The sequence below is a fragment of the Devosia sp. BK genome, from assembly GCF_032907385.1.
Taxonomy (GTDB): domain Bacteria; phylum Pseudomonadota; class Alphaproteobacteria; order Rhizobiales; family Devosiaceae; genus Devosia.
The window spans coordinates 114,714-172,384 of record NZ_JAIMBX010000003.1; the positions used below are offsets into that span (position 1 = coordinate 114,714).

Sequence of the window (57,671 nt, forward strand, 5' to 3'; positions counted from 1 at the left end):
GCCATTCTGGCTTGCCGACAAGAACGCCGCCTTCTCGGCCGTGCTCGGCGTCATCGTCTGGAAATATTTCGGTTTTCACATGATGCTGTTTATCGCCGGGCTCCAGGCGATCGACAAAAGCGTGCTCGAGGCTGCCGATATCGATGGGGCGACCGGATGGCAGAAGTTCCGCCGGGTCACCCTGCCATTGTTGGGCTCGACGGTACGTCTCTCGGTCTTCTTTGCCGTGATCGGCTCGCTACAGCTCTTTGACATGATCATGCCGCTCACCGGCGGTGGTCCCTCGAACTCCACGCAGACGCTCGTGACCTTCCTCTACAGTTTCGGGGTCATGCGCATGCAGGTCGGCTTCGGCTCGGCCGTGGGCGTCGTGCTCTTCGTCATCTGCGTCACCCTCGCTTTCTCCTACAAGCGGATCTTCATGAAAAATGACTGACACCGCCACCAATCCCATCGACGCCGCCAAGGCCCAGACACCGGGGCGCAGCCTCCGCTTCGGCACCAAGGCGTACCTTTATACCTGCCTCATCATTTTTGCCGCGGTTGTGGTTATTCCCCTGGTCACAACCGCACTCGGAGGCTTCAAGACGCTGGGCGACCTCCGCGGCAATGCCTTCGGCCTGCCATCGACCTGGATGGTCTCGAACTATGCCGACATCCTGTTTTCCCAGCGCTATTGGCTGCAGATGGGCAATTCGCTGCTCATCGCGGGGCTCACGGTCTTCCTGACGCTGGCCTTTGCCGCCATGGCGGCGTTCACCTTCGCCCATGTCAAATTCTTCGGCTCGCAGTTCCTGCTCAATTACTTCCTGATCGGGCTGATGTTCCCGGCGGCGACGGCCATCCTGCCGCTTTTTATCCGCATCCGGGATCTGGGCCTTCTCGATACCTATTGGGGCGTGGTGCTGCCGCAGGTGGCCTTCGGGCTCGGCATGAGCATCTTGCTCTTCCGCAATTATTTCCGGAGCCTGCCGACTGAACTCTTCGACGCTGCCTTCGTCGATGGCGCGGGTTATCTGCGGTTCTTCTGGCATATCTCACTGCCGCTCAGCCGCCCGATCATCGCGACGGTCGGGATCATCTCCTTCGTCGGGAGTTGGAACAGCTATATCCTGCCGCTCATCATGCTCAATTCCGAAAGCAAATATCCATGGCCGCTGGGGATCATGGTCTATCGCGGCGAATTCAGCACCGATTGGCAACTGATCCTTGCCTTCATCACCCTCACCATCCTGCCCACGGTCATCGTTTTCTTCGCGGCGCAGAAGCACATCATTGCCGGGCTGACTGCCGGCGCAGTCAAGTAGGAGACTTTCATGGCTGGCTTGGAACTGCGCAACATTGCCAAAAGCTATGGCACGGTCTCGGTGATCGAGGGCATCAACCTCTCTATTGAAGACGGCGAATTCGTCGCTCTCGTCGGCCCATCTGGCTGTGGCAAGTCGACGATCCTGCGCATGATCGCCGGGCTCGAGGACATTTCGGGCGGTGAGGTCGCTATCGGCAATGAGGTGGTCAATGACCTGACGCCGCGCGAGCGCAACATCGCCATGGTGTTTCAGTCCTATGCGCTCTACCCACATATGAACGTCTACCGGAATATGGCCTTCAACCTCGAGCTGGCAGGGAAACCCAAAGCCGAGATCGATAGCCGCGTCCGGCAGGCAGCCCAAATGCTGGAACTCGAACCGCTGCTCGATCGCAAGCCTAGCCAGCTCTCGGGCGGCCAGCGCCAGCGTGTCGCCATGGGTCGTGCCGTCGTGCGTGATCCTTCGGTTTTCCTTTTTGACGAACCGCTTTCCAATCTCGATGCCAAGCTGCGCGTGCAGATGCGGTCCGAGATCAAGGCGCTGCATAAAAAGGTGGGCGTCACTTCGGTCTATGTGACGCATGACCAGGTCGAAGCCATGACCCTTGCCGATCGAGTCGTGGTGCTCAATCGCGGGGTCATCCAGCAGGAAGGCTCCCCGATGGAGCTCTATCGCCAGCCGGCCAATCTCTTCGTTGCCGGCTTTATCGGCTCACCGGCCATGAACTTCTTTGAAGCAACCGTAACCGGCAACACCGCCCGCACCGCCGGCGGCGAGGTCTTCACGTTCGAGCCCGGCCCCAAGGTCGCGGATGGCCAAAAGGTCAGCGTCGGCATCCGCCCCGAACATCTCCAGCTCGGTGCGTACGGCATTGCCGGCCAAGTGAGCTTCGTCGAACCGACCGGCGGCCAGACGTTCGTGACGGTCGATGTTTCCGGCCTGCCGGTCGTCGTTACCGTCAATGGCGAAGAAGTGGTCACGCCCGGCGACAGCGTGAACATCATGGCCAATCCCCGCCAGACCTATATTTTCGATGGCCGCACTGGCGAAAGGGTCAGCCTCAATTAGCTGAGCACACGACATGTCGTGTGCAAGGCCGCCAGCCAATGATGGCTCTCACCGCTCCATTTGTAGGCGACGTCGGAAAACTGGGCAGTATCTACATTGCCAAGCGCATTTTGCGCCGAGGTCGCCGAGCTTTCGGGAGACGTGGCGGGCCTCTCTTCGTTTCCTGCCTCACAAAAGTGGCTATTGTGCCCCATATGAGTTGTGGCGCTTCATATGCCTTTGGCTCCCGGTCCCAGCCGCTTTCCTCAGATTGTGAACGTTGCGCCCACGCGGCGCTCGATCTCGCGTTCTCGAAAGGACTAGCGATGACTAATTTCAATGCGCCGGCTGAACTTTATCCTGGACGACATCATACCTCGCCTCGGGTGGCGCGATATCAGCGGTTTCCCTCGTTGGTCGAGGCAATTCAGTTCACGATTGAGGAATTGCCCGTCGGCCTTCAATCAAGCTCCATTATCGAAGCAAACGAAATTCGCTACGGCGCCGAGGCTATTCGCGGCCTTTACTTCTCGGACGAATATCCGCTTCGCCGTTCGGTCGTTCAAAACGATAAGCACAAAGGCGAACCCATATCAGGATGAGGTCAACGCGACGGCCTTGAGCTTTAGCAGGAGCTTTTGGCGCGTTCGCCTTGCCAATGCCGCTATTGGGTGCGAAACACCATGATACGCGTTTTCAGCCCAAGTCGGCTGCCTCCTGCCGGTCCTTATCCGGTTAATGGCTCAGTGATCCACTTTGCGAACGTCTATGCCCCCTCTTGCATGTTGCAGAGGGCAACGCTCGCTTTGCTTCGGCTCCGAGCTCAAGGAATATTAAAATGGCAACCATGAACGGTACTGTAAAATTCTTCAACGCAACCAAGGGTTTTGGTTTCATCACCCCTGACAATGGCGGCAAGGACCACTTCGTCCATGTGTCGGCTGTCCAGAATTCTGGCGTTGACGGACTTTATGAGAACGACAAGCTTTCTTACGAAGTAGAGACCGGTCGCGATGGCCGCGAATCCGCGATCAATCTGATCCTTCAGAAGTAAGTTCAGCTTCGACGTCCAAGCCTTGAGGCCGCCGCTGGCGGCCTTTTTTGTACCCCGTGACAGGCGTCGCGCCTTAAAAGAGATTCTGCGGCGCCAGCCGCTGGACATTTACGGGCACTGCTCTATCAGAATTCGAGCTTGCCCCTACCCGATGTCTCGAGACCACCATGCGCCGCCCCTCCGGCAATACGCTTGGGATCATCCTCATGATCCTTGCGACCGCCTGCTTCACGATCAATGACAGCCTACTTAAACTGGCCATGCACGAAGTGCCGCCTTTTCAAGCCCTGTTCCTGCGGGGCGTGGGCTCCACGCTTCTTGGCATACCGCTTTTGGCAGCCCTGGGCCTTTTTCGCTACGCGCCGCGCATGTTGGACGGCCGTGTGCAGTTGAGGAATTTGCTCGAACTCACCGCCGCCATGGGTTTTGTCGCCGGGCTTGCCTATGTGCCCATCGCCGATCTGACCGCCCTGGGGCAAACGTCACCGCTGCTGCTGCTGATCGGCGCGATGGTGTTTTTCAAGGAGCGGCTATCGGGCATGCAGGTCGCCCTGATCGTTCTGGCCTTCGCCGGCGCACTTCTCGTCGCGCAACCAGGCGCGAGCGGCTTCTCACCCTATACGCTGTTTGGTCTTTGGAGCGCTGCGGCAGTCGCGGTGCGCGATCTCATCGGCAGGAAGATCAAGCTTGATATACCCGGCATCGTCGTCGCAGTCGCCGCCGGAGCCATCGAGATCGTCGGTGCGGGGCTGGCGGGCCTGCTGCTTGAGCAATGGACATGGCCTTCTGCGCTGACCCTCGCCTTCGCCGTGGGGTCGAGCATATTTTTGATCGCCGCGCATTGGCTGCTGCTCACCGCATATCGCGCCGCGTCGGTCTCGGCGGTCGTTCCCTTTCTTTATATGTCCACGGTCTGGGCGCTGCTGTCCGGCATGCTGATTTTCGGCACGTTTCCCAATGCGCTCGCTCTCATGGGCATTGCGGTTATCATGGTCAGCGGCGTGGCTGTCGTTGGTCTGGAGCGCTGGCCGAAAAAGGTCGTTGTCTCGCCGTGAAGCGGATAACCGACCGCTCTACGCGATGGTTTTGTCCGGAACGTTGAAGACCTTGACCAGCCAGTCAATGAGGACACGAACGCGGGGCGAAAGCTGGCGGTCGCGTGGATAGAGCACGGAAACGGGCGTGCTCGGCGGCCTGATTGTTGGCAGGATTTCGACGATCTCGCCCGAGGTCAGTGCCGGGGCAGCGTGGTAGCGCGGAATCTGGATGAGCCCCAGACCGCGCAGGCAGGCGGCATAATAGGTTTCGGCACCCGTGACCGTCAGCGTCATGGGCAGCATCGCCTCACGGACCTTGCCATTGATCTCGAACAGCAAAGGCAAAACGCCACCCGTGGCAGTGGAGCGGAAGCCGACCATGCGATGGTGGGCGAGGTCGTCGAGCGTCTCAGGTGTCCCGAACTTTTCGAGATAAGCCGGCGAAGCAAGCGTAGCCTCAGGCAGCGTGGCGATCCGGCGCGCGATCATGTCGCTATCTTGTGGAACCCCAACCCGCAGCACGCAGTCGATCCCCTCGCGCACAAGATCCACAAGCCGATCGCCCTCGCTGATGAACAGCTCGATCTCGGGATAGGTTTCAAGGAATTCCGGCAACCGCGGCATGACGAAATGCCGGGCGAGGGTGCCGTGAACGTCCACGCGCAACAGCCCCTTGGGCTTGGCGCCAAGAAAAGTGGATTCAGCCGCTTCCACCTCCGCTAGGATCGCCAGGCAACTGCGGTGATAGGCTTCTCCGTCGAGCGTCGGCGTCACCGAACGCGTCGTGCGCTGGAGGAGGCTCACCCCGAGGCGCGCTTCGAGCTGTTTGACCGCGTCGGTCACTGTTGAGCGCGGCAAGGCGAGGTCCTCAGCCGCGGCCGTAAAGCTCCGCCGCTCCAACACACGCGAAAAGACGCGCATACAATCCAGACGGTCCATTGTTCGAAAATTCCGCATTATGTTGTCGGATTTCACCTGATTATCCGCTGCAGGGCATCGCGTAAAGAGAGGACACCAAACAGAACAGGAGATCGAGATGACTGACGCATCTAAGAAAACTGCTCTTATTACTGGTGCCTCGCGCGGGATCGGTGCGGCGATCGCCAAGCGCTTGGCGGCCGATGGCTTCAACGTTGTCGTCAATTACGCCGGCAATGACAGCGAGGCCGCCAAAGTTGTCGAGGCGATCAGCACTTCAGGCGGCACCGCGCTGGCGCACAAAGCCGACATTTCTGATCCGGCTGCCGTGGCGCTGATGTTCGAGCGCGCGGAGCAGGCCTTCGGCGGCGTCGACATCCTCGTAAACAATGCGGGGATCATGACGCTGGCGCCTCTGGCCGAGAGCAGCGACGCTTTGTTTGACCGGCAGATCGCCGTCAATCTCAAGGGCACGTTCAACACGCTGCGCGAGGCGGCCCGGCGCCTCAAGACTGGCGGACGGATCGTCAATTTCTCGACCTCCGTCGTCGGGCTCAAGCTCGAAACCTACGGCGTCTACGCCGCGACAAAGGCAGCGGTCGAGACAATGACCGCCATTCTGGCCAAGGAACTGCGCGGGCGCGACATCACCGTCAACGCCGTGGCGCCGGGACCGACAGCGACCGACCTTTTCCTCGACGGAAAGTCCGACGAGCTGGTCGCCAAGATGGCCAAGATGAACCCGCTCGAACGATTGGGAACGCCTGAGGACATTGCCGCGGCGGTCGCATTTCTCGCCGGTCCAGACGGCGGCTGGATCAATGGCCAAACCATCCGCGCCAATGGCGGCATGGTCTGAGCCGAACGAGCCAATGGAGAGAAAAACATGCGCAACATTTTCTCGTCAACGGCGCATCGAGTGGGCTCGATGACCTCTTGAGCCCAGGAAAGGCATGATGATGACCAGTGAAATGGACGTGGCCCAGCTCCAACGGCGCTGGATCCTTGAAGGCTGGGAAAAGGCGCCGGGCGAAACATTCGTGTTCGAGAAAAAAGCCGGAATATTCTACGATTGGGAAAGCGCTGACACCGCGCTCTATGACAGCTTCGACCCTCAATTGCGGCTGGCGCGAAGCCCGCGCGAATGGGCCGAGGCGTTCCAGGCCTCGTTCAACCGGATGCACAGCGCGGTTCACGCTGTTATCGCCGAACCGGACGTGCTGGTCAGCGGCGATCTGGCGGCAAGTACATTCGAATTCTGCGCAAGGTTCGAGCAGGCAGATGGAACGGCGAGCGGCGTGATCTGCCGAACCTCCCATGTCTTCAGGCGAAGCGGCGGCACCTGGAAAATCGTGCGCGAACAGACATCTGGCCGCAGGGTGCCGGTTGAGGAGGTCGAAAATCTTTTGAAACGGTTCGAGCCGGCTAAGCGTGTTGATCTGCCGGGTGGCCAAACATGAGGATCGCAAGATTGCTCCTCATCACGCTCGCTTTCGCCGGTTCAGCGCCGATAGCCCAGGCGGCTCAATTTGACCCTTCAAACTCCAAGGAGAACGGAACGATGGAAAAGCACCCCTATATCGGCATGTGGGTGACGGGCGACGAACATGTGCGCCAGGAACTTTTGCCCAATGGCCGCTATGATGAAGCGCGTGGCACCCGGCAGAGCGCCTATCAAGGCCGCTACGAGGTCACGGGCAAGATGATCTACTACTGGGACGATACCGGCTTTGAAGCTGATGGCGAGTTCGTCACCGATACCGAACTGCACCACGGTGGCATGATCTTTTTCCGCGCCGAGTGATGCATAGCGGCGGTCCCCTAGGCGGGTGGATCGCCGCTCTTTTCCATCAGCGCGACAGTCCTAAGCGTCGTCCCCCAGTGACATGACCTTGAGTGTTTCCTCCCGGATGTCGGCGAGGACGCCGCGCTTTAGCTGCGAGAATTCGGGGCTCGTCACGATGTCGAATTGCCGGGGCCGAGGGAGATCGACCGTGAGTTCGCGCTTGATCCGACCAGGCCGCGAGGCGAGGACGATCACTCTGTCGGCGAGAAAAATGGCCTCTTCAACGTCATGAGTGACGAATAGAACAGTGACCTTATGGTCTTCCCAAACCTTGAGCAGCAATTCCTGCATCATGCCGCGGGTCTGGGCGTCAAGGGCGCCAAACGGCTCGTCCATCAAGAGCAGCGAGGGCTTGTAGACGAGCGCCCGCGCAATTGCGACGCGCTGGCGCATGCCGCCCGAGAGCTGTCGCGGGTAGGACTTCTCGAAGCCTCTCAGCCCTACCTCATGAATGAACTGGCGCACCAGTTCAGTCTTTTCCGGCTTGCTCAGCCGGCTCTTTTCGAGCGCAAAGAGAATGTTGCCTTCAACGGTCATCCACTCAAAAAGGCTATAGCCCTGAAAGACGAAGCCGCGGTCGCGCCCCGGTCCCGTGACAGGCTTTCCATCAATGAGGATGTCGCCAAAGGTCGGCTCAGTGAGGCCCCCGACCATATTGAGGAAGGTGGACTTGCCGCAGCCGGATGTGCCGACGATCGAGACGAATTCGTTGGGCGCAACGGTCAGGTCGATCCGGTCGATGGCGAGGAACTCGTTCGCGCCTTCGCCGAAAATCTTGCCCACGGCTTCGGCGTGGATTTTGGGTACCATGGTCATCGGTCGGCCGTCCAGCGAAAGAGCGATCGGCCGGTGCGCTTGAAGGCATAGTCGGTCAAAAGCCCCAGAAGGCCAATGAACAGTGTGCCGAAGATAATGGTGTCGGTCGCAAGGTAGCGCTGCGCATCCATGATGCGGCGGCCGAGGCCACTTTGGGCGGCAACCAGTTCAGCGACAACGAGATAGGTCCAGGTCCAGCCGATGGTGATGCGGCAGGTGTCCCAGATAGAGGGCAGGGCCGCTGGCAGGATAATGCGCCACAGGATCTCGGTATTGGAAAAGCCGAGCGTTTGCCCAGCCCGGATAAGATTGACGTCGATGTTTTTGACGTTGTCCATCACCATCAGCGTCATCTGGAAGAAGGTGCCGAGAAAAAGGATCAGGATTTTCTGCTCGTCGCCAATGCCGGCCCAGAGAATGGTGAGCGGTATCAAGGCCACGATGGGCATATAGCGCACTGTCGAGATCAGGGGCTCGAGCGCGCCCTCGAAGAGGCGGAAATTGCCCATCAGAATGCCGACGGGAATAGCCAGAATAGCGGCGCTGAGCCAGCCGACTATAATGCGATAACTGCTGACGGCAGCGTCTTCGAACAGGACGCCGGTCGTGATCTGTCGCCATGCCTCTTCAAGAATGGCGAGTGGGCTCGGGAGAAACAGCGGCTTGACGAGGCCGAGCGCGGTGACCGCGAACCAGAGCAGCACGAGGACCACGGGCACGACGAGGCCCGCACTTGTGAAGATGCGATCCGGAATAGGCTGGCGCAGCCGCAACAGACCTTTCTTGCGGCGGGATTGTCGACGGTCGATGCGACCAGCAGCGGCAGTTGCCGCGATGCTCGAGGTCTTGGGCATGCGCTACTCGAAGTTTTGAACAGGTGCCGGCGTCTTGGGGACGCCGGCCAACAATTATTGTGCGGCGGCCGAGAGGGCGGTCAGGTCGAAGAAGGTTTCGCCCGTCGGCAGGGTCTTGACCTCATCGGGATTTGCTTGCTGCATGATGGAGCCGATTTCTTCGACGGTTGCCTGGAATTCGCCCTTGAGGGCAGCGTCGTTCTCGGCGCGATCGTAGAGATGGACACCGGCAAAAGCGGTGTTGAATTCTTCGATCGGGCTACCGACGGCATCGGCGATGATCTTGCCGCCTTCTTCGGGATTGTCGCGCAGGAAGGTTACCGCTTCGTCCCAGGCCTTGATGATACCGACGAGATCTTGCTGGTTGCCTGCGATGAAGCTCGTTTCGGCGGCCAGAACGTCGCTGATCAGGCCAGGCTTTTCGCCGGCGGTGTAGAGAACCTTGAATTCCGGGCCCTGGGCGAGGGCTGCGGAAATATAGGGCTCGTAGGTCACGGCCACATCAACGCGTCCGGCGATCAAAGCAAGGCCTGCATCGGCCGCAGCAATCGGCACGGCCTCGACATCGGCGAGGGTGAGGCCGTTGGAGTTGAGCGCGTAGTTGATCAGAAGGTCGCTGGTCGAACCTTTTTCATAGGCGACGCTCTTGCCCTTGAGGTCGGTGATCGTGGCAACATCCTTGCCGGCAAGAACCGCGTCTGCCGTCGTCGAGCCATCCATGATCATGAAGGCCTTGAGATCGACGCCATTGTTCATGTTGAGGATGACGGTGTTGGTCGCAGCAGAGATCACCTGGATATTGCCGCTGGCGAGGGCTGCGGCCACGTCCTGGTCCCAGGTGAAGTTGATCAACTGCACATCGACGCCGTTCTCCTTGAAGAACCCCTTTTGGTCGGCGATCCAGAGAGGACCATAGCCAAGCCAGGGTTGGACGCCGATCTTGACCGTTTCCGCAGAAGCCGGGACGGCAAGGGCAGCAAGAGAGAGACTAGCGAGGGCAAGAGACGCAAGCTTCATGGGGCATGTTCCTTTAAGGGCGCGGGCGCATTGGCAGCATACATGTACGGATTAGCTCAGCTTGAAAAGTGCCTGAGCAGATTCAGTGTCATCCTGCCAACATCGTTTTGTTCATCCGGTCCCGGCAGGGCGCCGAGGAAAGCCACCGAACTCGCCGAAAAAACCGAGCCGCCCGAAGCGTGGGTCAGGAAGGTCATTTCCGCAAGACGCTTGGCGTCGCGTTCAGGCGCGCCGCCCTCATACCAGCGGCCGGGATCATCGACATAGTCGTCGGGAAAGCCCCGAGCAGTCGCGAGAACGACGATGTTTTCAGGCGTGCCGAGCGCTGAGTTGGTACAATCGACCTCATAGCCCGCAGCACCGCCGAGAACCATGCCGGTATCGCCAAAGGTGTCGCCTGCAACTCCGTCGAAGAGCCAGGCAAAGCCTGGCTCATGACTGGATGCCGTGCGGGTAAAGGGCAGGGACTTGCTAAAGCCCATCAAGGCTATGCCAACGCCGGTCAGGGCGAACTCGCCCCGGCCGCGATCGCGCAAATAGCCACCCGGCTCGTTGGTCAGCGCCAGGGGCATTTCGGCAAGGGGGCCATCCCAGGTGCGACCGGCCTGGGTCGGCCCGCGCCGCAATTCCATCAGGTCATCCTTGAAGGCAACCGCCGCGGCAAAGCCATTGCCGCCGAGATAGGAAAGATGCCCGCCCGTGGCGACATAGCGGCGATAGGCGTCTTCCATGGCGACCGAAAGGTATTCCGGATGGCTGCCGGTAAGGACGCTGCGATAGGGGCTGAGGAGGGCGAGGCCTTTCTGGTGCAGGTCATGATCCGTCGCGAGATCTATGGCGATGCCGTTGCGAGCAGCGAAGGCAAGGAAATGCAGATCGACCGGCAGCAGGTGCGGCGCCCCGCACAGCGGATAGCGATAGTCGTCGCGGAGCGTCGCCTTGGGCCGGCGCGTCGAGGCGAGGGATACGCCACTCGCATCGGAATGGTAATCGTAGAGCGAGCGCAGATTGTTGGCGCGCGCGAATTCGTGGCCGCGATCGGTGCCGATCCATTCATAGAGATGGGGCGGCAGATATTCATCGGCGTAGGCAAGATAGGTTGCCGTCGGGGCAATGAACAAAAGCCGCGAGGCGGGTTCGGCGGCCGAGACGAAAAACGGGATGCGCTCGGCGGTTTCACCGGTGTCGATTTCAATGGCATAGACCCCTGATCGCGCATCGGCAGCGATGTCGATGGCGAAATTGGCCGGCCAATCAAAGCCCGCCATGTCGGTGTCGTGACAATGGATGGCGTCGTAATGCGCCGGCGTCAGGCGCGGATCGAGGCTCGATCCGTCCCAGCGCGAGGAGCGCATGCAGAAGGTCGGATTGTTATGGAGCCGCAGCGCCATGCCGTTGGACAGGAGTGGTGCGTCGGTAAAGATTGTCGGAAAAACCCAGCTGGCGCTTTGACCGTTCGCGATGAGGCTGATGTTGGCCAGCCGGCAATTGAGCGTCGGCAGCGCTTCTCCTTTATCCGAGCAGAGGATGACCTGGTCGAGCGTTCCGCCCGGGAGCACTTTTGACAGAGCGAAGGGCTTGTCCTGGTCGAGCGTTTCGACAGTGAGCGCGCCATGGCCGATTGCGACTTTGAGCCATTGGCGCGTGGGTAGGCGACCGATAGGCGTATCGCCCATGTGGTCGCCCAAGACCAAATTGGCGCCGTCGACGATCGCGAGCTGAAACGCTCCCGCATCGAGAAGAACGCGGTAGCCTTCATTGCGCGTGAGCAGCATTTCAAAGGACAGCGCCGTGATCGATCGCGCATGGTCTATCGAGAGCCACGCCCCTTGGGAAAAGCTCTGTCGACGGCACTCTGCCAAGGACCGGACTGGCCAGTCGACCTCCGGCATTCCGTCGCGATCAAGCGCGCGGATGCGGACCGCCTCGACAGCTCCGGCGCAGGACGAAGCTACCATTCGGGTTCCGGCCGGGCCGGTCCAAGGCTCGACATAGCCTGAAACCGCCAACGACGAGTGATCGATCGTGCGCAGCATTGTGGGTGCCTGTGATTTCGATTGATGCCAACAAAGGGACAGCTCAGGACCTAAGCCAAAGCGCGGCAAACTGCCAGACAGGTCAGGCGCCGCAATGCGTCGTCGATCAGATTTGAAGGCGACAACCAGCGCTCAGGCGCCGATTTATCCTTGCGTCTCAGTGCAGCTTCCACAGCGACTACTGATCGTGCACGTGCAGATCACGATTGTACATTATTTTCTGAATTTGATGCGATAATGCTTGGCAAGGTTCGTCTTTCGCTCCAACTTAGGTGCAGATGATCGGCAGCGCGATCCGCGACTGACCGACGGGGGAGGAGACGACCATGGCGATCAGGATCGCGGTGGGACAGTTCCACGATCTGACCGAAGAGCGCTTGCGCTTTGCCGCGCAAATCGGCGCCAGCGGCATTCAGATGAACAATCCGAACCTGCCCGGCGACCACCGCTGGGAAGAAAAGGACGTTCGCGCCCTTGTCGAACAGGTCGAAGCGGCTGGGCTTAAATTCGAAGCCATCGAAAACGTCCCGACCCACTTTTATCACAAGGCCATGCTCGGCCTTGAGGGCCGCGACGAGCAGATCGAAAACTACCAAGCGACGATCCGTGCCGTTGCCCGCGCCGGTGTCCCGGTCCTCGGCTATCACTTCATGCCCAATTCGGTCTGGTCGACGGATCGCTCGGCCAAGACGCGCGGCGGGGCCCTGGCGCGGCAATTCGATATGGCCGTCGTCGAAGCCAATGCCGACAATCTCGACCAGCTCCGCAGCTTCATGCCCACGACGCTCGGCCGCGCCAGTTCCATGCCGCTCTTTGGCAAGGACGGACCTGTCATCACTGAAGACGCGATGTGGGAAAACTATCGCTACTTCATCGAAGCCGTCCTGCCGGTCGCCGAAGAAGAGGGTCTGCGCCTCGCGCTCCATCCCGACGATCCGCCGGTGCCGATGCTCGGTGGGGTTGCGCGTCTCTTCTATCGGCCGGAGGGATTTTACAAGGCCTATGAGATGGCGGGCCAGTCTCCGGCCTGGGCACTCGACCTTTGCCTTGGTTGTTGCTCGGAAATGCCCGGCGGCGCAATCAACGTTACCGGATTGGTAACGTTCTTTGCCCCCCGAGGTGCAATTGCCTACATCCATTTCCGCGATGTGCAGGGCTCGGTTCCCAATTTCACCGAGTGCTTTATCGGCGACGGAAACTACGATCCCGCCGAGGTCATCGCCCTCCTCGCGCGCCATGGCTTCGATGGATTCCTCCTCGACGATCACGTCCCCAAGATGGACGGCGACAGCGATTGGAACCATCGCGGTCGCGCCCATGCCATCGGCTATATGCAAGGCCTTGTGCGCATGGCCCACTATTCCGGCCTACTTTAGCGGCCCCGTCATTCGGGCCGCTGGTCCGGATGGCTCGATCATCTTAGTCAGGACCAAGCCTTTATGCCAAAAGCGCTTTTTTACATCGGCGGCGTCAATCGCGGCATCGGCTATGTCGCCAAAGCCGCCGGCAAAGGCATCGCTGCTTTCGAGCTCGATCTCGATACCGGCGGCGTCGAGCCGCTTGGGATCACCGAGGGAATCGACAATCCAACTTTCATCGCCATCGCCCCCGGGGGCAACGCCCTTGCCGCCGTCAGCGAGGTCGATGGTTGGCACGAGGGCCTCGTGACTACCTATGAAATCAAAGACTTAGCCGCGTCGCTGCGCTATCTCAACAAGCAACCGACCCGCGGCGACTACACCTGCCACGCCGCCTTCGACCGCACCGGCCGCTATGTCGGCATCGCCAACTATGGCGGCGTGCCGATCATCGAAGAGCCCAACAAATCCTTCGCAATCTATCCTGCTGACGAGATCGGCCGGCTCGGCGCACTGACGGCGGAAGTGGCCCATCAGGGCAGGGGGCCAAATGCATCGCGGCAAGATCGACCGCATGCCCATTGCATCCAGTGGACACCCGACAATCGCTTCGTCATCGTCTCCGATCTCGGCCTAGATCGGCTCAAAATCTATCGGTTCGACGCCAGTTCAGGCACCGTGGAAGACCACGGCGAAGTCGTGCTGCCGCCCAGCGCCGGGCCGCGGCATTTCTGCTTTCATCCAATGTTACCAATAGTTTATTGCGTCACCGAACTTGACTGCGCCCTCGTCACCATGGCCTTCGATGCCGAGGCCGGCACACTTGAAGCCATTGCCTCCACGTCGACTTTGCCACCGGGCGGCCATGAGGGCGCATCGGCCTCAGCCATCGCCATCTCGCGCTATGGTCGTCACGTCTATGTGGGTAATCGCGGTCACGACAGTGTCGCGCGCTTCAGCACCGATCCGCTAACCGGCATCGCCACCTTCCTTGGCACCACGCCAAGCGGCGGTCGCATTCCGCGCGATTTCGCCTTCGATCCCACCGGCATGATCCTGGTTGTCGCCAATCAGGAAAGCGATTGCCTGAGACTTTTTCGCTATCGCCCGGAAACCGGCGATCTCGACCCCATCGAGCCGGCAATTGCCGTCGGCTCCCCCACCGTCGTCGCTTTCCATCCGCATTTGCGCTGAGCAGTCATGAAGATCACCGAGATAAAAATCATCGTCGCGTCTCCCGGCCGCAACTTCGTCACGGTCAAGATCATGACCGATCAGGGCCTCTATGGCATTGGCGACGCGACCGTAAATGGCCGCGAAAAGGCTGTGGTCGCCTATCTCGAAGACCATGTCGTGCCCTGTCTCATCGGCCGCGATCCGATGCGCAGCGAGGACATCTGGCAATATCTTTACAAGGGCGCTTATTGGCGCCGCGGCCCCATCACCATGGCCGCTATTTCCGGCATCGACATGGCCCTTTGGGACATCAAGGCCAAGGCGGCAAATATGCCGCTCTATCAACTGCTTGGCGGTCGCTCGCGCGATAAGGTGATGGTTTACAAACACGCGAGCGGCATGGAGATCAATGAGCTGGTCGAGGGCGTCCTTGCGCTCAAGGAGCAGGGGCTCGACGCTATCCGTGCTCAGGTCGCCATACCTGGCCTGCCACCGATCTATGGCACCGGTCCCTCAACCGATCAGGCGGCTGGCGGCATGATCCATCCGCTGCCCAATGAAGAAGTCTGGGCAACCCATAAATACCTGCCGCTGGTGCCAAAGCTCTTTTCCAAGCTGCGCGATGCCGTGGGCTGGGATGTGCATCTCCTTCATGACGTGCACCACCGACTGACGCCAATCGAGGCGGCGCGGCTGGGTAAGGATCTGGAGCCCTATCGCCTCTTCTGGCTCGAGGACGCCGTTCCCGCGGAGCTGCAGGAAGGTTTCCGGCTCTTCCGCCAACACACGACCCAACCCATTGCGGTGGGCGAAGTGTTCAATTCTATCTACGATACGACCACGCTGATCACCGAACAGCTGATCGACTATATTCGCGTGACCTCCGTCCATGCCGGCGGGGTAACGGGCATCAAGAAAATCTTCGATTTTGCTGCCATCTATCACATCCGCTCGGCCTGCCACGGGCCGATGGATGTGTCGCCCGTCGCCATGGGATGCAATATCCATGTCGATACCGCGATCCCCAATTTCGGTATCCAGGAATTCTCCGGCTACACCGACGCCACGCTCGAAATGTTCCCGCGCGCCTGGACCTATGAGCGCGGCTATCTGCAGCCGGGCGAAGCGTCTGGCCATGGCGTCGATATCGACGAGGCTGTCGCCGCCCGCCACCCTTACGAACCCGCTTATCTCCCCGTTGCCCGTCTCGAAGACGGCACGCTCACCAGTTGGTAGTCCGGCCATGAAGATCACAGCAATCAAGCCGTTTCCCGCCTGGGTCGGACATCGCAATCAGCTCATCGTCAAGATCGAAACTGATGAAGGCATCTATGGTTGGGGCGAAAGTGGCCTTTCTGGCCGCGAAAAGGCGGTCGTCGGCGCCATCGAGCATTTTCGCGAGTTTCTCGTCGGCCGCGACCCCATGCGGATCGGCGCGATCTGGCAGGAGCTTTATCGCAGTCAGTATTTTGAGGGCGGCCGCGTCCTCCTCGCAGCGCAATCGGCCATCGACATTGCGCTACATGACATCAAGGGCAAGGCGCTCGGTGTGCCGGTCTATGAGCTCCTGGGCGGCAAGCATCGTGATGTCATCCCGACCTTTCCGTCGACCGGGAGCCTCGACGGCCCAGAAACCATCGAGCGCGCCAAGTCTCTCATCGCCCATGGCTGGAATGTCGTTCGCTTCTTCCCCGGCGCTTGGGATGACGGGCAGGGGACTTTCGAACCACGCGAGTCCATCGGCAAGACCGCGAAGTGGTTGATCAAGGCACGCGAGGAACTGGGCGACGAGGTCGTCATCGGCATCGATTATCATCACCGTCTCAGCGTCGCGGAGGCGGCAAGCTTTTGCCAGAAAATGCCGTCGGGCACGCTCGATTTCCTCGAAGAACCGATCCGCGACGAGACGCCGGAAGCCTATGAGGCGCTGCGCCGCATGACAGACGTGCCCTTCGCAATCGGCGAGGAATTCGCCAGCAAATGGCAATTCCTGCCTTATATCGAGCGCGACATTCACCAGTTCAATCGCCTCGATCTTTGCAATGTCGGCGGCTTTACCGAAGCCATGAAAGTCGCCGGTTGGAGTGAGGCCCATTACGTCGACATGATGCCCCACAATCCGCTGGGGCCGATCTGCACGGCGGCGACAATCCACTTCTCGGCTGCCGTCGCCAATTTTTCGTGGCTTGAAACGCGTGTAGCCGCCGGAGATCTCTACGGCGCAGATCCGGGCTATGGGATCTTCACCCAGCAGCCTATGCTGGAAGGCGTCACCTATAAGGTGCCGGAGACACCGGGCCTCGGCGTCGAGATCGATGAAGACAAACTGACTCATGACAGCTTCCGCTTCTGGGAAGCGCCGCACTTGCGCCGGCGTGATGGCTCGGCGACCAATTGGTGAGGGTCGCGGCGTGACCGAATACCGGCTGACCTGGAGTCATGGCGACGCGGTGGTGCTCAGCACCGCGGCGGTGCTTGCCGATTGCCGGTTTGACTTGCCCGCCGGCCCCTTTCGCCCCTTTGCCCGCGCGCCTTGGATGGGAACGGTGGACGACCCGAATATCATCGGCCACTTGCGCGAGCTTGGCGGGGATTTCGCCTGCGTGCCGTTCGGGGCAGGGCCCGCAGAGCCCATCGGCCCGCGCGACTGGGCCGATCTGATGACCGAACCGCCGCTTCTGCCCATTCATGGTCCAGCCGGCGATGCGGAATGGACGCTGGTGGCGCAGACCGAAAGCAGCGTCACGCTTGGGCTCGACTATCCCGACGATCACATCGTGCAGCGCTTGGAGCGCACCGTTTCGGGGCGCGAGGGCAGTCTGGTTCTTGAGTCAGAACTGACGATCTATCCGCGCCGCTCTGGATCGATTTCGGTCGGGCTTCACCCCATCCTGCGCTTGCCCGAAACGCCGGGCCGCTTGCAGCTTCAGGCTGATTTTGCGTTTGGTCTCGTTCATCCGCGTCAGGTTCGCGATGGCGAGTTGCAGGAGTTTTCGCGCCTCGACAGCGTCCCTACGCCGATTGGTCCCGTGGACCTGTCGCATCTGCCGCTCGCGACAGAAAACTTCAGTGTCCAACTCTGTGGCATGACGGGCCCCTTGCGTGCGGTTTTTCTCGATGAAGCCATGGGCATAGAGCTCGATTGGAATCGCGCTATCCTGCCTTCGCTGCAGATCTGGTACACGGATCGCGGCATCGAAGGCGCCCCATGGCATGGTCAATATCGCGGTGTCGGCGTCGAACCGATTGCGTCGGCTTTCGACCTCAACACCGCCGTTTCCACCCAACCTAATCCCATCAATCGCCGCGGTGTGCCTACGGCCGTCGCGCTCAATGCCGGCATCCCTTTGCGTGTAACGCATAGGGTATCGGCATTCTCCATAAAGGACTGATTGCTAATACAATAATCAATACGCGATTCAGCTGTCACTTTGATAATCGTGACAGAATGAATATTGTCGCGTCTTGAAATAGGACGATATATATAGTGTTGCAAACTACTTGGTGTTGGCGCAGTATCGATTTCGAAGGTGGTTGTATTCGGCTAAAGATCGAGCCGACCGCCTGGTGAATATAGGCCCGATGACTGCGGTTTGAGGAGATCGCAGATCAGGCCCCACCAAAGCGATACCGGCTTTGCCGGTGAGAGGAGGCGGATCGGCCGCGAGGGGCTTTGTCACGAGACAAGGCTGTCGGCTCGTCCGCGCATCAAGGGAGAGAGCTGACTAATGTTCAAGTTCCAAACAGTTACCGCAGCGGTGCTGGCCCTAGGGCAGATCACGCTGCCGGTGGCGGCGCTGGGCCAGACCGGTGCGCCGCCGCCAACCGAGATCGTGCCGCAGTCGCTCCCGGAGGTGGCGCGCAACGAGACGTTGAACCTCGCCTGGGGCGTTTCCGCCTCCTCGTCGATCGGCACGACGAATCCGTGGGTTCTGCCCGGCTATACCCATCAGGAAGGCAATAACCTCCTGTTCGAGCCGCTAATGTATTTCGGCATTTACAAGAACGAGTTCATTCCGTGGCTGGCCGACAGCATGGAATATACCAAGGACGATTTCACCGCGCTTGAGATCAAGCTCAACCCGATGGCCAAATGGTCCGACGGCGAGCCGGTCACGGCTGAGGACGTGGTCTATACGTTCGAAGGGCAGAAGCAGTATGAAACGCTGCCTTACCATGCCCAGTTCGCCGATCTCGTCGACACCATTTCGGCGAAGGATGAGCACACGGTCGAAGTGACGTTCACGCAGCCGGCACCGCGCTTCAAATTCGAAGTGCTGACCGAAAAATTCGATACCGGTATTCCGATCGTGCCAAAGCACTGGCTCGAAAAGCAGGAAGACCCGACCAAGGCCCCGGGCCTAGCCGAAATGCCGCATTCAGGCCCCTATGACATTGTTGCCTGGAACGCGAACCAGAAGATACTCGATCTGCGGGACGATTGGTGGGCTGTCGAGGCCGGCCGCGTCGAGAAACCGGCGGTCAAGCGCGTCATTGTCGTCAATATTCTCAACCAGCCGATCGATACGGTAGCGCAGCGTCTCGTGAACAACGAGTTCGACTCCTCGGTCGACATGCGCGCCCAGATCATCGGCAATATCCTCCAGCAAAATCCGGATATTCAGTCCTGGACGGGCACGGAGTCGCCTTACGGTTATCTCGATTGGTGGCCGAACTCGCTCTGGATGAACGACCAGCTCGAGCCCTATAGCGACGTGCGCGTCCGCAAGGCCATCAGCCTTGCCGTCAATCGCGACCTGATCAACGAAGTGCTCTACGAAGGCGCTGAGATCGCCACCGTCTATCCCTTCCCGCTCTATCCAAATCTCCAGACCTTTGCTGATAGTCCTGAGGTCAAGGCCGAGCAGGAGAAGTACAATCCTGGCGCCTATGACGTCGACGAAAGTGCCAAGCTGATGGAAGAGGCCGGCTTCACCAAGAATGGTGACGGGCTTTGGGAAAAAGATGGCAAGACGCTCGACGCCACCATCCAGGCCTTCGAAAGCATCCATGGCGATATCGCTCCGGTGCTGGCCGAAATGCTGCGTCAGGCTGGCTTTGACTCCAATGTCAATTTCGGCACCGATGCCTATCAGAACATGGTCGATGGCAAGGCCGGGCTCTATCTCTTCGGCCACGGCGCCAGCCTCTTCGACCCGTTCGAAGCGCTCAATCTCTTCCATGGCCGCTATTCGGAAGCGATTGGCTCTTCAGCCGGCAACAATCGGTTCTCGCGCTACAAGAACCCGGAATTCGACGCCATTCTTGATGAGATTGCTCCGCTCGGTTCCGACGATCCCAAGTTCATCTCGGGTGCTGCCAAGGCGCTCGGCATCTACTGGCGCGATGTCATCGACGTGCCGGTGATCCAGTGGCTCCATCGCATTCCCTATAACAACCACTATTGGACCAACTGGCCGAGCGCCACCAATGTGGGCATGGGCACGAACGGCGCCTTCTGGGCTCACACAGGCATGCTGGTGATTACCGGCCTCAAGGCCTCGGGCAACTGATCTTCCGATCCCTACGGGATGCGCGCTCCAGTGCGCGTCCCACCCATCCAGTGCATCGGGAATAGTCCAGTGAATATACGGATCGTCGCCAGGCGGCTCTTGTTTTTCGTCCTGGTCGTGTGGGCTGCGTCCACAATCGTCTTCTTCATTCCGCGCCTTTCGCCGCGCAACGCCATTCGCGAACGCTTCGGCGAATTGGCCCGCACAGGCGGCTTTTCGCCCGCCGATGTCGAAAAGCTCATTGCCTCGATGCAGCAGCAGTTCGGCCTCGATAAGCCTCTGCTTGAGCAATACTGGCAGTATCTGGGCAATATCCTGCGGATGGATTTCGGCTATTCGCTGAGCCGCTATCCGATGACCGTCACCGACGTCATTGCGCAGTCCTTGCCCTGGACCATTGGCCTCCTGCTCGTCACGACTGTTATCAGCTTCGTGCTCGGCACCATCCTTGGAGCTGTTGCGGCTTGGCCGAAAGCACCGGGCTGGCTGCGCTCCACGGCAACGCCGTTCATCCTGCTCACAGGCGTGCCGCCCGTCATCATGGGTATCTTACTGCTGTTTTTCATCGGCTTTCGCCTCAAATGGCTGCCGCTTGGCGGTGCTTATTCGGTCGGCATCGTGCCCACGTGGTCGTGGTCCTTCTTCATCGATCTCATGGAGCACCAGATCCTGCCGGCGCTTTCGCTGATCCTGGGATCGGTGGGCGGTTGGGTTCTGTCCATGCGCGGCATGGGGATCACCATCCAGGGCGAGGACTATGTCAATTTCGCCGAACACAAGGGCCTAACCGGCCGCCGCATTTTTCGCGACTATTACTTGCGCAATGCGCTGCTGCCGCAGGTGACCGGCCTTGCCTTGGCGCTCGGCACGGTCGTGACCTCGGCCGTGGTCGTCGAAGGGCTTTTCGGCCTGCCGGGCATCGGTACGGCGCTCAATCTCGCCATTCGCGCCAATGATTTCCCGGTCATCTACGGCATCGTTCTTTTCATCACCATCGCCATCGCTCTTTTGATGACGCTGCTCGAGTTCGTCTATCCGCTGCTCGATCCGCGGATCCGGGCGAATTAGGAGCGAGCAATGACCCTGACCTCCGCCTCCACCAATCCTGCGGCACCCAATGTCGCCATCGTCCAGCCCTCGCGCCTGACGCTCACCCTGCGCTATTTCCGCCGCAACAAGGGTCTGGCGATCGGCCTCGGCATCCTTCTCGCGCTCGCGCTCTTCACCATTATTGGCCTTCTGGTCATCGACCCCAAGAAAGCCTATCCGCTCTCGGCGGCGCTCAAGCAGTCGCCGAGCCTCAAATATCCCTTCGGTACGGATTTTTTCGGCCGCGATCTGCTTGCGGCCATGGTCGTCGGCATGTGGCAGACCGCGTTTATCGGGCTTCTTGCAGGTGGCATCGGCACCGCGCTCGGGGTGGTTCTGGGCTTTCTCGCCGCCTATTTCGGCGGTTGGGTGGATGGCGTCATCCGCACCATCTGTCAGATCCTGACGCCGATCCCCGTCCTCCTGATCCAGGTTGTCGTCGCCGGGTCGCTCGATAAGCGCGACGTCACCATCGTAACCATGGCCATGATCGTCGCGATGCTGGCCTGGATGGGGCCGACCCTCGTCATCCGCGCCCAAGTCCTCACCATGAAGGAGCGCCAGTTCGTCGCCGTCGCCAAGCTATCCGGCGTCTCGGACATGGGCATCATCTTCAAGGAAATCCTGCCCAATCTCCTGCCGTTCATAGCGGCGGCCTTTGTCGGGCAGGTGTTCGGCGCCGTGTTTGCGTCTTTCTATCTCGCCGTCCTGGGCCTCGGCCCCCTGCGCGAACCGCTCCTTGGCAACATCATCTGGGCCGCCCAGAGCCAGGGCGCGTTCTTCAATGGCTGGTGGTGGTGGCCCCTCGAACCGGCCTTCGCGATGATCCTGATCCTCGGCGCCCTCGCGCTGGTGAATATGGGCCTCGACGAGCTCGCCAATCCGCGCGTCAGAAGAACGGAATAGTCCCATGGTTTCTCTGGTCATGAATTCCGCAGCGAGCGCCAAACCCGCAGCACCATCCGCCAGCCAACCCGTGCTGCGCGTCAACAATCTCGAGGTCACCTATTATACCGATCTCGGCCGCGCCAAGGCGCTGGACGCCGTCAGCTTCAGCCTCAAGGCAGGACAAAAGCTCGGCATGGTGGGCGAGTCAGGATCGGGCAAAAGCACCTTGGCTCTCGCCATGATGCGCATGATCAAGCCGCCTGGCCGGATCGAGGGCGGGCAGGTCATTGTCGGTGACACTGACCTCATGAGCCTCACCGACGAAGGCATGCGCGCTGCCCGGCTCGACAAGATCGCCTATATTCCGCAGGGCGCGATGAATTCGCTTAATCCCGTCATGCGGATCGGGGCGCAGATGATCGACGCGGTCCGCTCCCACGTCCGCGGCGAGCGCGGTTCGGCCATCGAGGATCGCTGCACTGCCGCTTTGCGGTCAGTCGATCTCGATCCCGGCGTCTTCCGCATGTATGCCCATGAATTGTCGGGCGGCATGAAGCAGCGTGTCTGCATCGCCATCGGCATACTCCTTCGCCCCAGCGTCATCATCGCCGACGAGCCGACAAGCGCGCTCGATGTGGTGACGCAGCGACAGGTGATGGAAACCATCAACCGCGTGCAGGCCGAGATCAACGCCGCCGTCATCCTTATTGGCCACGACATGGGTCTGATGGCGCAGGCGGTGGATCAGGTCGCCGTCATGTATGCCGGGCGGCTCGTCGAGATGTCGAGCGTGCGCGAAATGTTCACCGATCCCAAACATCCCTATTCGCAGGCGCTCATTTCCTCGCTGCCCAATCTCGATACCAAGGGCGTGTTCCGCGGCATTCCAGGGCTTGCGCCCTCGCTGCTGCGCCTGCCGAGCGGCTGCGCCTTCCATCCACGCTGCCCGCATGGGCACGAGGAACTGCAACGTTCTGTCCGGCCGGAGCCAGTCACCTTGCCCGGTGGCCGCATGGTCGCCTGCCATCTCTATAACGAGGACGGTCATCGCCATGGGTGAAAACCTGCTCGAAATCCGCAAGGTCTCAAAAGTCTACCAGCGGGGTCTTCTCAGTTCGAAAGCGACGGTTGCGCTCAAGGAATTTTCCCTGACGCTCAAGGAGGATGAGCCCACCATTCTGACGGTGGCCGGGGAATCCGGCTCGGGCAAGACGACGCTCGCCATGCTGCTGCTGGGCTTTATCACTGCGACGACAGGCGAAATCCTTTATCGGGGCAAGAACATTGCCGGGCTCGTCGGCAAGGAGCGGATGGCCTATCGTCGCGAGGTGCAGGCGGTATTTCAGGATCCGTTTGCTGTGTTCAATCCCTTCTACACCGTCGACCACCTGCTCACCGTGCCGATCCGCCAGTTCAAGCTCGCCAAGTCCAAGGCCGACGGCGTGAGGCGGATGGAAGAGGCACTAACGGCGGTAGGGCTGCGTCCGGAAGACGTGCTTGGCCGCTTCCCGCATCAACTCTCGGGCGGCCAGCGCCAGCGCATCAATGTCGCCCGGGCGCTGTTGCTGAAACCGCGCCTCTTGATCGCGGACGAACCCGTCTCGATGGTGGATGCTTCGCTCCGCGCCAATATCCTGGAATCGCTGCGTAATCTTCATCGCGATCACGGCGTATCGATCATCTACATCACCCACGACCTGACCACGGCCTATCACGTCGCTGACGATATCGTCGTGCTCTACAAGGGCGATGTGGTGGAAAAGGGCGATGTCGAGAGCGTCATTCGCAACCCGCAGCACAGCTACACGCGCCTCCTCGTCGACTCTATCCCCTGGCCCGATCTCAACAAGAAGTGGGGCGAGCCGCTCAAGCCGCGCGAGACGGTCTAGCCTGCGTTTCATCACCTCATCCGAAGTTTTGCCAGATGCTTGAAATCGCTGAATTCATCAGCCCTACGCCCTCGCCGGTCTGGAAGCTTGCGCTGCAGGCGGGGGTTAATCTTGCCGTGGGCGGCTTGCCGTTCGACAGCCTCAAACCCGGCGAACGCCTGGGTGACCTCGCGCCGCTGACGCGCATGAAGCAGACCTACGAAGACGCAGGTTTCGAGCTTCGCGTCATCGAAGCGCGTCCGCCGCTCAACAAGGCCAAGCGCGGGCTGGATGGGCGGGACGAGGAGATCGATGTCGTCTGCACACTTCTTGAAAGCATGGGCAAGCTCGGCATCCCCGTCTGGTGCTATGAGTGGATGACCGATTTCAACTGGGTGCGCACCAATATGGCTACGCCCTCGCGGGGCGGCTCAGTCGTCACAAGCTTCAATGCCGCTGACGTCCCGGAAAACCTGACCAGTAATCCTCCGATCAGCGAAGAAGAGCTCTGGACCAACCTTGAATATTTTCTCAAGCGCGTGCTGCCCGTCGCAGAGCGAGCAGGGGTTAAACTCTCCATGCATCCCGATGATCCGCCGATCACGCCCATTCGCGGCGTCAGTCGTATCATGCGCACGGTCGACAACTACCAGCGGCTCGTTGAAATAGCGCGAAGCCCGATGAACACGATCACGCTGTGTCAGGGCAATTTTACCCTCATGACCGACGACCTACCTTCGGTCATCCGAAAATTCGGCAAGACGATTTCCTTCGTCCATTTCCGCGATGTCAGGGGCGTGCCGACGCAATTCGAAGAAACCTGGCACGATGCCGGCAAGACCGACATGCTCGCCTGCATGAAAGCCTATCGCGACATCGGGTTCGACGGCGTCTTGCGCCCAGATCACGTGCCGACCGTGGAGGGCGATAGCAATGACAATGCCGGCTACTCCGCCTTCGGACGTCTTTACGCCATCGGTTACATCCGCGGCCTCCATGAGGCTGTCTATGCAGAAAGCCAGCCATCATGAAGATCGCCATCACCGGGGCCAGCGGCGGCATAGGCCGTGCCATCGTCGCCCTTGCCGAAGAGCGCGGCCATAGCGTCGTCGGCATCGACCGTGTCGAGCATCCCGACGTCGCCGCCAATGCACAGCGCCGGTTCGTCCTCGCCGACATGGGGGACTATGAAACGTTGCTCCAAGCCTTTGCGGGCTGCGATGCCGTGATCCACATGGCCGCCATTCCCTCGCCCGGCCGGCATCCCGATCATATCGTCCACAACAACAATGTCGTCGGCAGTTACAATGTGCTGCAGGCGGCTGCAGACAACGACATCCTGCGCGTCTGCCAGGCCTCGAGCGTCAATGCCATCGGCCATGCCTTCAGCAAGGCGCCGCACTACGACTATTTCCCGATCGACGAGGATCATCCCAATTACAGCGAGGACCCCTATAGCCTCTCGAAGTGGATCTGCGAGCAGCAGGCCGACGCCTTCGTGCGCCGCTATCCCGGCATGACCATTGCCAGCCTGCGCTTTCATTTCGTCTGCGAAGATCGCTCCGTGGCCAAGGGCTACTATGACCCGTTCCCGGAAAAGGCCCGGCACCTCTGGGCCTATACGCGCCGCGACGCCGCTGCCGACGCGTGTCTTCTTGCGCTGGAAGCCAAGTTTGAAGGCCACGAGGTTTTCTACATCGTCGCGCCTGATACGATTTCTGACGTGCCGAGCCGATCGCTCGCGGAAGAATTCATGCCTGACGTCGCTATCAAGGGCGTATGGGATGGCCGCCAGAGTTTTTTCAGTTCGCAGAAGGCCGAACGCGTCTTGGGGTGGCATCATGGCCATGTTGAAAAGTCATGAAGAAGATCCAGCGTTTTTTGGGGGCGATTGACAATGGTAGCCTTGCGGCGGTAACGTTCCCATAGCGTAAGAGGCCGATTACGGTTCGTGCGGGGAAGAGTTATGGGAGCGAGCCGGACGCGTCGGCCGACCATTGTTGATGTTGCCGAGCGGGCTGGGGTGTCTAAGAGCACTGCGGCGCGGGCGCTGGCGGGTTCGTCCAATATCACTGAAGAGACGCGCGAGCGTGTGGTCAAGGCGGCGGCGGCCGTGGGCTATGAGCGCAATCACTTGGCGGTTGGTATGCGGTCGGGGCGGAGCGGAATGCTAGGCCTCGTTATCCCCGATATCGCCAACCCATTCTGGGCCGATGTGGCGCGGGGCGCGCAGGATCGTGCGGCGCGGGCAGGGGCTTCGCTCCTGGTTTTTTCATCCGACTGGGACCCCAAGGCTGAGGCGACGCATTTGCAGACGCTGCGCCGGGCGCGGGTCGATGGAGCCATCGTCAATCCGGTCTCGGACAGCTTTGATGATCTCGATCGGTTTGGCATGCCTTGCGTTTTCATCGGGTCGAGCGCCGAGCGCTATCCCGATGTCTCGAGCGTCGGTTCGGATATTACCCAAGCCGTGCGGCTCGGTCTCGATCACCTGGTTTCCAAGGGACACAAGGCGCCGGCGCTGATCCTCGGGCCGAAGTCGCGCCTGGCGCGGGCGCGGTTTTTGCGGGCCGTGCATGAGCATTTCGTCGAGCGCGATCTCGATCCGGGCGTGCTCGCAATCGAGGACGGGGAATATACGGTCGAAGGTGGGCGCGAGGCGATGAAGCGCCTTTTGGCGCAACCGCGTGTCGGGCATCTGGCCGTGTTTGCGGCCAATGACATGATGGCGCTCGGCGCCATGATGGCGGTGCGCGATGCCGGACTCGATTGTCCGCGCGACGTTTCCATTCTTGGCTTTGACGGCATTCCCTCGGGCGAGTTTGCCTGGCCTGGGCTGACAACGGTTGCCAAGCCCGGACGCGATATCGGCGAGCGGGCGGTAGAAGGCCTTTTCGACGAAATAGAACACAAGCCGGAACACCGGCGCATCTATATGCCGTGCCGATTGATAGAGCGAGGCTCACTCGCCGATCTGTCGGTCACGACGCCCCGGCGGGTCGCGGGGGCAGGGAGGAACTGATCATGGTTGCCAAGGATGGGCAGAAGATCTCGGCTGTGCTTTCGGATGGGAACGTTCCCGCTTCACTCGCGGCGGGCCGTGGAATTGGCGGTGGATCGGGTAGCATTCCGGTAACATCGAGCGGCAACTTCCGCGCTGGCGTGCGTCAATGGTGGCCCTATTACGCCATGATGGCGCCGGGGCTGCTGTTCTTCTTCATCTGGCACTACGTGCCGATCTGGGAGGCCAAGATGGCCTTCGAACAGGTCCGCATCATTCCACCCAATATCTGGGTTGGCCTCAAGAACTTTCAGCAGCTTTTTTCTTCGCCGATCTTCTATTCGGTGCTTGCCAATACGCTGATCATTTCGGGCATGAAGATCCTCTTGGTCTTCCCGGTGCCGATCATCGTGGCGCTGCTGCTCAATGAAATCCGCAATGGCAAATTGCGGGGCGTGATCCAGTCGGCGATCTATCTGCCGCACTTTTTGAGCTGGGTGGTGATCGCCGGGGTCTTCATCGCGCTGCTGTCCCCGACGGACGGGGCCGTCAACCAGATCCAGCAATCCATGGGCTTTGGCACGACGAATTATATGACCAATACCGGATCGATCCGCTGGGTGCTGGTGATCTCGGAAATCTGGCGCTCGGCCGGATGGGACAGCCTTCTCTATCTTGCCGCGATCTTTGCCATCGATCCGCAGCTTTATGAGGCGGCGGAAATGGATGGGGCCAATCGCTGGCAGAAAATCTGGCACGTCACCATTCCGGGCATCGTGCCGACGATCGCGACGCTGTTCATTCTCAATATGGGCATGTTCCTCAGCGCCGACCTCAATCAGATCATCAACTTCCAGAACGACGTCAACGCTTCGACCATCGATATCCTCGACACCTATGTCTATCGCATGGGGCTCTCGACGGGCGAATATGCGCTGGCGACCGCAGCTGGCCTTTTCAAGGCAGTGATCGGCATGATCCTCGTGGTGACCTCCCATCTCGTCAGCAAAAGGCTGACCGGCAAGGGAGTGTGGTGATGTTTTCTCAATCGCGCCGCACCCCGCTCGAGCGGGTCGAATATGTGCTCATCGTTTCGACGCTGCTTTTGCTGGTGGTCTTTACGCTGCAGCCGCTGCTGAACCTTCTGGCCCTGTCCTTTACCGATCCGAGCAAGGTCGCGGGCTTTTCCGGGCTCTCGATCGTTCCCGATGGGTTTTCGACCGATGTCTGGACGCTGCTCTTGCAGCATCCCAATGTGCAACGCGGCCTCTTTAATTCCATCTGGATGACGGCGACGAGCGTCTGCATCGGCGTCATGGGCACGGCGCTGATGGCCTGGGGTATGTCGCGCCCTGGGCTGCCGGGGCGGAGGCTGATCTTTATCCTTGTCCTCGTCACCATCGTGTTCGAGCCGGGCATCATTCCCGACTATTTCCTGATGAAGCGGCTGGGGCTGCTTAACACGCCCTGGTCGGTGATCATGTATAAGGCGATCAGCGCCTGGTACCTGATCATCCTCATCCGCTTCTTCGAGGAAATCCCCAAGGAACTGCTCGAAGCGGCCGAGCTTGATGGCGCCAATCCGTTCCAGACCTTCTTCATGGTTGTGCTGCCGCTGGCCAAGCCTGCGCTTGCCACCATCGCGCTCTTCTATCTCGTCCTTCATTGGAACGAGTTCTTCCGCTCGATGATCTATCTCAACGACCAGAGCAAATGGCCGCTGCAGGTGGTGCTGCGTCAGTTCGTAATCGAGGGCGACAAGATCGCCATCGTCGGGGCGAACAATGCCAACAACAATATCGGTATCGCCCAGATCAACATCAGGGCGCTCAAGGCCGGGATGATCTTCATCACCATCCTGCCGATCCTCGCGATCTATCCGCTGATCCTCAAGTTTTTCACCAAGGGGACGATGTCAGGAGCGCTGAAGGGATGAGGGGACTCGGCGTTGGTGGCTCCACCCCTCCCGGCCTCCCCCATCAAGGGGGAGGTGCAGGGACGGTGGATGGGAAGTGCGAGGAGCAAGGCCCCCTCACCCGCCGCTTCGCGTCGACCTCTCCCCCAGAGGGAGAGGTGAAGGGCGTGCCTAGTAACAAGCCAAAACCAAAGAATTCCGCGCAAGCGGTGACGACTAAGAACAATGGAGGAGTAGTGCAATGACACTGAAGAAACTGCTTTTAGCGACGACGGCGATTGCCGTTCTGGGTTCGGCCGTTGTGCCGGCCATGGCACAGACGACGATTAGGCTGGTCAGCAAGGACCTGTTGACCACCAATCCCGATGACGTCAAGGAAATCGAGGAAATCGAGGCCGCGCTCAAGGCGCAGGGGCACGATATCGATATTCAGACGGTGGACTTGCCGGGCGGGACTTCGGCCTATGTCGATGCGCTGGGCGTGATGCTGCTTTCGGGCGATATCCCGGATATCATCTATTTCCAGGGTGGCGACCAGAAGATGGCCGAGCAGGGGATCCTCGAGGATCTCAATCCCTGGATCGAAAAATCCGAGCATATCAAGGCGGCGCTCTGGCCCCACAATGTCGAGCGCCTCGCCAACTATCCCTACCTTCTCTACATCTATCCGCCGCGTGCGCCGCAGCCGGTGATGCGCAAGGATTGGCTCGACCAACTTGGGCTGCAGCCGCCCAAGACCGTCGAGGAATATGAAGCGCTCTTCCAGGCGATTCATGATGCCGATCTCGATGGTGACGGCACGAAGGGCAATACGCTTGGCCTGACCGGGTTCGGCAATACCAACGAGCTCGATTCCATCTTCAACCAGGCATTCGGCGTGACCGGCACCTGGATGAAGACTGCGGATGGCGCTTGGGTCAATTCGCGCGTTACCGATGCCGAAAAGGCAAAGATCGAATTCTATGCGCGGCTCGCCGAAAAAGGCCTGTTCGATAAGGAATATGTGACCAACACGTTCGACGTGAAGGAAGACAAATTCTACACCGGCAAGGCCGGCGTGATGTTCGGCTCGTCACCGGAAGTGATCGACATCTATTCGGGCAAGATGCGCCAGGCCCATCCGGGCGAAAATATCGAACTAACGCTGCTGCCTATTCCGTCGGGTCCCGGCGGACAGGGGTTGGCGGCGCTCGATGTCTCCAAGGAATCGCGCGGCTGGGCGATCTCTTCCATTTCCGAGCATAAGGACGAGGCCTTTGCGGTGCTCGATTTCATGGCGTCCAAGGAAGGCCAGGACATCGACCGCATGGGATTTGAGGGTGTGCATCACACGACCGATGCCAGCGGCGCGGTAACGTTTACCGACCAGATTTCGACCTGGTATGCCCGCTTCTTCAACGCTGCCAATTGGGAGCCACCGGTGCCGCTGCTGTCGGCAACCGGCCAGGCTGCGCTCGACACGATCAAGGCCAATTTCGTCGCAGACAATGCCTTTGTCTGGCCGGCCGAATATGCAGCGGAAGTCGACGCTGCCGAGCAGGTCTATCGCTCGTGGGTCGCCAAGTTCATCACCGGGGAAGCCTCGCTCGATCAGTGGGACCAGTTCGTCAGCGAATATAACGCTGCCGGTGGCCAGCGCATGGCCGAGTATGCGGCGACGGTGCTCGGCCAGTGACCAAGGCCCGCTGGCAAGATACGGCCAAGGCCACGGAAAGGCACCTCCCCCTTTGACGGGGGAGGCTGGGAGGGGGTGCGGGGGCCGCGAAGTCGTGGCTCTCATCCCCCCTCCCTGACCCTCCCCGCCAGGGGGAGGGTGTCGACTGAAATTTCACGGCAAAGCCGGGTGAAAGCCCGGCGCCAATTAGAATGACAAAAGTCGGAACCTGACATGACACCAACCCTCTCATCCCGCATTCGCGGCATGCTCCATGGGATCGCTCTGGGCGATGCCCTGGGGGCGCCGGTCGAAAAACTGTCGGCGGCAGAGATCCGGGCGCGCTATGGGCGGGTGACCTCGGTGATGACGCGCTGGCACAAGATGGACCTGCCGCCCGAGCAGCGGAACCATCGGGTGCGCGGGGACGGTATCGTCACGGACGATACGCTGATGACCCTGGCGATGATGGACATCTATGCCGAGGTGGGGCGCCATCTCGACGCGTGGGACATGGCTGACGGGATGGTGCGCCAGATCGCCTGGACCAAGCGCTGGGTGCCCGAACTGGGGCGCGAAGCGATGTTGATCGATCGCCTGTTTTATCCCGAAAAATGGATTTTCCAGCGTCATCAATTGTCCAATTGCGACCCGCGCCAGGGCGGCATCGGCAATATGGTGAACTGTGGGGCCGCCATGTATATCGCGCCGATCGGAGCGACGAATGCGGCTGATCCCAAGGCTGCTTACGACGAGGCGATCGCTTTCGCCTCGGGGCATCAGGAAAGCTATGGGCTTGAGGCGGCCGGCGTTATGGCCGCGGCGGTGGCGGCGGCTTTTGTGCCGGGCACCACGATCGACCAAATCGTCGATACGGTCATCGGGCTCGCCAAGGACGGCACGCGAGCAGCGATCGTTGCTATCGCCGACGAGGCGCGGCGGTTGCGGGGCACAGGTGCCGATCATGCCGAGGTTTGCGAGGCGTTTCATGCTGCTATCGCGCGCTTTTCAGTGATGGGCGATGACGTCAATCACAGTGCCGACAAAGCGGGGCGGGTGCGCGACGCCTATCGGCCGAGCCGGCTCCTTTCCATCGAGGAATTGCCGCTGGCGCTGGGTTTTTGCCTTTTCAATCGGGGGGACTTCCGCCTTTCGATCGAAGACGGGATCAATTCGGGGCGCGATACGGATTCGATCGGCGTCATGGCCGGGGCGATCCTTGGGGCCATGCATGGTGAGGCCGTGATCGATGAAGGCGAGCGCGACCAGATCGATGCTGCCAATCGCCTGACGCTGACGGCCTCGGCCGATGCTTTCTCAAAAACCGTGGCCGCGATCATTGCGGCTGACCGCGCAGCCCAGGCCCAACGCGATGCGGCACGCGCCGCCCTTTTCGAGCCAGCGTAATCGCTGGCCTTCCCATCTTTTGCCAAGAAAGACGCCGAATGCTCTCTGAAATCCAAATCCTTGAAAAGATCTATGCCGGCTTTATCGGCAAGGCCATTGGCGTGCGCCTCGGTGCGCCCGTCGAGCCGACCATCTGGAGCTATGAGCGCATCCAGAAGACCTATGGCGAGGTGACGCAATATCTGCGCGATTTCAAGAATTTCGCGGCTGACGACGACACCAATGGCCCCGTCTATTTCATCCGCGCGCTGCGCGACTATGGGCTCGGGGCCACTGCCGAGGATGTGGGCAAGACCTGGCTCAACTATGCCGCCGAAGAGCATGGCATGTATTGGTGGGGCGGGTTCGGGGTGTCGACCGAGCACACGGCCTATCGCAACCTCCGCGCCGGTATTCCCGCGCCGCAATCGGGCTCGATCGCGCAGAACGGCACGACGGTGGCCGAGCAGATCGGCGGGCAGATCTTTATCGACTCTTGGGGCTGGGTGAATCCGGGCAATCCGCAGCGGGCGGCGGATATGTCGGCCATGGCGGCGAGCGTTGCCCATGACGGCGACGGGCTCAATGGCGCACGGTTCTGCGCGGCGGCGATTGCGGCGGCGTTCGAGGCTAAAAGTATCGACGAGATCATCGAGACGGCGATGAAGACGATCGATGCGGGGTCGACCTATGCGCGGGTGTGCCGGGCGGTGATCGATTTTCACAAGGCCAATCCGGACGATTGGCGCGCGTGCCGCGACATGCTGACGGCCGATTGGGGCTATGACCGCTATCCTGGCGTTTGCCACATCATCCCCAATGCCGGCGTGACGATCATGTCGATCCTCTATGGCAAGGGTGACTTGCCGCGCACGGCCGAGATCGCGACCATGGCGGGCTGGGACACGGACTGCAATGCGGGCAATGCGGCGGCGATTGTCGCGACATTCCAGGGTTTGCATGAGGGTTGGGACAAGTATCGCAAGCCGATCAACGATTTCCTCGTCGCTTCGGGGATCGTGGGGACGATCAACATCGTCGATATTCCAAGCTTTGCGCGGGAGCTGACGGTTTTGGCGCTGCAATTGGCGGGGCGCGACGTGCCGGCGCTGTGGCAGGAGGATTTCACGCGCCGCGGGTTGCGGTTAGATTTCGACCTGCCGGGTTCGACGCATGGGTTCCGGACCGAAGGGTTCAACCAGATTTCGCTGAAACACTCGGACGAGCGGCATGTCGAGGGGTCGCGCGGATCGCTCGAAATCCAGCTCGATCGGCTCGAGCGCGGGCAGGGCGGGCGGGTGTTTTGGAAGCCGTTCTATCGGCGGAGCGATTTTGACGACGAGCGCTATCGCCCGATGTTTACCCCGGTGGTGGATGCGGGGCAGACCGTGTCGTTCAAGCTCTGGCTCGATCCGTGGAATGGCGACGGCAATCTGCGGGTCGCGCCCTATGTGCGGCGCACGATGAGCGGGGCGATCGAAGAGACGGGCGCCTGGCATGTGCCTTCGGCGGATGGCTGGCAGGACTATAGCTTCGTCGTGCCCGAGGGTGTCGAGGCGATCGACGAGATCGGGATTTCGATCGAATATTTTGGCCGGGTCAAATTCCTTGGCCGGCTGTTCCTCGCCGATTTCAAGGTCGAAGGCGCGGGGCATACCGTGATCGAGCCCGAGACCGAAGTGCAGGAATGGGGCGCTATTTCCCGCTTCACCTTCAATCGCGGGCACTGGACCAAGAGCTTTGGCCGCATTCAGGGGCATACGGCGGGGGATGCCGATATGTGGACCGGGCACTATTACGCCAAGGATGTCACCGTGAAGGCCGATATCCAGCGGCTGTCCGGCGCATCGCAACTGGTGACGGCGCGCGTGCAGGGGACCGGTCGGTTCTATGCTGCAGGGTTCGAGGGCGACGAGGTCGTCATCCTCAAGGAAGATTTCGGGTCGACCGTTTTGGCGCGGGCGCCGTTCAAGGCGGACGTGGGCAAGAGCTACGAATTCGCCTTTGCCGTGGCGGGCGATCGGCTGAGCTTTTCTGTCGATGGCCGCGAGCTGATCAGCGCGACGGACACTTCCTACGAATACGGCATGGCGGGCGTGCGGCTGGCTTCAGCCGGGCGGCTCAGCATGGGCCGGTTCGAGATCATCGAAGCGGCGTAAGCCGGTAAGGAGACCAGCATGTCGGAAATCGAACTCAAGCATGTCGGCAAACGCTATGGCGCGGTGAGCGTGCTCGAAGACATTTCGCTCGAAATGGGTGATGGCGAATTCGTCGTGCTGGTCGGGCCTTCGGGCTGTGGGAAATCGACGCTGCTGCGGATGATCGCGGGGCTCGAGGACATTACGGCGGGCGAGATCACCATCGGGGGTAAGGTCGTCAACAATATGCCGGCGAAGGAACGGGACATCGCCATGGTGTTCCAATCCTATGCGCTTTATCCGCATATGAAGGTCGCCGACAATATGAGCTTTTCGCTCCGGCTGGCTGGCACGTCCAAGGCCGAGATCAAGTCGCGGGTGGCGGAAGCGGCATCGATCCTCGGGCTCGAAAACCTGCTCGATCGGCTGCCGCGCGAGCTGTCGGGTGGGCAGCGGCAGCGCGTCGCCATGGGCCGCGCCATCGTGCGCAATCCGCGGGCGTTTCTCTTCGACGAGCCGCTCTCCAATCTCGATGCGAAGCTGCGCGTCAAAATGCGGGGCGAGATCAAGCGGCTGCATCAGCGGCTGGGCAAGACCATGATCTATGTGACGCATGACCAGACCGAGGCCATGACCATGGCCGACAAGATCGTCGTGCTCAATGGCGGCCGGATCGAACAGGCGGGTGCACCGCTTGAGCTCTATAACAACCCGGCCAATCTTTTCGTCGCCGGGTTCATCGGCTCGCCGGAGATCAATCTGTTCGAGGCGCGCTATGAAGGCGGCAGCGAGGTGCAGGTTGGCGGCGAGGCCCTGCCGATCGGCGCGCCGCTCGATGTCGCGCCGGGGACGGACGTGGTCTATGGCGTGCGGCCGCAGCAGATCGCGGTCGGGGCTTTGGGTGTGCCGGTCACGGTGCAGATCGTCGAGCCGACAGGCGATGCGCAGGAAGTGCTGGCGCGATTGGGCGAGAAAGATATTTCGGTCGTGGTGCGCGACCATGCGCTCTTAAGTCCAGGCGAGCAGATTAATCTCGTCATCGACCCCACGCGCATCTTCATCTTTGACAAGGCGACGGGGCTGAGGCTGCGGTGACTTTTGCGCTCAAGCAGTTCAACCCAAGTGCGACCGGACCACTCGATGGCATAAGGGTGCTCGACCTCAGCCGGTTGATGGCGGGCAATATGCTCAGCCTGCAACTGGCGGATTTTGGCGCCGATGTCATAAAGATCGAGCCGCCTGAGGGTGATCCTTTGCGCGACTGGAAGGATGATGGGCATTCGCTATTCTGGAAGACCTATGGCCGCAACAAGCGCTCGGTCATGCTGAACCTGCGCGACGCGGCGGCAATGGATGCGCTGTGGCGGCTGGTTGAAACAGCAGATGTGTTCATCGAGAATTTTCGGCCCGGCACGCTCGAAAAGATGGGACTGGCGCCGGACAAGCTGCTGGCGCGCAATCCCGATTTGATCGTCGTGCGGATTTCGGGTTTTGGACAGACCGGGCCCTATGCGCATCTGCCGGGGTTTGGCACGATCGTCGAGGCGATGAGCGGCTTTGCCGATCGCACCGGATTTTCCGATCGCGAACCAGTCCTCCCGCCTTTGGCGCTGGCCGACATGATTGCCGGGGTCTATGGCGCCTCGGCAACGATGATGGCGCTTTATGCGCGGCAGGCGGGGACAACGCGGGGGCAGGTGATCGACCTGTCGCTGCTCGAGCCGATGTTCTCGGTGCTTGGGCCGGAAGCGGCGATCCACGCGGTGACCGGCAAGATCAAGCAGCGGGTGGGCAGCGCTTCGAATACGGCTTCGCCGCGCAATGTCTACAAATGTGCCGACGGCAAATATCTGGCCCTGTCGGGATCGACGCCGGCAGTGGCCAAGCGGATTTTTGAAATCATCGGGCGGCCCGAGATGATGAGCGATCCGCGCTTTGCCACCAATTCCGACCGTGTGAAAAACCGCGCTTTGGTCGACGCAGCGATTGGCGACTGGTTCGCCACACGCGCGAGTGCGGACGCGCTCGAAACCATGCGGCAGGCTGGGGCGACCGTCGGGCCGGTCTATAATATTGCCGACGCGATGAGCGATGCGCACTTTGCCGAGCGCGAAATTGTCGTCGATGTCGAAGACGAGGGTTTTGGGACGCTGCCCATGCACAATATCGTGCCGCGAATGTCGGCAACGCCGGGCGTCTGGCGGCGGCCGGCGCCGGCTTTGGGCGAGCATAATAACGAGCTTCTCAGTGAGAATCCCGCGACTTTGGAGAGTGGCAAAGAATGATGCGCTCGCTGCTTTACGTGCCGGCCCATGCCGAACGGTTTATCGCCAAGGCTCATGAGCGCGGTGCCGATGCCGTCATTCTCGATCTGGAAGATGCCGTGCCAGAGGACGCCAAAGATCGGGCGCGCGATGGGCTTTCAGAGACGGTTGCTGACGTGCGGCGCGGTGGCGCCGAGGTGCTGGTGCGGATCAATAGCGGTGAGCGGCTGGAAGAAGACGCATTGGCTGCGATTACGGCAGGCGCTGATGGTCTCTATGTGCCGAAAGTCAGAAGCCGGGACGACCTCGTGGTCCTTGATGGCTTGCTCACGCCCGCTGAAGACCGTCTTGGCAGAGCGAGTACCAGGGTTGTAGCGCTGCTTGAAGATATCGGCGCGGTGCTCGATGCACGCTCGATCGCCAAGGGGCCGCGGCTTTTGGGTTTATCGGTTGGTGGCGAGGATCTGGCGCTTTCGCTTGGTGCCGAGCCGACGCCTGAGGTTTTGAAGCTTCCCAAATTGCTCGTTCATTATGCCGCGAAGGAACATAACCTGATGTCCTTCGGCATGTTGCGCTCGACGGCAGACTATTCCGATCTCGATGGCATTGCAGCTGCAGCCCGGGAAGCGCGGGACCACGGCTTTGATGGCGCAACCTGTGTCCATCCCGCCGTCGTCCCGGTCCTCAATGCCGAGTTTTCACCAAGCCCGGCGCAACGGGCATGGGCGGAGCGGGTGGTTGCCGAGGCCGAGGCCGGTGAAGGCGCCTTCCAGATCGATGGACGGATGGTCGACGCCCCCGTCATCGCGCGAGCGCGTTCGCTGCTTGCTCGAGGTTAGGCAGGAGCAGCTAATCAGCTCTTGGGCCAAACGTGATCGACGTGTTTGCAACTTAATTCAAAGTGGTTGCTTTCCCTGCCAATTGGCGGGGTAAATTATGATTGAGTATGAACGGTTAAGGCCTGACGAGCGAACCCCTTGGGACGCCGTGGTGGTCGAGGTGACGCAGATTTTCGGTCGCAGCGTTGCCGATGTTGCCGCGGTAGAGCAGATCGCGTGCGTGCCGGTGCCGGTCCGTCAGGCGCTGCAGGATGCAGAGAAGTTGCGCGACCAACTCAATCTGAAGCGGATCGTCGTCCGTATCGCGGATGAGGGGCTTTGGAACCCGGAATGGGGTCACCTAGCGCCTAAGCCCTAGTGATTTGAATTCTGGCTGTCTCGTCGGCAGCTCGAGACAGCAGAATTTGCATTGAAGCAGATGGATGCCTGCTTCACCGCCGCGCTGGCGTCTAGCTTTTGACTTTACTCACCTTCGTGACCAAGAGCTGGTTGAGCCGCATTTTGTCGGCATCGACGACCTCGAAGAGATAGCCGGCAGCCTCGACCTTATCGCCCTTGCGGGCTGCGCGGCGAAGGCGATGAACGATGAAGCCGCCGATGGTTTCGTAGCTCGCTTCAGGCTCGAGATGCTTGACCCCTAGTGCGCGGGTGACGTCGACGAATGGAGCGACACCATCGATGAGCCAGCTTTGTTCATCGCGCCTGAGGATGGCCTGTTCTTCAAATGGATTAGCGAGGCCCTGCATAAGCGCGCCCATCAGGTCCTTGAAAGTGACAACACCAACCACGTGGGCGTATTCGCTGACGACCAGCGCAAAGCCGGTGTTCTGCGCTTGAAACTCAGCCAGCACTTCCCAGACATTGAGCGTATCGGGAACCGACAACACATCCCGCTTTGCCGAGGCAAAATCGACTTCACCGTGTTTGTCGATGACAGTGGCGAGGACGTCTTCCGCGCGGACACAGCCGATGACGACATCGATGCTGCCGTCGCAGATCGGATAGTGGGAGAAGGGGCGCCGTCTTACCTTGTCCTGCTGGACCTCGTGGGGATCGCGGATATCGAGGAAGACGATATCGTCGCGGATCGTCATCACCGAAGTGACGCTGCGCAGCTCGAGAGACAGCACATTTTCGATCAGGCGCTGCTCGTTCTTCATCAACATGCCGGAGGCTGCGCCACCCGCAAGGATCATGCGAAAATCCTCGGCGGTCACCTCGTCGGCCGTCACCTTGGCGTCGATATTGAACCAGCCGATGATGACATCGGAGAGCTTGCCAAAGAACCAGACCAGTGGCCTCAATACCTTGACCGCACCTTCCGGAAACCAGACCAACGACAGCGCAATCTGTTCGGGCACCAACATGGCGATGCGCTTGGGCGTGAGATCGGCCAGCAGGACAAAAAGCAGGGTGACGGCCAGGAAGGCGAGAACCGAACCGATCGCCAGGGCTAGTTCCGGTGGAGCGCCGAGAAGTTCGAGGCCTCCGGCAAAGAGTGGGCCGAAGGCGTCGTGTCCTAAAATACCGGCCAGAATGGAGACGGCATTGGTGACGATCTGGAGAGCGGTCAGAACATTGCCGGCATCCGCGCGTAGCGCGACAAAGCGGAGCGCTTTGCTGTTACCAGCTTCCGCGAGAGAGCGTATCCGAAGATCGCGCGCGGCAGCAAACGCGATCTCGGACAATGAAATGAGAACGCTGACACCGATAAGGGCTATGATCAGCAGGACGCCGAGGACTGGGGACATGGTGATCTCCGGTTGCCCGCTTCACCTACAGCCTAAAAGCGAAAATGCCCATAGCGCGGTGCAGGGTGTGCTTGCGGAGCGACCATCTCAGAGGTGAGAACGCTCTGATGCATCTTATTGATATTGAGGCAGCACCAAGCCGGGGCCGCTGGGTTCTGCGGCGTTTCCGTTCGTCAATGTCAGTTTTGAGTTTGGAGACAAAGAGAGTGGGATGTCTTCGCCGTCAAAAGTGATCGTGCCTTGGATGGGACGGGCCGACAAACCGGTGACTGCACGGATTTGACCGGTTCGATCAAGGGTCACGCGCGTACCGCTGGGGAAACGGCAAAGGAGTTCGCCGTCGCGATAGATGGTGCCGTCGGCTTCCGTATTGACCAGTTCGAAGCGAATGCCGTCCACCGTTCGGGCATAGGCGGTTTCCCAGAGCTCGTGCTTGTGGAGGACTGGTTTGGGCAGAAGGCTCGTGAACCATACGGTGCCATCGGGTCGCGGGAGGATGCCCGACAGGCGCTCGATGAAATCGAGGAGGGTCAGGATCGAGGGAGAATATTTCTCGGTAAAGCCAGCCGCGCCGGTGAAGGGATTGAGCGTTTGCGGGAAGCGATCGGCATCAATGAGAGCAGCCAAGGTCGGCTGCATGATCCAGGTCAGTTCGGTGTGATGGCCGTGGTGCTCGAAGGCGTGGGGCGTCCGGATGAGCGTCAGGAAGTTGCTCGGACCGGCCCAGCTGTTTTGCGCGAAATTGGGATCGAAACGCGGATCATCGAGCGCGATGGATGTCAGCGGGAATTTGGCAAAGAATTTGCGGGTGTTGAGCAGATAGCGTTCAAGCGCGGTGCGAAACTGGTCAGCTGTGCCGATCTCGCAGGCGAGGACGCGGAGCAGCACGTCGGACTGGACGCGGACCAAACGGCCATGGCGGTCGCGGTCATAGAAGAAGTGGTCATCGGCGTCGAAGCATTGCGCGAAGATGGCGGCGCGGCTGGCTTCGGCTTTTTCATCCCAATCGGTGCCGGTGTGGCCGAGCGCCTGCGCCATGAGCCCGAGATAGTGGCGTTGGCAGGTGACATTGGCTGTCAGGTCCGGGGCGATGAAAGGCAGGATTGGGCTGTCGGGATCGCAGCGCGTCGGGTCATTGCCGAAGGGGCTGTCGGGGACGTGCCAAAAGCGCGAGGAGAGGTCGTGGCCGGTATCGTAGGTCGAAAAGGCTTCGACGGCGCCGGTGCCGAGCGTGTCGCGATGGGTGGCGAGCCAGGTGTCGTAACGGGCCATTGACGCGGCCATATGGGTTAACCAGGCGTCGTCGAGGTCATTGAGGTGGTAGTGGTTCCAGACGGCGCGGGCGAGGGGGCTGACGAGCTGGATCTGGTTGAAGGCGGGGCCGGCGGGAGTGAGCTTATAGGGGAAGAGGCCGTCCTTGCGCTGGTGATTGGCGAAGGCGGAGAAGGTGGCCGTTGCTATCGAGGGCAGGAAGCGGCTGAGGATTTCGGCATTGATGGTTCCGGTGCTTTCGAGCCAGCAGCCGTGATAGATGCCGCCCTCGTGGAGGATCGGGGTATCGTCGGCGGCTGGGGCGATGCAGTCGAAGAGTTCGCGGACCGCCTGATAATAGCGGTCGGTGAGGCGTTGACTGCTCGAGGCGAAGGCGACGCCTGACGCCAGCCACTCGTCGAGCAGTGCCCCATCGGCGGGTTTTGCCAGCGGGCCGATGAGGGACGCGGTGTGCTGACTGCGCAGCGTCTCGAGAAGGCTGGAGGTCACGCAGGAACCTCAATGCGCGCGCCATCGGCGTCGAAAAAGTGAGCATCGCGGCCGTTGAGGCCCAGGGTGACTTTGTCGCCGCGGGTGTGCTTGGCGTGGCCCGGGGCTTGGGCGAGCACGGTTTGTCCATCGGCCAATGCCACATAGACGAAAAGTTCGCTGCCTAGATACTCGACGAGGGTGATTGTGCCTTCAATTTTGACGTCGCCCGGCTCGCCGATGCGCAGGTGCTCGGGGCGGATGCCGACGGTGACATCGCCGGTGCCGACTGAAATGGGCAGGGTCCCGAAGCCGGTGAGGTTGACGCCGCCAGCGGTGGCCGTCCCCTTGATCAGGTTCATCTTGGGCGAGCCGATGAAGCTCGCGACGAAGAGGTTTTTGGGGCTATTGTAGAGCTCGTAGGGCGTGCCGACCTGTTCGAGATTGCCCTTGTTGAGCACGGCGATCCGCGTCGCCATGGTCATGGCTTCGGTCTGGTCGTGGGTGACATAGATCATCGTCGTGCCCAGGCGATTGTAGAGATTGGCAAGTTCGACGCGCATCTGGACGCGCAGTTCGGCATCGAGATTGGAGAGCGGCTCGTCGAAGAGGAAGAGCTGGGGTTCACGGACGATAGCGCGGCCGATGGCGACGCGCTGCTTCTGGCCGCCGGAAAGCTGGCGCGGCTTGCGGTCCATCAACTCTTTGATCTGGAGGATGCGCGCCGCCTCGGTGACGCGGCGATCGATCTCGGCTTTCGGCATGCGCAGATTTGAAAGGCCGAAGGCGAGGTTTTTCCGGACGCTCATATGCGGGTAGAGCGCATAGGACTGAAAGACCATCGAGAGATTGCGCTGGCTGGCAGGCAGGTCGTTGACGATGCGATCGCCGATGCCGATGGTGCCATCGGTGATGTCTTCAAGCCCGGCGATCATACGCAAAAGGGTGGATTTGCCGCAGCCCGAGGGGCCAACGAGGACGAGAAATTCGCCCGACTGCACTGCAAGATCGATGCCGTGGACGACTTCGAAACCGGAATAGGATTTGCGAACCTGGCGGAGGGTGACGGATGCCATGGAAGCCTCTTTACTTTAGTCCGCTCATGGCAATGCCGCGGATGATCAGACGCTGGAAGATGATGAAGAACAGGATGATCGGCAGGATCGAGAGGATCGACATGGCGAACATCGGGCCATATTGGCTGACGCCGTCGGAGCTGATGAAGCTGCGCAGGGCAAGGGGGACGGTGTAGTCCTCGATATCGTTGAGATAGACCAACGGCCCGAGGAAATCTTCCCAGGTCCAGATGAACGAGAAGATCGCGGCGGTCGCCATGGCCGGCAGCGAGAGCGGCATGATGATGGCCCAATAGATCTTGAAGGGCGAGCAGCCGTCGATCATCGCCGCTTCATCCAATTCGCGCGGCAATTGGCGAAAGAACTGGATCATGAGGAAGATGAAGAAGGCGTCGCCCGCGAGAAATCGCGGCACGATGAGGGGCAGGTAGGTGTCGACCCAACCGAGGTTGAGGAAGAGCAGATATTGGGGGATGAGGACGACGTGATAGGGGATCATCAAGGTCATCATCATCAGCGCAAACCAGAGCGTCTTGCCTGAGAATTCGAGCCGCGCGAACGCGTAGGCGGCAAAGGAACAGGAGATGACGTTGCCGATCACCGAGAGCACGGTGACGACGGTCGAATTCCAGAAAAAGCGCGTGAAGCTGACGGGAAGGGCATTCCAGCCGGTCCAGTAATTCTGCCATTGGAATTCGCTGGGCCAGAGGCTGAGATCGCCGAAGATCTCATTGTCTGGCTTGAGTGAGCTCGCGAGCATCCAGATCAGCGGATAGACCATGATCAGCGAGGTGATGATCAGGAAGATATGCTTGAGAAAGGCCGAGCGCTTGGCGCGGGCTTCCTTGGCGGCGCGATAGGCGCGGGCGATGTCGGCAGTCGATTGCGTGGGCATGGTTGTTTCGCTCACGGCTCAGCCTCGCTCGTTTTCATAGTGGACCCAGTATTTCGAGGTCCAGAAAGCAATGGCGGTGAAGGCGGCGATGATCAGCAGCAGCACCCAGGCGAGCGCCGAAGCATAGCCCATGCGGAGGAAACTGAACGCCTCGTTGTAGAGATAGACGGTGAAGAAGAGGAGGCTATCGAGTGGTGCGCCGGTGCCGCCCGAAATGATGAAGGCACCCGAAAAACTCTTGAAGGCCTCGATCATCTGGAGAACCAGATTGAAGAAGATCACGGGCGCGAGGAGCGGCACGGTGATCGAGAAAAATTTTCGCACCGGGCCCGCCGCGTCGATCTCGGCAGCCTCATAGAGATCCTGCGGAATGGCGCGGAGTCCGGCAAGGAAGATCAGCATGGGCGAGCCGAACTGCCAGATGGCGAGGACGATCAGCGTCCAGAGCGAATATTTGGGATCGGACAACCAATAGGGACCATCGCCGCCGAAAAGGCGCAGGATGGAATTGATGACGCCACCATAGTTGAACAATTGCCGCCAAAGGATCGCAACGGCGATGGAGCCTCCGAGAATGGATGGCAGATAGAACAGCGCGCGATACCAGCCAATGGCGCGAATACCCTTGTCGAGTGCCATGGCCACGCCCAGCGCGAACATGAGCTTGAGCGGCACGGAGACGACAACGAAGGTGAACGTCACTTGCAGCGCCTTCCAGAAGCGCTGGTCCATCTGGAACATGTAGGCATAGTTATCGAGGCCGATCCATTGCGGCGGCCGGACGACATTGTACTTGGTAAAGCTGAGATAGAGCGAAGCCAGGATCGGTCCGATGGCGAGGAGGAAAAACCCGATCAGCCACGGCGAGAGAAATGCGTATCCGGCAAAATTGCGTTTGAGAAACTTGTGCATCCCAGCCTCATGAAGAAGAGAGAACCCGCCGCCCCCAGGGAGAGACGCGGCGGGTCTGGTCAGGCTCAGGCGCGTGCCAAAATCGCCTTGGCCTGATTGAGGAAGTCGGTTGCCACTTCGGGAATGCTGCGTTCGCCGAGAAGCACCGACACAGCCAGACGCTCGAAGGTCTGCTCCACTTCGGCCGAACCACTTGGCGGCGGCGCGGTCAATGGCGCGGTCTTGCCCTGGATCTTGTCGAAGAACTCGACCGAGACCTTTTCGGCCGGCGAAAGATCGGGTTCGAGTGCGGCGCGCACCTCGGCATTGGAGGGAATGCCGCGCTCGAGGCCGAGGACCTTGGTCATGTCGAGATCGTTGACGAAGGCGCTCATATAAGCGGTGGCTGCCTCGGGATTGGCGCTGTTGCGGGTGAGACAGACGAACTGGCTCGGCTGGATAACCGAACCCGGGATCATGTCTGGCGTGTTCGGATAGACCGCGGCCCCGAGCGCATCCTGCATCAAGCCCTGCACGCCGACGAGCTGATTGCTCCAGAGATAGGACATGGCCGACTTGCCCGTGACGACGCCGAGCTGGCTCAGTTCGGAGACGCCGGCGAGCGCTGCAGATTCCGGTCCCGGCGGGGTGCCGCCAGCATCGCGGATCGCCGCCCAAGTGCTCCAATATTCCTCGACGATTTCCTGAGTCGGGCCATAGGAGCCATCCTCGTTATAAAGGTTGGCGCCCTTTTGGACGGTGAAATCGGAGAAGTTCTGATAGTCGGCAGTGTTGTCGTCGGTGCCTGCAACACCCGTTGCGTCCTTGATCGCCTTGGCGACGTCTTTCAACTGATCATAGGTATAGGCGTAGGGGTCGAAGGTTTCGCCGATCTTGATCCCGGCCTCTTCGAAGAGGCGCGTATTGTACATGGCCATATGCGAGTTCGCGCCGATCGACAGCGCATAGAACTGACCGTCCACCGTACCGGCGTCGATAGCGCTCTGGTCCATTTTGGAGATATCGAGGCTCTTGCCGACATAGTCGTCGAGCGGCACGACGGCGCCATTGGCGATGTACTCGAATAGCACGCCATAGCCCTGCTGGATCACGTCCGGCATATTGCCGCCAGCGATCTGGGTGGTGAGCTTGGTGAAGTAATCGGCAAAGCCAAGGGTTTCACCGCTGACTTTCACACCAGGATTTTTGGAATTGTAGATATCGATCACCGCGAAAGTGCGCTTGTCGCGCTCAGGATTGCCCCACCAGAAATGGCGGACGGCGGTATCCTGCGCGAAAGCGAAACGCGGCATGGCCGAAAACGCCACGGCCGAGCCGGCCACGCCTAAAAACGTTCGTCTCGTGAATTTGCTCATCGTGTTCCTCCCTTGAGTATTCTTGGTTTCGGCCCTCGCGTGCGGTGTAGAGGGCAATCGATTTTTGAGTGACGTACCTCTTGCCTGCGCATTGGCTGCGCTGGTCGGGGTGTGATCAATGTCGATGGTGATGCGAGAGTGGGGCTGTTACAGACGCCATGCGTCGCAAGAGCTTTTCGGCTGTGCCGCCTGCACGTGAGACCATTCCATCCTCCCGCTGCCCCATTTGGGGTCCTGATGCGGCGCTGCTGGGAATGGGACGTCCCGCCAACCGCGACCGCACGGTTGAGTTCATTTTGCGGGCAACTCAGAAGGTCGATACGAACATCTGTCCGTGGTTTAGACGGTCAGACAGAAGACGTACCGCGTAGCTCACGCTTTACCACATACCCTGGCTGGGCCCTTGGGCCCATGACGTGTCTCCGGCCGTTCCTGAGAGGTTAACCCCGCTCAGACAGCGGCAAGATTGCTTTAACTTCCATACAAGTCAAGGGCTGGCTGACTCGTTCAGGTCGCCGCGACATTGTTGGCCAGCTTATCGAGGGGCTGGTGTATGCTTTAGTGGCCGCGCCAGACTATTGCGCGCAGGCGGCGCCATCGGCAGTGGTGTTGCTTTCAAGACAGGCGCATTGGGCTTCGAACACGGCCTCTTCGTCCTTGGTCAGTTTGCCACCGCGAATGAGGAGTTCGAGCTGGGAGCGGCAAAGTTGGGCTTCGACCGAGGCTGGTTCAGCTTGGCTGACCCTAACAATGAGCGCCGAGGTCTCGCAGCGATAGGGCAGGAATGTGCTGGCTGCGCCAAAGCTCATCATCTCGAAGGTGATGGCGTTGGCGATTTCCAGTTCCTGGTCCGATTGCGGGCAAATGCCAGCTTCGGCTGTGCAGCCATTGGCGATGAAATTCTCGTTCTGGGCGAGGAAGTTGTAATTGATGTTGTCCGAGCCATAGGTCTCGAGCGCCCGTGCCCAGGCTTCGCCAAAGCCCCGGCACTTCTCGGCAGGCCAGGAGTTGTCCTCGGCGGCAGAGGCGCCAGTGCATGCAAGGATGAGGGCGAGCGCCAAAAGGGTTTTTTGCAGTTTCAAAATCCACGACCGGTGTTTGCGGACACCATAAGGGCTGGTCTGGGCAAGAAAAAGTCGCGCTCTGGTTTGACCCCAAGATTGTATTGGGGCCGGGTGTGCAGCGAGGGGGATGCCGGGCCACACGATGAGCAGCGGTTAACGTCGCACGGAACAAGGGATGAGTTGATTGCGCTTATCATCGTCGGCACAGCAGCGACGCGCTTTTCTAAACGTCAACATCAGGGCATTACGGTGAAGTTTAGTCGCCACTTTTCAGCGGTTCTGATGGCACTGGCTATGAGCCATGGGCATGTGCCGCCAAGCCTGGGTGAGGAGCCGGCCGGGCAGTCCTGCACCGTGGTGGGCGAGCAAGAGGTGTGCATTTCAGCCGCGCAATACCGTGAGGATGTCTGCGCGGCCATCGCGGTTTTTGCGGCGCATTGGGGTCTGCCGCCAGATTATTTTGCGCGTCTCATCTGGCAGGAAAGCCGCTTCGATCCCGCAGCGATCAGTCCGGCGGGCGCAGAGGGTATCGCTCAGTTCATGCCCGCTACTGGTCGCCTCCGCGGCTTGGTCGATCCTTTCGATCCCGCCGAAGCGATGGCACGGTCCGCCGAATATCTCCGCTTCCTCGAACTCAAATTTGGAAATCTTGGATTGGCAGCCGCGGCCTATAATGGTGGCGAGGGAAGGATCACCCGCTACATCGCCAATGGCGGTGGTTCGCTTCCGGCGGAAACCCGGGCCTATGTGATGATTGTCACGGGCCGTGCGGTCGACGCTTGGCTCGGAGGCAATGTCGGCGAGGTGGATTATACGCTCGATCAGGACACCGATTTCCAATCGGCCTGCATCGACATGGCTCAATCCGTTCAAAGTCCCGATCTCACTGTGCGACCCGCAGAATGGCAGCCCTGGGGCGTGCTCATTGCGCAAAGCGCATCGGCCGATCAGGCGCAAACCCGATTTGCGGCGGCGCAGGCTGAGTTTGCGGCCGAACTATCCGATGAGAAGTTGATGTTGATCACGGTGCGAAATCCCCGGTTTGGAAACCGCACGCGCTTTTCGGCCATGGTCGGCCGCCAGACCCGCCAAGATGCGCAGGATCTCTGCAATCGCCTGACCGCCGCGGGCGGAAATTGCATCGTGCAGAAGAACGAAGTCTGAGCACGAGGGGGAAGAGCGTTTCCGTCTCGACGATTGTGTTCAAGATCACAAGGGCGGAACCCCCACTCTCTCAATTCATTCGTCATGGCAAAACAGGAGAGAGCCATGACCGACCGTCTCGAGATGCAGGACCCGCGCAGCCAATATCCACAGCCGCCCTTTCCGCAACAGCCACAGGCCGCCCCAGGCGTTGCGCAGAAGATGGATCCGAAGCCCGATCATGGGGAAACGAGCTACGAGGGTTCGGGCAAGCTCAAGGGCCGAAAAGCGCTGATCACCGGCGGGGATTCCGGCATTGGGCGCGCGGCCGCCATTGCCTATGCGCGGGAAGGCGCTGACGTTGCCATCGGCTATCTGCCCAGCGAAGAAGCCGATGCCAAGGAAGTCATTGCCTTGATCGAAGCGGACGGCCGCAAAGCCCTCGCGCTGCCAGGTGACATCAAGGACGAGAGCTGGTGTCAGTCTATGGTGCAGCAGGCGGTCGAGGGCCTGGGAGGCCTCGATATTCTCGTCATCAATGCAGCGCGCCAGCAATATCGTGAGAGTATCGCGGAGCTGAGCTCAGATGATTTCGACCAGACGATGAAAACCAATCTCTATGCGCTGCACTGGACGGCCAAGGCCGCGACGCCGCATCTGCCACCGGGTGCTGCCGTGATCACCACGGCGTCGATCCAGGCCTATGACCCCTCGGCAATTCTTCTCGACTATGCCACGACGAAGGCCGGCATCGTCGCCTATACCAAGGCCTTATCGCAACAGCTCATCAAGAACGGTGTTCGCGCCAATGTCGTGGCGCCGGGGCCGTTCTGGACGGTGCTGCAGCCGAGCGGCGGCCAGCCCTCCGAAAAGGTCGAAAAATTTGGCGAGCAAACCGACTTCGGTCGGCCCGGTCAGCCTGTTGAACTCGCGCCGATCTATGTACTTCTTGCCAGTCAGGAAGGCAGCTACCTCAATGGCGAAGTTTTTGGCGCTGTCGGCGGTGGCGGCGTCGCCTGATTTCAGATTCATCCGCTTGAGGCAGCTGCTCGATAAGCAGTGGCCTTTTGGCGCTGCATGAGCTGTGCTTTGCCTGATGCTTCCTAACCAAAACCATAGGGTAAAACTTTGATAGACCAGATCTGGTCAACAATTGTCAGCGAATTCTCAGACGTTCCGGACGTCTCCACTCTCACGCGCATCACGATGCGTCTGCTGATCGCCGCAATCCTGGGCGGCATTTTGGGTTACGAGCGGGAGCGGAAGGGCAGAAGTGCCGGCGTCAGAACGCATATGCTGGTCGCCGTTGGCGCGGCGCTGTTCGTCATCGGGCCGACGCAAAGCGGCATGCCGATCGAGGATATGTCACGCGTCCTCCAGGGGATCGTACAGGGTATCGGCTTTCTCGGCGCGGGCGCGATTATCGTGCGGGCGACTAAAAATCAGATCGAAGGTCTAACGACCGCCGCCAATATCTGGGCAACTGCGGGCATCGGCGTCATCGCCGGGCTAGGGCTCGAAGCCACGGCGGTGCTCTCGGCATTGATCATGCTGATCATTCTCGCCGTAGTGCCCAAGATCCTGCCGAGTAACTCGGCCCGCACCAACGACAAGTGAAGGCCATTCGCGAATGATCTACGGACCGTTGCGGTGTGCATCAGGTCGTTTGGGCGTGTTCATTTCGAAATGGCGAGCAAACAGGGCTGCGCCCAGGGCGATAACCGCCGAGGCCAGCATCATCAAAAGCAGGCCGGCCCGAGCATTGTCTTCAGTCAGAACGGCACCTGCGATCGCTGCCATAGCGGAGGCACCGGCCACGGTGATTGCGCCGGCGAGACCGGCTGCACTTCCTGTTTGGGTTGCGCGAACCGAAATTGCTGCAGCATTTGCACTGGGCTGCGTAAGTCCGTTCGATACGCCGACGAAAAGGCATGGCCCGAACAGTGTCATCACATTATCGATGCCAGAAAAATAAAGCGCGATGCCAAACGTGAGCCCGACACACGCCACACTTCTCCCTGCAATCAGCAATTTGGCCTGCGGAAATTTGCCCGCCAACCGTCCGGCCAGAAAACTGCGAGCATGAAGCCGCCAGTAATTGAGCCCATGTAGAGGCCTAAAACGACAGGTGACAAATTGAAGGCGGAAGCGGCGATTGGGGCGCCAGCGAGGAACACATAAAAAGTCCCAACTGAGAAAGCCATGCATAGGCAATACGCAATAAAGCGCCTGGACCCCAGCAGTGCGGGGTAGGACTTATATTGTGCCAGCATCGTTTGAGAACGTGACCGGTTTGTTTCGAATAGGTCGACCCAGCACAAAGCTAGGACCGCGCACCCAAGGAGCGCTAGGGCGTAGAAAGTAGCCCTCCAGCCAAACAGCTGATCGATGATCCCGCCTACCGTGGGTCCGAGCATGGGTGCTATCGCCCAAGCCATGGCGATATACCCAAACTTACTTGCGGCCTGTTCCCGGCTGGTCGTGTCACGGACCGCCGCCAGTGACACCCCATAGGTTGGGGCGATCACTGCCTGCGTCATGCGGCAAGCCAGGAAAATCCAGATATCCTGCGCTACGGCGCACCCAATTGTCGCGGCGATAAATATCCCTATAGCACCGAGGATCACTGGCCGACGACCAAACCGGTCAGATAGCGGGCCGAGAACCAACTGAAGGGACGCTGATACAATTGCATAGGCCGCCAGCGAAAACCCGATCAGTCCATAATGGACGCCAAAGTCGGCCGCCATTTGAGGAAGAGATGGAAGAACGACATTGAGCGGCAAGATGGCAAGCGCCGACAGGACGATCAATGTCGAGAGGCGAGGAGAAGCGGATGAATCCGGCATAAGCGGAGCCCGTTGCTGATGTGAAAAGCGAGGCAATAAAAAAGCCCCTGTGAGGGGCTGATTTTTCCGCGCATGGGGTGCTTTCGCCTGGCAGCTATGCTGCCGTGCCCATGCGCGCGATTACTACGACCAAGACGTTTCTCATCAACATCGAGCAATTGTTACGGCGTATAGCAATGCGCGTCAATTCAACGTTTATGCGCAAACCCTGAGAGTATCGCCGCGACAACCAGCGAACGACTCCAAAGAGTAGGTTGTGGACCCGCGGCTTTTTGCACCAGGTAGGCCTATCTGCGATCGGGTTTGGCTTACGGATCGCCAAAAAATTGAGATGAGATGGTGGAAGCTAAACACCATTGTCAGCCGATCGGACGCTAGCTGGCGCAGGCGAAATTTGCTACTCGCGCAGGTATCGAAGCGCTGCGTCGCCATCTAGATCTCACCGGAGAAGACAAATGAGCACAATTCTGAAGAGCCTGCCCAAGGGCGATAAGGTCGGCATCGCCTTTTCGGGTGGTCTCGACACGAGTGCAGCTCTGCTCTGGATGAAGCTCAAGGGCGCCAAGGTTTATGCCTATACCGCTAATCTCGGCCAGCCCGACGAGGCGGACTATGACGAGATCCCGCGCAAGGCCATGGATTTCGGCGCGGAGAATGCGCGTCTCGTCGATTGCCGCACGCAATTGGTTCATGAGGGCATTGCAGCGATCCAGGCAGGCGCCTTCCATGTCTCGACCGGCGGGCTGACCTATTTCAACACCACCCCGCTTGGTCGCGCTGTCACCGGGACCATGCTGGTCTCGGCGATGAAGGAAGACGGGGTCAATATCTGGGGTGATGGTTCGACCTTCAAAGGCAACGACATCGAGCGGTTCTACCGCTATGGCCTCCTCACGAACCCAAACCTGCGCATCTACAAGCCCTGGCTTGACCAGGAATTCATCGACGAGCTGGGCGGCCGGTCGGAAATGTCGGCGTTCCTGACGTCGAACGGTTTCGCCTACAAGATGAGCGCCGAAAAGGCCTATTCGACCGACAGCAATATTCTCGGCGCGACGCATGAAGCGAAGGACCTCGAGAGCCTCGATAGCGGGATCAAGATCGTCAGCCCGATCATGGGCGTGCCGTTCTGGCGCGACGATTGTGCGGTGAAGGCGGAAAAAGTCGTCGTCCGTTTCGTTGAAGGCCAGCCGGTGGCGCTCAATGGCCAGACGTTTACCGACCCTGTGGCCCTGCTGCTCGAAGCCAATGCCATCGGTGGCCGCCATGGCCTTGGCATGAGCGACCAGATCGAGAACCGCATCATCGAAGCCAAGAGCCGCGGCATCTATGAGGCGCCGGGCATGGCGTTGCTGCACATCGCTTATGAGCGTCTCGTAACCGGTATCCATAACGAGGACACCATCGAGCAATACCGGATCAACGGGTTGCGCCTCGGGCGTTTGCTCTACCAGGGCCGCTGGTTCGACTCGCAGGCCCTGATGCTGCGTGAGACCGCCCAGCGCTGGGTGGCCAATGCCATTACTGGCGAAGTGACGCTCGAACTGCGCCGCGGCAATGACTATTCTCTACTCAACACCGACAGCCCCAACCTCACCTATGCTCCAGAGCGGTTGAGCATGGAAAAGGTTGAGGATGCACCATTCTCCCCTGCAGATCGTATCGGCCAGCTCACCATGCGCAATCTCGACATTGCCGACACGCGGGCAAAACTGGACCTCTACTCCAAGACCGGCCTGATCTCGATTGGCGAAGGCGACGATATGTTCCGCCTGGAGAGCAGCAAGGACTGAAGCAGCGGAAGCCAATTCCCTCTTGGATCAAGTTTGCTCCCTGGCGCAGCGATAGCCTGCGCCAGGGACTTTTTTTGCTAGTAACCCAAAGCGACGGCGTCTGCGCCCGCGGGCATGCACATGGGTGCAGACGGATCGGTCGCGGCGCGCCAAACTGCCTCGACGACATTCGAAGACAGCGGCGCGATATGCTTTCCTGGCCGCGCGCGCGGCCGCGATCAGGAGTTTTAAGGGCATACAGCCAACATTCGCGCACACCACAGCGCCACAGATTTCGACGTTGAGGTGGCTGCCTTCCTGGGTGGCGAGGCGCACATAGATCAACCCAGTTTGACGGGCGGCCTCAGTCGGCCGAAACAGTCTAAGTGCTGAACTTTCCGGTCTTTTCGGATGGCTGGCCGCCGCCATCGTGCTCTCCTTGCAGCCATGACCAGTGAACACCCAGGTCAATCTCGAGGAGGACGGATCCGCTTCGAGCTCAAACACGCCAAAGGCGGGATTGTGGAACCAAGTGTCAAAGTTCAGACTTCATGTGTGTTGGCCTAACAGGACGAATCTCTTGAACGACATCAACGCGCAGGGCGCAGTCGACAAATTGCTCGACGCGCCTGACCTTGCGGATGCGCTCGGCAGCGACCGATTCCGCCATTTTCTCGATCACCTGCCGCTTGGCGTCGCCATCTCCGCATTGCAGCCCAACGAGCGAATTACCTATTTCAATGAAACGTTCGGCGCGCTGGTCGGGGTTGACGAGTCAATTCTTGGTAAGGAATGGGAAAGCCTGCCTGATTGCGCTCAGGCCGACGGCAGCAACGTCATGCTGTCAAAGATGGCAGTTTCGGGCGAAGACCATATTGGTGGGTTTCATTGCCGCAACGGCCACCATATCGAAGCCTGGACAAGCGTGATCGAAGACGATGATGGGACGAAGCGCTTTCGTCTTCTTGCCGTCGCGCCATTGCCTGGACGTACGGACGATCTCCTCAGCCAATTGCAGGAAAAGGACACGCTGCTGCGCGAGCTGCAGCACCGGGTCAAGAACAACCTGCAGATGATCACGGCACTTATCCGCCTCGAAGCGCGGCAGCTGCCAGATGACCATGGCGAGGCATTTCAGCGTTTGGCCGGACGGATAAATTCGCTCTCGCTGCTCTACACCGCGCTTTACGAGGAAAATACCGACGAGGGCATCGATCTCGGTGCCTATCTCAGCCAGGTGGCATCCGCCGTCATGGCGGCGCAGGCCTCGGAGGGCATTCGCCTCAATCTGCAGGTCGATAGCTGGCCTTGCTCGATCAATGTGGCAATGCCGACCGGGCTTGTCGTCAACGAGCTTATGACCAACGCACTCAAGCACGCCTTTCCCGAAGGCCGCGGCGGGACGATCAAGGTGCATGCGCTGGTCGATGAGACCGGCTGCAAGGTGATCGTGGCCGATGATGGCGTGGGTTTGCCAGATGGGGCAACTTGGCCCAAGGATGGTAAGCTCAGTGCGCTGATCGTCCATACGCTCAAGGAAAATGCCGGGGCACGCCTCGATGTACGCTCGCGGCCCGATGAAGGTGTCACCGTGACGATTTTCTTCGCGAGGCGCCGGGCGGAGCCGGAAGCTGGGTGACGCTTACCACATGGTGGCTTTGGCGCGCTCGGGCCAGGCTTTGTCGTAGCTCTCCCCGCCCACTTCGTTTTTCGTCATGCCGGCGAGGATTTCGCCGGGAGTGGGGAGCGTTGTCGGGTCGATGTGGCGCGCCGGGTTCCAGAGTTCGGAGCGGATGATGGCGCGGGCGCACTGGAAGTAGAGTTCTTCGATTTTGAGGACGATGACGGTCCGCGGGGCTTTTTCGTCGACGGCAAAGCTTTCGAGGAGGTCCGGGTCGATCGAGAGATGCGCTTGGCCATTGACGCGCATTGTGGTGCCGGAGCCGGGGAGAAGAAACAGAAAGGCGCAGCGCGGATCGCGGACGATGTTGCGGAGGGAATCGATGCGGTTGTTGCCGCGCCGGTCGGGCATCATCAGGGTCTTGTCATCGGCAATACGGACGAAGCCGGCTTTGTCGCCGCGGGGCGAGCAATCGATCCCCTCGGGGCCGACGGTGGCGAGCGCTGCAAAGGGGCTCGCTTCGATCAGGCGCCTGTAATCAGGGGTCATCGTGTGAGCGACCTTGACGGTCGAGGCGGCGGCAGGGGCGGGCTGATAGAGCGCTTCGAGGGCGGCAATGTCCCTCACGATATGGTCGGACACGAAAACCTCAGGACGAAGACCTGCCGCCGGAAAGGTAGATGAGCGGGCGGCAATGCGGGGTTGGTCAGCGCGATGTGATGGATCGCAATGCTGGCGGATGGACGTAACTAATCCTATATCTGCAGCAAATGACAGTGCGACAAAGGAGTGATGCCATGGATGCCCATGCCTTCCCGGTGACCCGGACCGATGCGGAATGGAAAGAGCGCCTGACGCCCGAGCAGTACTATATCATGCGCCAGCACGGCACCGAACGGCCCGGCAGTTGCGCGCTGCTGCACGAAGAGCGCGAGGGGACTTTTTCCTGCGCCGGCTGCGATACGCCGCTGTTTGGTTCGACGCTGAAATTTGAAAGCGGCACGGGCTGGCCGAGCTTCAATGACCCGCTGCCGGGATCGGTTGAAAGCACGATCGACCGCAGCCACGGCATGGTGCGCGAGGAAGTGCACTGCGCGACCTGCGGCAGCCATCTGGGGCATGTGTTCCCCGATGGTCCACCCCCCACCGGGCGACGCTATTGCATCAATGGCGTGGCGCTGAATTTTACGCCGGCTTGAACGAACAGAACCCGCGGTGCGAGCCGCGGGTTTTTTGTTGCGATTTTTGAGCATGTCGTCACTACCGGGCTTGTCCCGGTGGTCCCTGCGGAGGCGGGATGGATTGCCCGGACGAGCCGGGCAATGACGAAGGAGGCGGTTGGCGGTGAGCCAGTCACGTCCCGCGTGGTTTCGCGCGGCTCGTTGCAGGCGCTGCGATCGGGTCTTCGGGCCAGGGGTGGCGGGGGTAGCGGCCCTTCAAATCCTTGGCGACGTCTTTCCAGCTGCCGCGCCAGAAGCCGGGGAGGTCGCGGGTCGTCTGGATCGGGCGATGGGCGGGGGAGAGGAGCACCAGCAAGAGCGGTATGCGGCCATTGGCGATGCTGGGGTGGCGGTCGAGGCCGAACAGTTCCTGGACGCGGATTTCGAGGGCCGGGCCGTTTTCGGACGCGTAATCGATGGGGAGGTGACTGCCCGAGGGCGCGGAAAAGTGGCTGGGCAGAAGCTTTTCGATCTCTTGTTTTTTGGCCCAGGGCAAGAGGCCGTCGAGCGCTTGGCCGAGATGGTCGGCGGAGATGGCGCTGAGTTTTGTTTCGCCGAGGATATGGGGGGTGAGCCAGGCCGGGTCACTGGCCAGGGCTGCATCGGATAGATCGGGCCACTCATCGCCAAGGGTCTGTCTCAAAAAGCTGGCGCGGGCGCGGAGGGCTTTTTGGTCCTTGGTCCAGGGCAAGGTGTCAGGCCGTTTGACGGCGGCCTCGGCGAGGAGGGTGGCGGCTTTTTCGAGATCGGTGACGGGCGCGGGTTCGTCGGCGAGGCGCAGGGCATCGAGGCGGCGCTGGCGGCGGGCGCGGACCGCGCCGGAGGCGGGGTCGAAGGTGAGCGTCGTTTCACTCGTGATGTGATGACCGAAGAGCGCGTCGAGATCGGCGGGGTCGAGCGCAGCGGCGGAGCGGATGCGGCCTTGGGTGGCGCTGCCGGTGACGTCGGCGACGACGAGGAAGGGCGCGCCGGCGAGGGCGTGGGTTTCATCGAGCTGCGCCTGGCGGCCATTGGCGAGGCGGAAGCGGCCGCGGGGACCGGCGGGCTGGGCGACGCGATCGGGGAAAGCGCGGGCGAGGTGATGGCCGGGGTCGCGCGGCTCGTCATTCCGTCCACCCGCGAGCTTGGCCCAGCGCGATGCAAGGGTGCGGGCATCGTCGGCGCGGCGGGAGCGATCGGTGCGGAAGCGGTCGAGACGGCGGGCGAGGTCGGTGTCTTCGCCGCCCAGGCCGCGCTCGCTGATCAGCACGGCGAGTTCAGCTGCGGTTTTCGCGTCGCCATCTTCCGCGCCAGCAACGACCATATGGGCGAGGCGCGGATGGAGCGGCAGTTTAGCGAGGGCTTTGCCAGCGGGGGGCAGACGGCCATCTGTATCGATGGCATCGAGCCGGGTGAGAAGGGCCTTGGCTTCCTTCCAGGCGGGCGGGGGCGGTGCATCGAGAAAGGCGAGCGTGGCGGGATCGGCGACGCCCCAGGCCGCGAGATCGAGCACGAGGCTTGAGAGGTCGGCGGCGAGGATTTCGGGCGTGTCGAAGGCTTCTAGGGCCGAAGTTTGGCCTTCGTTCCAGAGGCGGATGGCAATGCCCGGCGCGGTACGGCCGGCACGACCGCGCCGCTGATCGGCGGCGGCACGGGAGACGCGCTGGGTGGCAAGGGTCGTGAGGCCTGTCGCCGGTTCATAGACAGGCACGCGGCGGAAGCCGGCATCGATAACGATGCGCACGCCTTCGATAGTGAGGGAGGTTTCGGCGATCGAGGTGGCGAGGACGACCTTGCGGCGGCCTGCCGGAGCAGGCTGGATGGCGGCGTCCTGCTCGGCCGGCGTCAACTGGCCGTAAAGCGGTGCGAGGTCGGTGTCTTGCGGCAGGCGGCCGGCGAGGCGCTCGGCGGTGCGGGTGATTTCGCCTTGGCCCGGCAGGAAAACGAGTACCGAGCCCTCATGCTCGCGAAGGGCGCGGAGCACGGATTTAGTGACTTGGTCTTCGAGCCGCTCCAATGGATCGGGCTCGGCATAGATGGTTTCGACGGGAAAGGTCCGGCCGGGGCTATCGATGACCGGGGCGCCATCAAGGAGTGCGGCGACGCGGGCGCCATCGATGGTGGCGGACATGACGAGGAGCCTTAGATCGGGGCGGAGGGCACGGGCGTCGAGCGCCAAAGCAAGGCCAAGATCGGCATCGAGGCTGCGCTCGTGGAATTCGTCGAAGATGACGGCGGCCGTGCCGCTCAGTTCCGGATCGTCCTGCAGCATGCGGGTAAAGACGCCCTCGGTGACGACCTCGATGCGGGTTTTGGCCGAGATTTTGGATTCCATGCGAACGCGATAGCCGACCGTGTCCCCGACAGTTTCGCCGAGAAGTTTTGCCATCTGGCGGGCGGCGGCGCGGGCGGCGAGGCGGCGGGGTTCGAGGACGATGATGCGGCCATCGCCGCGCCAGGGTGCATCGAGGAGCGCCAATGGCACGCGTGTCGTCTTGCCGGCGCCGGGCTGGGCGACGAGCACGGCGCTGGTTCCGTTGGCGAGGGCATCGGCCAAGGCGGGCAGGGCAGCATCGATGGGCAGCGGCGGCAAGATCATGAGCGGTCCTTTACCCGCTGCTTACTCGGCCCCTGCTAATCACTCAAGATATCGCTCTACAGTGGTTTCCTCGATCCTCTTCGCAGGCTAGGATCCGCTGCCCAATCCAAAGCTTCCGGAGGACGCATGCAACTCACTCGAATCAGCAATAGTGAGCTGACCGTTGACGTGGCCGCGCTCGGCGCGGAGATGCAGTCGCTCTCGACCCATGATGGGCGAAATTGGCTCTGGAGCGGGGACGCGACCTATTGGACCGGCCGTTCGCCGATCCTCTTTCCGATGGTCGGGCGCGCACCGATGGATGTGATCAGCGTTGGCGACAAGCGCTATCAGATGGGCCAGCATGGCTTTGCACGACGCAGCGCCTTTACGCTCATCGAAGAATGGCGCGAGCACTGCACCTATCGGCTGGAAGCCTCCGAAGCGACCAAGGCCATGTTCCCATTTGATTTCCGGCTCGATGTCGAGCACCGGCTCGAGGGGCGCGCTGTGATCGTCACCGCGACCGTGACCAATCTTGACAAGACGGTCATGCCCTATGGCGTCGGGTTTCACCCCGCCTTTGCCTGGCCGCTGCCGGGTGCCGAAGGCAAGGGGCATACGGTGACGCTTGATAATGGCGGCGAACCCTCGCTGTTTCAGCTTTCCGGCGGCCTCGTTAATCGCGAGCC

Annotated in this window: 54 protein-coding genes and 1 pseudogene (2 of these 55 cut by a window edge); 38 read left to right on the forward strand and 17 right to left on the reverse strand. The window is 60.6% G+C overall.

The window, feature by feature from the left end:
* The 6 genes from DevBK_RS16120 to DevBK_RS16145 form a co-directional block, all read left to right on the forward strand.
* Positions 1-436: the final stretch of a sugar ABC transporter permease gene (locus DevBK_RS16120; RefSeq protein ID WP_317186184.1), read on the forward strand. It extends 500 nt beyond the left edge of the window; the window shows 436 of its 936 coding nt (coding positions 501-936); its start codon lies beyond the left edge, outside the window; its stop codon occupies positions 434-436.
* On the forward strand, positions 429-1,307 hold the full coding sequence (locus DevBK_RS16125) for a carbohydrate ABC transporter permease (protein WP_061909595.1): 879 nt from the start codon (positions 429-431) through the stop codon (positions 1,305-1,307). Before DevBK_RS16120 ends, DevBK_RS16125 begins: the two co-directional genes overlap by 8 nt.
* 9 nt (positions 1,308-1,316) lie before the next feature.
* The gene (locus DevBK_RS16130) at positions 1,317-2,378 is read left to right on the forward strand and encodes a sn-glycerol-3-phosphate ABC transporter ATP-binding protein UgpC (protein WP_317186185.1); all 1,062 of its coding nucleotides are present in this window, start codon (positions 1,317-1,319) and stop codon (positions 2,376-2,378) included.
* Between the two features lie 305 nt (positions 2,379-2,683).
* The gene (locus DevBK_RS16135) at positions 2,684-2,959 is read left to right on the forward strand and encodes a hypothetical protein (RefSeq protein ID WP_061909591.1); all 276 of its coding nucleotides are present in this window, start codon (positions 2,684-2,686) and stop codon (positions 2,957-2,959) included.
* Between the two features lie 236 nt (positions 2,960-3,195).
* On the forward strand, positions 3,196-3,411 hold the full coding sequence (locus DevBK_RS16140; RefSeq protein ID WP_061909589.1) for a cold-shock protein: 216 nt from the start codon (positions 3,196-3,198) through the stop codon (positions 3,409-3,411).
* Between the two features lie 167 nt (positions 3,412-3,578).
* Positions 3,579-4,466 carry a DMT family transporter gene (locus tag DevBK_RS16145; RefSeq protein WP_061909587.1) on the forward strand — a complete coding sequence of 296 codons (888 nt, stop codon included), beginning with the start codon at positions 3,579-3,581 and terminating at the stop codon, positions 4,464-4,466.
* Positions 4,467-4,484: 18 nt separating this feature from the next.
* On the opposite strand, the gene DevBK_RS16150 is transcribed toward DevBK_RS16145, so the two are convergent.
* Complete coding sequence (locus DevBK_RS16150; RefSeq protein ID WP_317186186.1) at positions 4,485-5,387, reverse strand: LysR family transcriptional regulator; 903 nt, start codon at positions 5,385-5,387, stop codon at positions 4,485-4,487.
* A 97-nt stretch (positions 5,388-5,484) separates the two neighbouring features.
* On the opposite strand from DevBK_RS16150, the gene DevBK_RS16155 reads away from it, so the two are divergent.
* The 3 genes from DevBK_RS16155 to DevBK_RS16165 all read left to right on the forward strand — a co-directional run bounded on the left by DevBK_RS16155 (position 5,485) and on the right by DevBK_RS16165 (position 7,170).
* On the forward strand, positions 5,485-6,225 hold the full coding sequence (locus DevBK_RS16155) for an SDR family oxidoreductase (protein WP_317186187.1): 741 nt from the start codon (positions 5,485-5,487) through the stop codon (positions 6,223-6,225).
* A gap of 112 nt (positions 6,226-6,337) precedes the next feature.
* Positions 6,338-6,826 (forward strand): YybH family protein, encoded by a 489-nt coding sequence (locus DevBK_RS16160; RefSeq protein ID WP_317186188.1) that lies wholly within the window; start codon positions 6,338-6,340, stop codon positions 6,824-6,826.
* Complete coding sequence (locus tag DevBK_RS16165) at positions 6,823-7,170, forward strand: Atu4866 domain-containing protein (RefSeq protein WP_317186189.1); 348 nt, start codon at positions 6,823-6,825, stop codon at positions 7,168-7,170. The genes DevBK_RS16160 and DevBK_RS16165 overlap by 4 nt, the downstream gene beginning before the upstream one ends.
* A gap of 60 nt (positions 7,171-7,230) precedes the next feature.
* Here DevBK_RS16165 and DevBK_RS16170 read toward each other — a convergent pair whose 3' ends face one another.
* The 4 genes from DevBK_RS16170 to DevBK_RS16185 are packed head-to-tail and all read right to left on the reverse strand — an operon-like array spanning position 7,231 to position 11,935.
* Entirely contained in the window at positions 7,231-8,028 is a 798-nt protein-coding gene (locus DevBK_RS16170; RefSeq protein WP_317186190.1) for an ABC transporter ATP-binding protein, read from the reverse strand.
* A complete protein-coding gene (locus tag DevBK_RS16175) occupies positions 8,025-8,882 on the reverse strand; it encodes an ABC transporter permease (RefSeq protein WP_317186191.1) in 858 nt (285 codons plus the stop codon). The genes DevBK_RS16170 and DevBK_RS16175 overlap by 4 nt, the downstream gene beginning before the upstream one ends.
* A gap of 54 nt (positions 8,883-8,936) precedes the next feature.
* Entirely contained in the window at positions 8,937-9,899 is a 963-nt protein-coding gene (locus tag DevBK_RS16180) for an ABC transporter substrate-binding protein (protein ID WP_317186192.1), read from the reverse strand.
* A 56-nt stretch (positions 9,900-9,955) separates the two neighbouring features.
* Entirely contained in the window at positions 9,956-11,935 is a 1,980-nt protein-coding gene (locus DevBK_RS16185) for a N,N-dimethylformamidase beta subunit family domain-containing protein (protein WP_317186193.1), read from the reverse strand.
* 326 nt (positions 11,936-12,261) lie between these two features.
* Here DevBK_RS16185 and DevBK_RS16190 point away from each other — a divergent pair, with 326 nt between their 5' ends.
* The 22 genes from DevBK_RS16190 (at position 12,262) to DevBK_RS16295 (ending at position 37,382) form a co-directional block, all read left to right on the forward strand.
* The gene (locus DevBK_RS16190) at positions 12,262-13,311 is read left to right on the forward strand and encodes a mannonate dehydratase (RefSeq protein ID WP_317186194.1); all 1,050 of its coding nucleotides are present in this window, start codon (positions 12,262-12,264) and stop codon (positions 13,309-13,311) included.
* 63 nt (positions 13,312-13,374) lie between these two features.
* Positions 13,375-14,487, forward strand: coding sequence for a lactonase family protein (locus DevBK_RS16195; RefSeq protein WP_317186195.1), 1,113 nt, complete (start codon positions 13,375-13,377; stop codon positions 14,485-14,487).
* A 6-nt stretch (positions 14,488-14,493) separates the two neighbouring features.
* Positions 14,494-15,705 carry a D-mannonate dehydratase ManD gene (gene manD, locus DevBK_RS16200; RefSeq protein WP_317186196.1) on the forward strand — a complete coding sequence of 404 codons (1,212 nt, stop codon included), beginning with the start codon at positions 14,494-14,496 and terminating at the stop codon, positions 15,703-15,705.
* A 7-nt stretch (positions 15,706-15,712) separates the two neighbouring features.
* The gene (locus tag DevBK_RS16205) at positions 15,713-16,870 is read left to right on the forward strand and encodes a mandelate racemase/muconate lactonizing enzyme family protein (RefSeq protein ID WP_317186197.1); all 1,158 of its coding nucleotides are present in this window, start codon (positions 15,713-15,715) and stop codon (positions 16,868-16,870) included.
* A gap of 10 nt (positions 16,871-16,880) precedes the next feature.
* Complete coding sequence (locus DevBK_RS16210; protein WP_317186198.1) at positions 16,881-17,861, forward strand: hypothetical protein; 981 nt, start codon at positions 16,881-16,883, stop codon at positions 17,859-17,861.
* A gap of 336 nt (positions 17,862-18,197) precedes the next feature.
* On the forward strand, positions 18,198-19,982 hold the full coding sequence (locus tag DevBK_RS16215) for an ABC transporter substrate-binding protein (RefSeq protein WP_317186199.1): 1,785 nt from the start codon (positions 18,198-18,200) through the stop codon (positions 19,980-19,982).
* Positions 19,983-20,051: 69 nt separating this feature from the next.
* Positions 20,052-21,050, forward strand: a complete 999-nt coding sequence (locus tag DevBK_RS16220) for an ABC transporter permease (RefSeq protein ID WP_046142397.1) — start codon at positions 20,052-20,054, stop codon at positions 21,048-21,050.
* A 9-nt stretch (positions 21,051-21,059) separates the two neighbouring features.
* Entirely contained in the window at positions 21,060-21,977 is a 918-nt protein-coding gene (locus DevBK_RS16225; protein WP_062629177.1) for an ABC transporter permease, read from the forward strand.
* 4 nt (positions 21,978-21,981) lie between these two features.
* Positions 21,982-23,019 carry an ABC transporter ATP-binding protein gene (locus DevBK_RS16230; RefSeq protein WP_317186200.1) on the forward strand — a complete coding sequence of 346 codons (1,038 nt, stop codon included), beginning with the start codon at positions 21,982-21,984 and terminating at the stop codon, positions 23,017-23,019.
* Entirely contained in the window at positions 23,012-23,848 is an 837-nt protein-coding gene (locus DevBK_RS16235) for an ABC transporter ATP-binding protein (RefSeq protein ID WP_317186201.1), read from the forward strand. Before DevBK_RS16230 ends, DevBK_RS16235 begins: the two co-directional genes overlap by 8 nt.
* Before the next feature lie 35 nt (positions 23,849-23,883).
* On the forward strand, positions 23,884-24,858 hold the full coding sequence (locus DevBK_RS16240; RefSeq protein WP_317186202.1) for a mannonate dehydratase: 975 nt from the start codon (positions 23,884-23,886) through the stop codon (positions 24,856-24,858).
* On the forward strand, positions 24,855-25,691 hold the full coding sequence (locus DevBK_RS16245; protein ID WP_317186203.1) for an NAD(P)-dependent oxidoreductase: 837 nt from the start codon (positions 24,855-24,857) through the stop codon (positions 25,689-25,691). Before DevBK_RS16240 ends, DevBK_RS16245 begins: the two co-directional genes overlap by 4 nt.
* A gap of 102 nt (positions 25,692-25,793) precedes the next feature.
* Positions 25,794-26,849, forward strand: a complete 1,056-nt coding sequence (locus tag DevBK_RS16250; RefSeq protein ID WP_061909558.1) for a LacI family DNA-binding transcriptional regulator — start codon at positions 25,794-25,796, stop codon at positions 26,847-26,849.
* A 2-nt stretch (positions 26,850-26,851) separates the two neighbouring features.
* Positions 26,852-27,865, forward strand: a complete 1,014-nt coding sequence (locus DevBK_RS16255; protein WP_317186204.1) for an ABC transporter permease — start codon at positions 26,852-26,854, stop codon at positions 27,863-27,865.
* A complete protein-coding gene (locus tag DevBK_RS16260) occupies positions 27,865-28,764 on the forward strand; it encodes a carbohydrate ABC transporter permease (protein WP_317186205.1) in 900 nt (299 codons plus the stop codon). Before DevBK_RS16255 ends, DevBK_RS16260 begins: the two co-directional genes overlap by 1 nt.
* Before the next feature lie 220 nt (positions 28,765-28,984).
* A complete protein-coding gene (locus tag DevBK_RS16265; RefSeq protein WP_317186206.1) occupies positions 28,985-30,418 on the forward strand; it encodes an extracellular solute-binding protein in 1,434 nt (477 codons plus the stop codon).
* A gap of 213 nt (positions 30,419-30,631) precedes the next feature.
* On the forward strand, positions 30,632-31,804 hold the full coding sequence (locus DevBK_RS16270; protein WP_317186207.1) for an ADP-ribosylglycohydrolase family protein: 1,173 nt from the start codon (positions 30,632-30,634) through the stop codon (positions 31,802-31,804).
* A 38-nt stretch (positions 31,805-31,842) separates the two neighbouring features.
* The gene (locus DevBK_RS16275; protein ID WP_317186208.1) at positions 31,843-33,942 is read left to right on the forward strand and encodes an ADP-ribosylglycohydrolase family protein; all 2,100 of its coding nucleotides are present in this window, start codon (positions 31,843-31,845) and stop codon (positions 33,940-33,942) included.
* A gap of 18 nt (positions 33,943-33,960) precedes the next feature.
* Entirely contained in the window at positions 33,961-35,016 is a 1,056-nt protein-coding gene (locus DevBK_RS16280; RefSeq protein ID WP_317186209.1) for a sn-glycerol-3-phosphate ABC transporter ATP-binding protein UgpC, read from the forward strand.
* Positions 35,013-36,206 (forward strand): CoA transferase, encoded by a 1,194-nt coding sequence (locus DevBK_RS16285; RefSeq protein WP_317186210.1) that lies wholly within the window; start codon positions 35,013-35,015, stop codon positions 36,204-36,206. Before DevBK_RS16280 ends, DevBK_RS16285 begins: the two co-directional genes overlap by 4 nt.
* Positions 36,203-37,024, forward strand: a complete 822-nt coding sequence (locus DevBK_RS16290) for an HpcH/HpaI aldolase/citrate lyase family protein (protein WP_061909546.1) — start codon at positions 36,203-36,205, stop codon at positions 37,022-37,024. The genes DevBK_RS16285 and DevBK_RS16290 overlap by 4 nt, the downstream gene beginning before the upstream one ends.
* A gap of 97 nt (positions 37,025-37,121) precedes the next feature.
* A complete protein-coding gene (locus tag DevBK_RS16295; RefSeq protein ID WP_317186211.1) occupies positions 37,122-37,382 on the forward strand; it encodes a hypothetical protein in 261 nt (86 codons plus the stop codon).
* Positions 37,383-37,473: 91 nt separating this feature from the next.
* Here DevBK_RS16295 and DevBK_RS16300 read toward each other — a convergent pair whose 3' ends face one another.
* The 7 genes from DevBK_RS16300 to DevBK_RS16330 all read right to left on the reverse strand — a co-directional run bounded on the left by DevBK_RS16300 (position 37,474) and on the right by DevBK_RS16330 (position 45,835).
* Positions 37,474-38,775, reverse strand: coding sequence for a hemolysin family protein (locus tag DevBK_RS16300; protein ID WP_061909542.1), 1,302 nt, complete (start codon positions 38,773-38,775; stop codon positions 37,474-37,476).
* Between the two features lie 114 nt (positions 38,776-38,889).
* Positions 38,890-40,536, reverse strand: a complete 1,647-nt coding sequence (locus DevBK_RS16305; protein WP_317186212.1) for an MGH1-like glycoside hydrolase domain-containing protein — start codon at positions 40,534-40,536, stop codon at positions 38,890-38,892.
* Complete coding sequence (locus DevBK_RS16310; protein ID WP_317186213.1) at positions 40,533-41,591, reverse strand: sn-glycerol-3-phosphate ABC transporter ATP-binding protein UgpC; 1,059 nt, start codon at positions 41,589-41,591, stop codon at positions 40,533-40,535. Before DevBK_RS16310 ends, DevBK_RS16305 begins: the two co-directional genes overlap by 4 nt.
* A gap of 10 nt (positions 41,592-41,601) precedes the next feature.
* Complete coding sequence (locus DevBK_RS16315; RefSeq protein WP_410494099.1) at positions 41,602-42,486, reverse strand: carbohydrate ABC transporter permease; 885 nt, start codon at positions 42,484-42,486, stop codon at positions 41,602-41,604.
* 18 nt (positions 42,487-42,504) lie between these two features.
* Entirely contained in the window at positions 42,505-43,398 is an 894-nt protein-coding gene (locus DevBK_RS16320) for a sugar ABC transporter permease (RefSeq protein ID WP_317186214.1), read from the reverse strand.
* Positions 43,399-43,463: 65 nt separating this feature from the next.
* Positions 43,464-44,753, reverse strand: coding sequence for an ABC transporter substrate-binding protein (locus DevBK_RS16325; RefSeq protein WP_317186215.1), 1,290 nt, complete (start codon positions 44,751-44,753; stop codon positions 43,464-43,466).
* A gap of 575 nt (positions 44,754-45,328) precedes the next feature.
* Entirely contained in the window at positions 45,329-45,835 is a 507-nt protein-coding gene (locus DevBK_RS16330) for a hypothetical protein (RefSeq protein WP_317186216.1), read from the reverse strand.
* Between the two features lie 264 nt (positions 45,836-46,099).
* On the opposite strand from DevBK_RS16330, the gene DevBK_RS16335 reads away from it, so the two are divergent.
* From DevBK_RS16335 to DevBK_RS16345, 3 genes are all read left to right on the forward strand, one after another.
* Positions 46,100-46,981, forward strand: coding sequence for a lytic transglycosylase domain-containing protein (locus tag DevBK_RS16335; protein WP_317186217.1), 882 nt, complete (start codon positions 46,100-46,102; stop codon positions 46,979-46,981).
* A gap of 105 nt (positions 46,982-47,086) precedes the next feature.
* Entirely contained in the window at positions 47,087-47,980 is an 894-nt protein-coding gene (locus DevBK_RS16340) for an SDR family oxidoreductase (protein ID WP_062629195.1), read from the forward strand.
* A 108-nt stretch (positions 47,981-48,088) separates the two neighbouring features.
* Complete coding sequence (locus DevBK_RS16345; RefSeq protein ID WP_317186218.1) at positions 48,089-48,577, forward strand: MgtC/SapB family protein; 489 nt, start codon at positions 48,089-48,091, stop codon at positions 48,575-48,577.
* A gap of 18 nt (positions 48,578-48,595) precedes the next feature.
* Here the strand turns inward: DevBK_RS16345 and DevBK_RS16350 are convergent, their stop codons facing one another.
* Both DevBK_RS16350 and DevBK_RS16355 read right to left on the reverse strand, forming a co-directional pair.
* Positions 48,596-49,018 carry a hypothetical protein gene (locus DevBK_RS16350; protein ID WP_317186219.1) on the reverse strand — a complete coding sequence of 141 codons (423 nt, stop codon included), beginning with the start codon at positions 49,016-49,018 and terminating at the stop codon, positions 48,596-48,598.
* Positions 48,985-49,809: an MFS transporter gene (locus DevBK_RS16355; protein WP_317186220.1), complete on the reverse strand. Its 825-nt coding sequence runs from the start codon at positions 49,807-49,809 to the stop codon at positions 48,985-48,987. Before DevBK_RS16355 ends, DevBK_RS16350 begins: the two co-directional genes overlap by 34 nt.
* Before the next feature lie 455 nt (positions 49,810-50,264).
* Between DevBK_RS16355 and argG the strand changes: the two genes are divergently transcribed.
* Positions 50,265-51,602, forward strand: a complete 1,338-nt coding sequence (gene argG / locus DevBK_RS16360) for an argininosuccinate synthase (protein WP_317186221.1) — start codon at positions 50,265-50,267, stop codon at positions 51,600-51,602.
* A 77-nt stretch (positions 51,603-51,679) separates the two neighbouring features.
* Here argG and DevBK_RS16365 read toward each other — a convergent pair.
* A pseudogene (locus DevBK_RS16365) lies at positions 51,680-51,772 on the reverse strand (short-chain dehydrogenase/reductase); the annotation flags it as partial.
* Positions 51,773-52,161: 389 nt separating this feature from the next.
* On the opposite strand from DevBK_RS16365, the gene DevBK_RS16370 reads away from it, so the two are divergent.
* Positions 52,162-53,220, forward strand: coding sequence for a sensor histidine kinase (locus DevBK_RS16370; protein ID WP_061909519.1), 1,059 nt, complete (start codon positions 52,162-52,164; stop codon positions 53,218-53,220).
* 3 nt (positions 53,221-53,223) lie between these two features.
* Here DevBK_RS16370 and DevBK_RS16375 read toward each other — a convergent pair whose 3' ends face one another.
* Positions 53,224-53,844, reverse strand: coding sequence for a pyridoxamine 5'-phosphate oxidase family protein (locus tag DevBK_RS16375; protein ID WP_061909517.1), 621 nt, complete (start codon positions 53,842-53,844; stop codon positions 53,224-53,226).
* A 155-nt stretch (positions 53,845-53,999) separates the two neighbouring features.
* Here DevBK_RS16375 and msrB point away from each other — a divergent pair, with 155 nt between their 5' ends.
* Positions 54,000-54,401: a peptide-methionine (R)-S-oxide reductase MsrB gene (gene msrB, locus DevBK_RS16380; protein WP_061909514.1), complete on the forward strand. Its 402-nt coding sequence runs from the start codon at positions 54,000-54,002 to the stop codon at positions 54,399-54,401.
* A 154-nt stretch (positions 54,402-54,555) separates the two neighbouring features.
* Here msrB and hrpB read toward each other — a convergent pair whose 3' ends face one another.
* On the reverse strand, positions 54,556-57,000 hold the full coding sequence (hrpB, locus tag DevBK_RS16385) for an ATP-dependent helicase HrpB (RefSeq protein ID WP_317186222.1): 2,445 nt from the start codon (positions 56,998-57,000) through the stop codon (positions 54,556-54,558).
* A 126-nt stretch (positions 57,001-57,126) separates the two neighbouring features.
* Here hrpB and DevBK_RS16390 point away from each other — a divergent pair, with 126 nt between their 5' ends.
* Positions 57,127-57,671 carry the 5' portion of an aldose 1-epimerase family protein gene (locus tag DevBK_RS16390; RefSeq protein ID WP_061909510.1) on the forward strand. Its footprint extends 322 nt past the window's final position, so only the first 545 of its 867 coding nucleotides appear in the window; its start codon is at positions 57,127-57,129; the stop codon falls past the right edge of the window.

Coding starts and splice junctions, on each gene's coding strand:
- DevBK_RS16125 (WP_061909595.1), top strand. CDS start 429: ATGACTGACACCGCCACCAATCCCATCGACGCCGCCAAGGCCCAGACA.
- DevBK_RS16130 (WP_317186185.1), top strand. CDS start 1,317: ATGGCTGGCTTGGAACTGCGCAACATTGCCAAAAGCTATGGCACGGTC.
- DevBK_RS16135 (WP_061909591.1), top strand. CDS start 2,684: ATGACTAATTTCAATGCGCCGGCTGAACTTTATCCTGGACGACATCAT.
- DevBK_RS16140 (WP_061909589.1), top strand. CDS start 3,196: ATGGCAACCATGAACGGTACTGTAAAATTCTTCAACGCAACCAAGGGT.
- DevBK_RS16145 (WP_061909587.1), top strand. CDS start 3,579: ATGCGCCGCCCCTCCGGCAATACGCTTGGGATCATCCTCATGATCCTT.
- DevBK_RS16150 (WP_317186186.1), bottom strand. CDS start 5,387: ATGGACCGTCTGGATTGTATGCGCGTCTTTTCGCGTGTGTTGGAGCGG.
- DevBK_RS16155 (WP_317186187.1), top strand. CDS start 5,485: ATGACTGACGCATCTAAGAAAACTGCTCTTATTACTGGTGCCTCGCGC.
- DevBK_RS16160 (WP_317186188.1), top strand. CDS start 6,338: ATGGACGTGGCCCAGCTCCAACGGCGCTGGATCCTTGAAGGCTGGGAA.
- DevBK_RS16165 (WP_317186189.1), top strand. CDS start 6,823: ATGAGGATCGCAAGATTGCTCCTCATCACGCTCGCTTTCGCCGGTTCA.
- DevBK_RS16170 (WP_317186190.1), bottom strand. CDS start 8,028: ATGACCATGGTACCCAAAATCCACGCCGAAGCCGTGGGCAAGATTTTC.
- DevBK_RS16175 (WP_317186191.1), bottom strand. CDS start 8,882: ATGCCCAAGACCTCGAGCATCGCGGCAACTGCCGCTGCTGGTCGCATC.
- DevBK_RS16180 (WP_317186192.1), bottom strand. CDS start 9,899: ATGAAGCTTGCGTCTCTTGCCCTCGCTAGTCTCTCTCTTGCTGCCCTT.
- DevBK_RS16185 (WP_317186193.1), bottom strand. CDS start 11,935: ATGCTGCGCACGATCGATCACTCGTCGTTGGCGGTTTCAGGCTATGTC.
- DevBK_RS16190 (WP_317186194.1), top strand. CDS start 12,262: ATGGCGATCAGGATCGCGGTGGGACAGTTCCACGATCTGACCGAAGAG.
- DevBK_RS16195 (WP_317186195.1), top strand. CDS start 13,375: ATGCCAAAAGCGCTTTTTTACATCGGCGGCGTCAATCGCGGCATCGGC.
- manD (WP_317186196.1), top strand. CDS start 14,494: ATGAAGATCACCGAGATAAAAATCATCGTCGCGTCTCCCGGCCGCAAC.
- DevBK_RS16205 (WP_317186197.1), top strand. CDS start 15,713: ATGAAGATCACAGCAATCAAGCCGTTTCCCGCCTGGGTCGGACATCGC.
- DevBK_RS16215 (WP_317186199.1), top strand. CDS start 18,198: ATGTTCAAGTTCCAAACAGTTACCGCAGCGGTGCTGGCCCTAGGGCAG.
- DevBK_RS16225 (WP_062629177.1), top strand. CDS start 21,060: ATGACCCTGACCTCCGCCTCCACCAATCCTGCGGCACCCAATGTCGCC.
- DevBK_RS16230 (WP_317186200.1), top strand. CDS start 21,982: ATGGTTTCTCTGGTCATGAATTCCGCAGCGAGCGCCAAACCCGCAGCA.
- DevBK_RS16235 (WP_317186201.1), top strand. CDS start 23,012: ATGGGTGAAAACCTGCTCGAAATCCGCAAGGTCTCAAAAGTCTACCAG.
- DevBK_RS16240 (WP_317186202.1), top strand. CDS start 23,884: ATGCTTGAAATCGCTGAATTCATCAGCCCTACGCCCTCGCCGGTCTGG.
- DevBK_RS16245 (WP_317186203.1), top strand. CDS start 24,855: ATGAAGATCGCCATCACCGGGGCCAGCGGCGGCATAGGCCGTGCCATC.
- DevBK_RS16250 (WP_061909558.1), top strand. CDS start 25,794: ATGGGAGCGAGCCGGACGCGTCGGCCGACCATTGTTGATGTTGCCGAG.
- DevBK_RS16255 (WP_317186204.1), top strand. CDS start 26,852: ATGGTTGCCAAGGATGGGCAGAAGATCTCGGCTGTGCTTTCGGATGGG.
- DevBK_RS16260 (WP_317186205.1), top strand. CDS start 27,865: ATGTTTTCTCAATCGCGCCGCACCCCGCTCGAGCGGGTCGAATATGTG.
- DevBK_RS16265 (WP_317186206.1), top strand. CDS start 28,985: ATGACACTGAAGAAACTGCTTTTAGCGACGACGGCGATTGCCGTTCTG.
- DevBK_RS16270 (WP_317186207.1), top strand. CDS start 30,632: ATGACACCAACCCTCTCATCCCGCATTCGCGGCATGCTCCATGGGATC.
- DevBK_RS16275 (WP_317186208.1), top strand. CDS start 31,843: ATGCTCTCTGAAATCCAAATCCTTGAAAAGATCTATGCCGGCTTTATC.
- DevBK_RS16280 (WP_317186209.1), top strand. CDS start 33,961: ATGTCGGAAATCGAACTCAAGCATGTCGGCAAACGCTATGGCGCGGTG.
- DevBK_RS16290 (WP_061909546.1), top strand. CDS start 36,203: ATGATGCGCTCGCTGCTTTACGTGCCGGCCCATGCCGAACGGTTTATC.
- DevBK_RS16295 (WP_317186211.1), top strand. CDS start 37,122: ATGATTGAGTATGAACGGTTAAGGCCTGACGAGCGAACCCCTTGGGAC.
- DevBK_RS16300 (WP_061909542.1), bottom strand. CDS start 38,775: ATGTCCCCAGTCCTCGGCGTCCTGCTGATCATAGCCCTTATCGGTGTC.
- DevBK_RS16310 (WP_317186213.1), bottom strand. CDS start 41,591: ATGGCATCCGTCACCCTCCGCCAGGTTCGCAAATCCTATTCCGGTTTC.
- DevBK_RS16315 (WP_410494099.1), bottom strand. CDS start 42,486: ATGCCCACGCAATCGACTGCCGACATCGCCCGCGCCTATCGCGCCGCC.
- DevBK_RS16320 (WP_317186214.1), bottom strand. CDS start 43,398: ATGCACAAGTTTCTCAAACGCAATTTTGCCGGATACGCATTTCTCTCG.
- DevBK_RS16325 (WP_317186215.1), bottom strand. CDS start 44,753: ATGAGCAAATTCACGAGACGAACGTTTTTAGGCGTGGCCGGCTCGGCC.
- DevBK_RS16335 (WP_317186217.1), top strand. CDS start 46,100: ATGGCACTGGCTATGAGCCATGGGCATGTGCCGCCAAGCCTGGGTGAG.
- DevBK_RS16340 (WP_062629195.1), top strand. CDS start 47,087: ATGACCGACCGTCTCGAGATGCAGGACCCGCGCAGCCAATATCCACAG.
- DevBK_RS16355 (WP_317186220.1), bottom strand. CDS start 49,809: ATGCCGGATTCATCCGCTTCTCCTCGCCTCTCGACATTGATCGTCCTG.
- argG (WP_317186221.1), top strand. CDS start 50,265: ATGAGCACAATTCTGAAGAGCCTGCCCAAGGGCGATAAGGTCGGCATC.
- msrB (WP_061909514.1), top strand. CDS start 54,000: ATGGATGCCCATGCCTTCCCGGTGACCCGGACCGATGCGGAATGGAAA.
- hrpB (WP_317186222.1), bottom strand. CDS start 57,000: ATGATCTTGCCGCCGCTGCCCATCGATGCTGCCCTGCCCGCCTTGGCC.